Source organism: Gluconobacter cadivus (assembly GCF_015244745.1).
Taxonomy (GTDB): Bacteria; Pseudomonadota; Alphaproteobacteria; order Acetobacterales; family Acetobacteraceae; genus Gluconobacter; species Gluconobacter cadivus.
The window spans coordinates 171,818-227,497 of the sequence record NZ_JABCQI010000005.1 but is presented as its reverse complement, the minus strand read 5'-3'; the positions used below and the strand labels follow the sequence as shown (position 1 = coordinate 227,497).

58 protein-coding genes and 1 pseudogene (1 of these 59 running past the window's edge) are annotated in these 55,680 nt (G+C 61.2%); 34 read left to right on the top strand and 25 right to left on the bottom strand.

Annotation, left to right across the window (positions count from 1 at the left end; genetic code table 11):
- The first annotated feature begins 34 nt into the window (after window positions 1–34).
- A complete protein-coding gene (locus tag HKD28_RS09265; protein ID WP_194262383.1) occupies window positions 35–817 on the top strand; it encodes a hypothetical protein in 783 nt (260 codons plus the stop codon).
- Window positions 818–938: 121 nt separating this feature from the next.
- Here HKD28_RS09265 and HKD28_RS09260 read toward each other — a convergent pair whose 3' ends face one another.
- Both HKD28_RS09260 and HKD28_RS09255 read right to left on the bottom strand, forming a co-directional pair.
- Entirely contained in the window at window positions 939–1,418 is a 480-nt protein-coding gene (locus tag HKD28_RS09260; RefSeq protein ID WP_194262382.1) for a hypothetical protein, read from the bottom strand.
- Window positions 1,419–1,427: 9 nt separating this feature from the next.
- On the bottom strand, window positions 1,428–1,772 hold the full coding sequence (locus HKD28_RS09255; protein ID WP_099286825.1) for a hypothetical protein: 345 nt from the start codon (window positions 1,770–1,772) through the stop codon (window positions 1,428–1,430).
- A gap of 168 nt (window positions 1,773–1,940) precedes the next feature.
- Between HKD28_RS09255 and HKD28_RS09250 the strand changes: the two genes are divergently transcribed.
- From HKD28_RS09250 to HKD28_RS09215, 8 genes are all read left to right on the top strand, one after another.
- A complete protein-coding gene (locus HKD28_RS09250) occupies window positions 1,941–2,195 on the top strand; it encodes a sulfurtransferase TusA family protein (RefSeq protein ID WP_194262381.1) in 255 nt (84 codons plus the stop codon).
- A gap of 97 nt (window positions 2,196–2,292) precedes the next feature.
- Entirely contained in the window at window positions 2,293–2,556 is a 264-nt protein-coding gene (locus tag HKD28_RS09245) for an exodeoxyribonuclease VII small subunit (protein ID WP_099286827.1), read from the top strand.
- On the top strand, window positions 2,553–3,458 hold the full coding sequence (locus HKD28_RS09240; protein ID WP_194268002.1) for a polyprenyl synthetase family protein: 906 nt from the start codon (window positions 2,553–2,555) through the stop codon (window positions 3,456–3,458). The genes HKD28_RS09245 and HKD28_RS09240 overlap by 4 nt, the downstream gene beginning before the upstream one ends.
- Window positions 3,459–3,462: 4 nt before the next feature.
- Window positions 3,463–5,445, top strand: coding sequence for a 1-deoxy-D-xylulose-5-phosphate synthase (gene dxs / locus HKD28_RS09235; RefSeq protein ID WP_194268001.1), 1,983 nt, complete (start codon window positions 3,463–3,465; stop codon window positions 5,443–5,445).
- 7 nt (window positions 5,446–5,452) lie between these two features.
- Window positions 5,453–6,214 carry a TlyA family RNA methyltransferase gene (locus HKD28_RS09230; protein WP_194268000.1) on the top strand — a complete coding sequence of 254 codons (762 nt, stop codon included), beginning with the start codon at window positions 5,453–5,455 and terminating at the stop codon, window positions 6,212–6,214.
- Between the two features lie 80 nt (window positions 6,215–6,294).
- On the top strand, window positions 6,295–7,518 hold the full coding sequence (gene rlmN / locus HKD28_RS09225) for a 23S rRNA (adenine(2503)-C(2))-methyltransferase RlmN (RefSeq protein ID WP_194267999.1): 1,224 nt from the start codon (window positions 6,295–6,297) through the stop codon (window positions 7,516–7,518).
- A gap of 77 nt (window positions 7,519–7,595) precedes the next feature.
- Window positions 7,596–8,828, top strand: a complete 1,233-nt coding sequence (locus HKD28_RS09220) for an argininosuccinate synthase (protein ID WP_099286832.1) — start codon at window positions 7,596–7,598, stop codon at window positions 8,826–8,828.
- A 26-nt stretch (window positions 8,829–8,854) separates the two neighbouring features.
- On the top strand, window positions 8,855–9,361 hold the full coding sequence (locus HKD28_RS09215; RefSeq protein WP_099286833.1) for an FKBP-type peptidyl-prolyl cis-trans isomerase: 507 nt from the start codon (window positions 8,855–8,857) through the stop codon (window positions 9,359–9,361).
- Between the two features lie 27 nt (window positions 9,362–9,388).
- Here the strand turns inward: HKD28_RS09215 and HKD28_RS09210 are convergent, their stop codons facing one another.
- Entirely contained in the window at window positions 9,389–9,931 is a 543-nt protein-coding gene (locus HKD28_RS09210) for a thymidine kinase (RefSeq protein WP_194267998.1), read from the bottom strand.
- 95 nt (window positions 9,932–10,026) lie between these two features.
- Between HKD28_RS09210 and HKD28_RS09205 the strand changes: the two genes are divergently transcribed.
- The gene (locus HKD28_RS09205) at window positions 10,027–10,512 is read left to right on the top strand and encodes a c-type cytochrome (RefSeq protein ID WP_328749773.1); all 486 of its coding nucleotides are present in this window, start codon (window positions 10,027–10,029) and stop codon (window positions 10,510–10,512) included.
- A gap of 42 nt (window positions 10,513–10,554) precedes the next feature.
- Window positions 10,555–11,544 (top strand): tryptophan--tRNA ligase, encoded by a 990-nt coding sequence (gene trpS, locus HKD28_RS09200; protein ID WP_194267997.1) that lies wholly within the window; start codon window positions 10,555–10,557, stop codon window positions 11,542–11,544.
- Between the two features lie 4 nt (window positions 11,545–11,548).
- On the opposite strand, the gene lpxB is transcribed toward trpS, so the two are convergent.
- The 5 genes from lpxB to rpmI form a co-directional block, all read right to left on the bottom strand.
- Entirely contained in the window at window positions 11,549–12,796 is a 1,248-nt protein-coding gene (lpxB, locus tag HKD28_RS09195; protein ID WP_194267996.1) for a lipid-A-disaccharide synthase, read from the bottom strand.
- A complete protein-coding gene (gene pheT, locus HKD28_RS09190) occupies window positions 12,793–15,261 on the bottom strand; it encodes a phenylalanine--tRNA ligase subunit beta (protein WP_194267995.1) in 2,469 nt (822 codons plus the stop codon). The genes lpxB and pheT overlap by 4 nt, the downstream gene beginning before the upstream one ends.
- Before the next feature lies 1 nt (window position 15,262).
- Window positions 15,263–16,333 carry a phenylalanine--tRNA ligase subunit alpha gene (gene pheS / locus HKD28_RS09185; protein WP_099286963.1) on the bottom strand — a complete coding sequence of 357 codons (1,071 nt, stop codon included), beginning with the start codon at window positions 16,331–16,333 and terminating at the stop codon, window positions 15,263–15,265.
- A 99-nt stretch (window positions 16,334–16,432) separates the two neighbouring features.
- A complete protein-coding gene (rplT, locus tag HKD28_RS09180) occupies window positions 16,433–16,789 on the bottom strand; it encodes a 50S ribosomal protein L20 (protein WP_062033041.1) in 357 nt (118 codons plus the stop codon).
- 14 nt (window positions 16,790–16,803) lie between these two features.
- Window positions 16,804–17,004 (bottom strand): 50S ribosomal protein L35, encoded by a 201-nt coding sequence (gene rpmI, locus HKD28_RS09175; RefSeq protein ID WP_046901279.1) that lies wholly within the window; start codon window positions 17,002–17,004, stop codon window positions 16,804–16,806.
- A 310-nt stretch (window positions 17,005–17,314) separates the two neighbouring features.
- Here rpmI and HKD28_RS09170 point away from each other — a divergent pair, with 310 nt between their 5' ends.
- From HKD28_RS09170 to HKD28_RS09160, 3 genes are all read left to right on the top strand, one after another.
- Complete coding sequence (locus HKD28_RS09170) at window positions 17,315–19,741, top strand: glucose/quinate/shikimate family membrane-bound PQQ-dependent dehydrogenase (protein ID WP_194267994.1); 2,427 nt, start codon at window positions 17,315–17,317, stop codon at window positions 19,739–19,741.
- Between the two features lie 133 nt (window positions 19,742–19,874).
- Complete coding sequence (locus HKD28_RS09165; protein ID WP_235993386.1) at window positions 19,875–20,528, top strand: energy transducer TonB; 654 nt, start codon at window positions 19,875–19,877, stop codon at window positions 20,526–20,528.
- Window positions 20,529–20,635: 107 nt separating this feature from the next.
- Entirely contained in the window at window positions 20,636–20,845 is a 210-nt protein-coding gene (locus HKD28_RS09160) for a hypothetical protein (protein WP_194262370.1), read from the top strand.
- 39 nt (window positions 20,846–20,884) lie between these two features.
- Here the strand turns inward: HKD28_RS09160 and HKD28_RS09155 are convergent, their stop codons facing one another.
- Genes HKD28_RS09155 through HKD28_RS09145 form a run of 3 tightly spaced genes read right to left on the bottom strand, consistent with a single transcriptional unit; the run spans window position 20,885 to window position 25,104 of the window.
- Window positions 20,885–21,325, bottom strand: a complete 441-nt coding sequence (locus HKD28_RS09155) for a SufE family protein (protein ID WP_194267993.1) — start codon at window positions 21,323–21,325, stop codon at window positions 20,885–20,887.
- A gap of 24 nt (window positions 21,326–21,349) precedes the next feature.
- Window positions 21,350–23,287 carry an ATP-binding response regulator gene (locus tag HKD28_RS09150; RefSeq protein ID WP_194267992.1) on the bottom strand — a complete coding sequence of 646 codons (1,938 nt, stop codon included), beginning with the start codon at window positions 23,285–23,287 and terminating at the stop codon, window positions 21,350–21,352.
- Window positions 23,284–25,104 carry an ATP-binding protein gene (locus HKD28_RS09145; protein WP_235993385.1) on the bottom strand — a complete coding sequence of 607 codons (1,821 nt, stop codon included), beginning with the start codon at window positions 25,102–25,104 and terminating at the stop codon, window positions 23,284–23,286. The genes HKD28_RS09150 and HKD28_RS09145 overlap by 4 nt, the downstream gene beginning before the upstream one ends.
- A gap of 117 nt (window positions 25,105–25,221) precedes the next feature.
- Here HKD28_RS09145 and HKD28_RS09140 point away from each other — a divergent pair, with 117 nt between their 5' ends.
- Entirely contained in the window at window positions 25,222–25,632 is a 411-nt protein-coding gene (locus tag HKD28_RS09140) for a hypothetical protein (RefSeq protein WP_099286841.1), read from the top strand.
- A 27-nt stretch (window positions 25,633–25,659) separates the two neighbouring features.
- Here the strand turns inward: HKD28_RS09140 and HKD28_RS09135 are convergent, their stop codons facing one another.
- Entirely contained in the window at window positions 25,660–26,043 is a 384-nt protein-coding gene (locus tag HKD28_RS09135; RefSeq protein WP_235993396.1) for a hypothetical protein, read from the bottom strand.
- Window positions 26,044–26,055: 12 nt separating this feature from the next.
- Window positions 26,056–26,148: pseudogene (locus HKD28_RS15900) on the bottom strand (zinc-ribbon domain-containing protein); the annotation flags it as partial.
- A gap of 123 nt (window positions 26,149–26,271) precedes the next feature.
- Between HKD28_RS15900 and HKD28_RS09130 the strand changes: the two are divergent.
- The 8 genes from HKD28_RS09130 to HKD28_RS09095 all read left to right on the top strand — a co-directional run bounded on the left by HKD28_RS09130 (window position 26,272) and on the right by HKD28_RS09095 (window position 33,418).
- Window positions 26,272–26,973, top strand: coding sequence for a cell division ATP-binding protein FtsE (locus HKD28_RS09130; protein WP_194267990.1), 702 nt, complete (start codon window positions 26,272–26,274; stop codon window positions 26,971–26,973).
- Window positions 26,970–27,878 (top strand): cell division protein FtsX, encoded by a 909-nt coding sequence (locus HKD28_RS09125; RefSeq protein ID WP_194267989.1) that lies wholly within the window; start codon window positions 26,970–26,972, stop codon window positions 27,876–27,878. The genes HKD28_RS09130 and HKD28_RS09125 overlap by 4 nt, the downstream gene beginning before the upstream one ends.
- The gene (locus HKD28_RS09120) at window positions 27,875–28,468 is read left to right on the top strand and encodes a YdcF family protein (protein ID WP_194267988.1); all 594 of its coding nucleotides are present in this window, start codon (window positions 27,875–27,877) and stop codon (window positions 28,466–28,468) included. The genes HKD28_RS09125 and HKD28_RS09120 overlap by 4 nt, the downstream gene beginning before the upstream one ends.
- Before the next feature lie 45 nt (window positions 28,469–28,513).
- Entirely contained in the window at window positions 28,514–29,263 is a 750-nt protein-coding gene (locus HKD28_RS09115) for a lysophospholipid acyltransferase family protein (protein WP_194268034.1), read from the top strand.
- A 249-nt stretch (window positions 29,264–29,512) separates the two neighbouring features.
- Window positions 29,513–30,571, top strand: coding sequence for a DUF2125 domain-containing protein (locus HKD28_RS09110; RefSeq protein WP_194267987.1), 1,059 nt, complete (start codon window positions 29,513–29,515; stop codon window positions 30,569–30,571).
- A 208-nt stretch (window positions 30,572–30,779) separates the two neighbouring features.
- Entirely contained in the window at window positions 30,780–32,219 is a 1,440-nt protein-coding gene (locus HKD28_RS09105; RefSeq protein ID WP_194267986.1) for a cytochrome ubiquinol oxidase subunit I, read from the top strand.
- A 5-nt stretch (window positions 32,220–32,224) separates the two neighbouring features.
- Entirely contained in the window at window positions 32,225–33,250 is a 1,026-nt protein-coding gene (cydB, locus tag HKD28_RS09100) for a cytochrome d ubiquinol oxidase subunit II (RefSeq protein ID WP_194267985.1), read from the top strand.
- Window positions 33,251–33,268: 18 nt separating this feature from the next.
- On the top strand, window positions 33,269–33,418 hold the full coding sequence (locus HKD28_RS09095; protein WP_146859847.1) for a DUF2474 domain-containing protein: 150 nt from the start codon (window positions 33,269–33,271) through the stop codon (window positions 33,416–33,418).
- Between the two features lie 55 nt (window positions 33,419–33,473).
- Here HKD28_RS09095 and gloB read toward each other — a convergent pair whose 3' ends face one another.
- The gene (gene gloB / locus HKD28_RS09090; protein WP_194267984.1) at window positions 33,474–34,190 is read right to left on the bottom strand and encodes a hydroxyacylglutathione hydrolase; all 717 of its coding nucleotides are present in this window, start codon (window positions 34,188–34,190) and stop codon (window positions 33,474–33,476) included.
- A 40-nt stretch (window positions 34,191–34,230) separates the two neighbouring features.
- On the opposite strand from gloB, the gene HKD28_RS09085 reads away from it, so the two are divergent.
- From HKD28_RS09085 to HKD28_RS09075, 3 genes are all read left to right on the top strand, one after another.
- Window positions 34,231–34,947 carry a methyltransferase domain-containing protein gene (locus HKD28_RS09085; protein ID WP_194267983.1) on the top strand — a complete coding sequence of 239 codons (717 nt, stop codon included), beginning with the start codon at window positions 34,231–34,233 and terminating at the stop codon, window positions 34,945–34,947.
- 79 nt (window positions 34,948–35,026) lie between these two features.
- On the top strand, window positions 35,027–35,704 hold the full coding sequence (locus tag HKD28_RS09080; protein ID WP_099286851.1) for a phosphatidylserine decarboxylase: 678 nt from the start codon (window positions 35,027–35,029) through the stop codon (window positions 35,702–35,704).
- A gap of 14 nt (window positions 35,705–35,718) precedes the next feature.
- Window positions 35,719–36,636: a CDP-alcohol phosphatidyltransferase family protein gene (locus HKD28_RS09075; RefSeq protein WP_194267982.1), complete on the top strand. Its 918-nt coding sequence runs from the start codon at window positions 35,719–35,721 to the stop codon at window positions 36,634–36,636.
- A 73-nt stretch (window positions 36,637–36,709) separates the two neighbouring features.
- Here HKD28_RS09075 and HKD28_RS09070 read toward each other — a convergent pair whose 3' ends face one another.
- From HKD28_RS09070 to HKD28_RS09020, 11 genes are all read right to left on the bottom strand, one after another.
- On the bottom strand, window positions 36,710–37,645 hold the full coding sequence (locus tag HKD28_RS09070) for an ROK family protein (RefSeq protein ID WP_099286853.1): 936 nt from the start codon (window positions 37,643–37,645) through the stop codon (window positions 36,710–36,712).
- A 166-nt stretch (window positions 37,646–37,811) separates the two neighbouring features.
- A complete protein-coding gene (locus HKD28_RS09065; protein ID WP_194267981.1) occupies window positions 37,812–38,297 on the bottom strand; it encodes an NADH-quinone oxidoreductase subunit B family protein in 486 nt (161 codons plus the stop codon).
- On the bottom strand, window positions 38,294–39,724 hold the full coding sequence (locus HKD28_RS09060) for an NADH-quinone oxidoreductase subunit D-related protein (RefSeq protein WP_235993383.1): 1,431 nt from the start codon (window positions 39,722–39,724) through the stop codon (window positions 38,294–38,296). The genes HKD28_RS09065 and HKD28_RS09060 overlap by 4 nt, the downstream gene beginning before the upstream one ends.
- Before the next feature lie 5 nt (window positions 39,725–39,729).
- Window positions 39,730–40,818 carry a hypothetical protein gene (locus tag HKD28_RS09055; RefSeq protein WP_194267979.1) on the bottom strand — a complete coding sequence of 363 codons (1,089 nt, stop codon included), beginning with the start codon at window positions 40,816–40,818 and terminating at the stop codon, window positions 39,730–39,732.
- A complete protein-coding gene (locus HKD28_RS09050; protein WP_194267978.1) occupies window positions 40,818–41,339 on the bottom strand; it encodes a hypothetical protein in 522 nt (173 codons plus the stop codon). Before HKD28_RS09050 ends, HKD28_RS09055 begins: the two co-directional genes overlap by 1 nt.
- Window positions 41,336–42,205: a hypothetical protein gene (locus tag HKD28_RS09045; protein WP_194267977.1), complete on the bottom strand. Its 870-nt coding sequence runs from the start codon at window positions 42,203–42,205 to the stop codon at window positions 41,336–41,338. Before HKD28_RS09045 ends, HKD28_RS09050 begins: the two co-directional genes overlap by 4 nt.
- Complete coding sequence (locus HKD28_RS09040) at window positions 42,205–43,446, bottom strand: hypothetical protein (protein WP_328749749.1); 1,242 nt, start codon at window positions 43,444–43,446, stop codon at window positions 42,205–42,207. Before HKD28_RS09040 ends, HKD28_RS09045 begins: the two co-directional genes overlap by 1 nt.
- Before the next feature lie 107 nt (window positions 43,447–43,553).
- Window positions 43,554–44,399 carry an aldo/keto reductase gene (locus HKD28_RS09035; RefSeq protein ID WP_194267976.1) on the bottom strand — a complete coding sequence of 282 codons (846 nt, stop codon included), beginning with the start codon at window positions 44,397–44,399 and terminating at the stop codon, window positions 43,554–43,556.
- 36 nt (window positions 44,400–44,435) lie between these two features.
- Entirely contained in the window at window positions 44,436–45,524 is a 1,089-nt protein-coding gene (locus HKD28_RS09030) for a Rieske 2Fe-2S domain-containing protein (protein WP_194267975.1), read from the bottom strand.
- Between the two features lie 84 nt (window positions 45,525–45,608).
- Window positions 45,609–46,085, bottom strand: coding sequence for a DNA polymerase III subunit chi (locus HKD28_RS09025; RefSeq protein ID WP_207728928.1), 477 nt, complete (start codon window positions 46,083–46,085; stop codon window positions 45,609–45,611).
- Window positions 46,069–47,541 carry a leucyl aminopeptidase gene (locus HKD28_RS09020; protein ID WP_194267974.1) on the bottom strand — a complete coding sequence of 491 codons (1,473 nt, stop codon included), beginning with the start codon at window positions 47,539–47,541 and terminating at the stop codon, window positions 46,069–46,071. The genes HKD28_RS09025 and HKD28_RS09020 overlap by 17 nt, the downstream gene beginning before the upstream one ends.
- Window positions 47,542–47,632: 91 nt before the next feature.
- On the opposite strand from HKD28_RS09020, the gene HKD28_RS09015 reads away from it, so the two are divergent.
- The 8 genes in view from HKD28_RS09015 to HKD28_RS08980 are tightly spaced (at most 57 nt apart) and all read left to right on the top strand, a layout consistent with a single transcriptional unit that may run on beyond the window.
- Complete coding sequence (locus tag HKD28_RS09015; protein ID WP_194267973.1) at window positions 47,633–48,271, top strand: hypothetical protein; 639 nt, start codon at window positions 47,633–47,635, stop codon at window positions 48,269–48,271.
- 53 nt (window positions 48,272–48,324) lie between these two features.
- On the top strand, window positions 48,325–49,122 hold the full coding sequence (locus HKD28_RS09010) for a 3'(2'),5'-bisphosphate nucleotidase CysQ family protein (RefSeq protein ID WP_194267972.1): 798 nt from the start codon (window positions 48,325–48,327) through the stop codon (window positions 49,120–49,122).
- On the top strand, window positions 49,119–50,144 hold the full coding sequence (locus HKD28_RS09005) for an L-threonylcarbamoyladenylate synthase (protein WP_194267971.1): 1,026 nt from the start codon (window positions 49,119–49,121) through the stop codon (window positions 50,142–50,144). The genes HKD28_RS09010 and HKD28_RS09005 overlap by 4 nt, the downstream gene beginning before the upstream one ends.
- 2 nt (window positions 50,145–50,146) lie before the next feature.
- A complete protein-coding gene (locus tag HKD28_RS09000) occupies window positions 50,147–50,644 on the top strand; it encodes a hypothetical protein (protein ID WP_194267970.1) in 498 nt (165 codons plus the stop codon).
- 57 nt (window positions 50,645–50,701) lie between these two features.
- Window positions 50,702–51,871, top strand: a complete 1,170-nt coding sequence (lptF, locus tag HKD28_RS08995) for an LPS export ABC transporter permease LptF (protein ID WP_194267969.1) — start codon at window positions 50,702–50,704, stop codon at window positions 51,869–51,871.
- Entirely contained in the window at window positions 51,868–53,058 is a 1,191-nt protein-coding gene (gene lptG, locus HKD28_RS08990) for an LPS export ABC transporter permease LptG (protein ID WP_194267968.1), read from the top strand. Before lptF ends, lptG begins: the two co-directional genes overlap by 4 nt.
- Entirely contained in the window at window positions 53,058–55,382 is a 2,325-nt protein-coding gene (locus HKD28_RS08985; RefSeq protein WP_407925766.1) for an LPS-assembly protein LptD, read from the top strand. Before lptG ends, HKD28_RS08985 begins: the two co-directional genes overlap by 1 nt.
- Before the next feature lie 2 nt (window positions 55,383–55,384).
- A protein-coding gene (locus tag HKD28_RS08980) for a peptidylprolyl isomerase (RefSeq protein WP_194262342.1) crosses the window boundary here: on the top strand, window positions 55,385–55,680 show its beginning. 1,063 nt of this gene lie beyond the right edge of the window; only the first 296 of its 1,359 coding nucleotides appear in the window; it begins with the start codon at window positions 55,385–55,387; the stop codon falls past the right edge of the window.

Genomic DNA, 55,680 nt, shown 5'->3' with positions numbered 1-55,680 from the left:
TCTTTTTTCATAGCTTCAGGGCAGGCTGCCTCGCATGACTTCCTGCCCCCCCAGTCCGCGCCACATCTTCATCGCCACGCCCTGCTTCGGTGGCACCATCACACTGAATTACATGCAGTCCCTCATCGGCTGCATGGCCACAGCACCGGCCCATAATCTGCAACTCACCCTGTCCACAATCGGCAGTGACGCCCTCATCACGCGGGCCAGAAACACGCTTCTGCATCAGTTCGTGACCATGACCGATGCCACCCATCTTCTTTTCATCGACAGCGATATCGGCTTTTCCATAACCGACATTCTCGCCCTGCTGGATGCAGACCGCCCTCTGATCGGAGGGGCCTACCCCCTGAAATCCCATTACTGGGACCACGATACGGATCGTTTCATTGCCGCTGGCGAAGAGCCCAGAACAGCCAGCCTACGCTATGTCGGAGACTGCGCCGCCCTGCACGATGACAGCGCACCGGGCGAAATCGCGAACGTCTCCTATATCGGAACCGGATTCATGCTCATGACCCGTCAGATGCTCCTCGACATGATCGCCCACTATCCCGAAACCCGTTACAGCCGCATCGACGCGAAGTCCGAAGGCCAGACTTCGCAAGCACCCTCGTCAGACGCCTATGCCCTGTTCGACTGTCTGATCGACCCGGAAACCCGGACCTATCTTTCCGAAGATTTCGCCTTCTGCCGCCGCTGGATCACAATCGGAGGAAAGGTCGCCCTCCACCGCGGTCTGTCGCTGACTCATACAGGCAGCACGACGTTCAAAGGCGACCTGTCTGCGCGAACGCTGCCACTTTCTACACCCTGAACCTCAAACGGCGCATTTTCCGGCATCATCTGCCACTATTCGGTCATATTAAACCGGTTTAAACAGTCGTGCGGTGTCGGGAGCGTGATGCATACATTCCCCGACACCGCTCCCACTCTCTTCAGACCATAACCGCCTGACGGAAAAACGGGATGTTGGCCACAGGGTCAGCCGCCCCTGCAGCCGTGTTGTAATACTGCTTGTGAAAACGGCTCAGAACGGCCGGATCGCTCGACGACGGCAGGGAGACCGGCGTCCGGTAATACCGGATGCGGGCCATTGCCGATGCATATCTCAAATTGGAGACAAGCTGCGCGCTTTTGGGCAGATCCTGCGAAAGCATCCCCTCCAGAATCCGCTCGAACCTCCTGCCTGCCGGATAACACAGAAAGTTGACCCAGCAGTCGTCATGCGTTGCGGGCTCCATCTGCCACAAACCCAGAGCCGGGCCCCCACCAATCTGCCGGACATATGTCCCCCGACTTTCCGCAAGGGCCGTGCCCGTCACCAGATTGACCGCAACGTCCCCATCCAGCCCGAGCGCCGCCAGTGCGGGAGCGACCACCAGATGCTTGAGCTGGCCTGCATCAATTCCACTCATAGCCCCTCCTCACTTCGTGGTCAGAGACAGAGCAACATGCACCATGCCCGTCCCCAGAATGGATGTGACCAGTGTGATGATCCCCGTAATGACCGCCCGCCCCCCGATCAGCCGGTCCAGCTTTCCGTTGACCACACGATTCCCCTCATCAACCTTCGTCTCCAGCAATTTCATCTGATCCCGCAGCGACGAGATTTCCTGCCGCATCTCGGTCCGCAGTTCCTCATATCGATCCGAAAGCCCCCCCGCGATCGTCTCCAGCCGCAGAACCCGGTCCTCAAGCATCCGCAGCGTATAGGCGCGTCTCTCATTTCCATCAGCCAGACTGACTACCTGGCCTTCCCCGTCCGACATGCCGTCCCCCAAATAAAAAAAGCGCTCCCCGGAAGGAACGCTTTTGTGGCATTAAGCCATTAATATAGAAACAAGCACCTGATTTATCAATGAAAACCTGAAACCTTCAGGCAAGCGCACCAAAAGCCGACTTGGCCCCCTTCGGAGATAGGCGCATAATCGCGTCCCATGACTGTTCTTCCGACAGAAACACTTCTCGATCTGCGTGGTCTGGCCTGCCCCATGCCCGTCCTCAAAGCCAATCGCGCCCTGCGTGACATGGCCCCGGGTGCGAAGCTGCGCATCCTCGCCACCGACCGGGCCTCAGTGGCGGATTTCCAGTCCTATTGCCGCGAAACCGGCCATGCGCTCATTGCGTTCACGGAAACCGCAGGCATGCTTTCCTTCGTGATCCGGCGACGTGCAGAAACGTCACCCTCCTGAGGAAACTCCAGCGTTCCCGTGTGCGGGGCTGGCAAAAACTGTCTTCTGCCTGTAATCCCCTCGCTACCTTGTTCCAAAGTGTGCCTTGAGGCTTTTCATGCCCGAACCCATTGATGCCCCCATGGATGCCCTGTCTTTTGAGGATGCCCTGTCCGAACTGGAGAGGATCGTCCGTGGCCTTGAAGGCGGTCAGATGAAGCTCGAGGACGCTATTTCCGCCTATGAACGCGGTGCTGCCCTGCGCAGACATTGCGATGCGAAGCTGGGAGAGGCCGAGATGCGTGTGCGTGCCATCGTGCAGAACGATGACGGCACGACAGGCACGGAGCCTCTTGCCGATACCGGAGACTCCGGCCGATGAATGCCCCTACCCCGTCTGTTTCCCTGAAAGACGCGCTTTCCCGCGCCTGTGCCGAAATCGAAAGCACAATCGACGCCCTTCTGCCTATGGTTCCGGGAGACGAGTCCGTTCTTCTGGACGCCATGCGTTATGCCGCCCTTGGCGGCGGCAAGCGTCTGCGCGGTTTTCTGGCCGTCGAAGTGGCGACACTGTTTGGCGCAGACCGCGAAGCCGCCCTGCGCGTTGCCGCCTCGGTCGAACTGCTGCACGCCTATTCTCTGGTCCATGACGACCTGCCGTCCATGGACGACGACGACCTGCGACGCGGTCAGCCGTCCACGCACAAGCAGTTCGACGAAGCGATCGCGATTCTGGCAGGCGATGCTCTGCAAACCCGTGCTTTCGAAATTCTCGTCGAACCCGAAACCAGCCCCAACCCGGCCGTCCGCGCCAATCTGGCCCTCGCCCTCGCGCAGGCCTCTGGATCGGCTGGCATGGTCGGCGGTCAGGTCATCGATATCCGCGGCGAAGGCCGCGCCCTGCCGCTGGATCAGGTCCGTCGTCTGCACGCCCTGAAAACCGGCGCCCTCATCCGCTATGCCGCAGAATCCGGCGCCATTCTGGCTGATGTGGACGATGAACGCCGCGCTGCCATCGTCGCCTATGGCCGCGATCTGGGCACCGCGTTTCAGGTCGCCGATGACGTTCTGGATTCTACCGCTACCGCCGAGGAACTCGGCAAAACCGCTGGCAAGGACGAAGCCAGCGGCAAATCAACCTATGTCTCCCTGCTTGGCATCGACGGTGCCCGCGCCGAAGCCCGTCGCCTGAGCGACCGGGCCCGGGAGGCTCTTTCATCTTTCGGTGCACAGGCCGACGCCCTCAGGGCACTGGCAGATTATGTCGTCGAGCGCAGGAACTGATCCCATGAGCAAGAATTCCTCTACGATTCCTACCTATGGCCGCTATCCCGAACTGGATCGCGTCCGCTTCCCTGCCGACATGCGGAACCTGTCCGTCGATCAGCTCAAGCAGCTTGCCGACGAACTGCGCTCGGAAACCGTTGACGCCGTCTCCACCACGGGCGGCCATCTCGGCGCCTCTCTCGGCGTGGTCGAACTGACCGTTGCCCTGCACGCCGTCTTCAACACACCGGACGACCGCATCATCTGGGATGTCGGCCATCAGGCTTATCCGCACAAGATCCTGACCGGCCGCCGCGACCGGATCCGCACCCTGCGCCAGCCCGAGGGCCTGTCCGGCTTCACCCGTCGTTCGGAAAGCGAATACGACCCGTTCGGCGCAGCACATTCGTCCACGTCCATCTCGGCGGGCCTCGGCATGGCCGTCGCGCATCACCTGCGCGCGGAAGAAGACCCGAGCTATCACGAACGCAACGTCATCGCCGTCATCGGCGACGGCTCGATTTCGGCTGGCATGGCCTATGAAGCCATGAACAACGCCGCAGTCGCAGGCCCCGGCGCAAACCGCCTGATCGTGGTGCTGAACGACAACGAAATGTCGATCGCCCCCCCGGTCGGCTCAATGTCTGACTACCTGTCGCGCCTGATGTCTTCGCGCCAGTTCTTCAGCCTGCGCGATCTCGCCGGCAAGGTCGCGAAGCGCCTTCCGGGCAAGATCGAGCGCACCGCCAAGCGCGCCGAAGAATATGCCCGCGGCCTGATCACCGGTGGCACGCTGTTTGAAGAGCTCGGCTTCTATTATGTCGGCCCGGTCAACGGACATGACATGAGCCAGCTCGTGCCGATCCTGCGCAATCTGCGCGATGCCGACGATCAGGGTCCGATCCTGCTGCACATCATCACCGAAAAGGGCCGCGGCTACAAACCCGCTGAAGCCGCCGGTGACAAGTATCACGCTGTCAGCAAGTTCAACGTCGTCACGGGTGAGCAGAAGAAGGCTCCGGCCGGTCCGCCGAGCTACACGTCCATCTTCAGCCGCGAACTGATGCGCCGCGCCAAGACCGACGACAAGCTCGTCACGATCACGGCGGCCATGCCGTCTGGCACAGGTCTGAGCGCGTTTGCCAAGGCCTATCCGGACCGCTTCTTCGACGTCGGCATTGCCGAACAGCACGCCGTCACTTTCGCAGCCGGTATCGCATCCGAAGGTCTGCGCCCGTTCTGCGCGATCTATTCGACTTTCCTGCAGCGCGCCTACGATCAGGTCGTGCATGACGTCGCGCTCCAGAACCTTCCGGTTCGTTTCGCCATCGACCGCGCTGGTCTGGTCGGTGCCGATGGCGCCACCCATGCCGGTTCTTTCGACCTCAACTATCTGTGCTGCCTGCCGAACATGGTCGTGATGGCACCCTGCGACGAGATCGAACTACTGCACGCTACGGCGACGGCCTGTGAATATGACGCCGGTCCGATCGCCTTCCGCTACCCGCGCGGCAACGGTATCGGGCTTGATCTGCCTGAAAAGGGCGAAGTTCTGGAAATCGGCAAGGGCCGCATCGTCCGCGAAGCCCGCCGCGCTCCGAACGCCCGCGGTGGCGTCGCCATCCTGTCGCTTGGTCCGCGCCTGCATGAATCCCTGCGCGCCGCAGATCAGCTGGCCGCACAGGGCGTGCCCGTTACGGTCGCCGATGCCCGTTTCGCCAAGCCGATCGACAAGGCTCTTGTCGAAGATCTGGCCAACCAGCATGAAGTCTTCATCACGCTTGAAGAAGGGGCCATTGGCGGCTTCAGCAGCCTCGTCGTGCAGCACCTTGCCGAGACCGGCCTGCTGGACAAGGTCAAGTTCCGCCCGCTTGCCCTGCCGGATCGTTACATCGACCACAACACGCAGGACGCCCAGTACGAAGAAGCCGGCCTGACCGCGCCGAACATCGTGCATGTCGCAGCCACGGCTCTGGGCGTGGACGTCGCCCAGCAGTCCGCCTGAGCGACTGATGGCCAAACGCCGCGCCGACCAGCTCCTTGTTGACAGGGGGCTGGTCGAAAGCCGGACGCGGGCACAGGCCCTGATCATGGCTGGCCTCGTCTATACCAGCGACCGCCGGATCGCGAAGGCTGGCGACCAGCTTCCCGAGGATGCCCCCCTCGCCCTCAAAGGGCAGGACCATCCCTGGGTCTCGCGCGGCGGGCTCAAGCTGATTCACGCCATTGAACATTTCGGACTGGACCCGAAAGGCCGTATCGCCATTGACGTCGGCGCCTCGACCGGAGGCTTCACAGACGTCCTCCTGACCCACGGTGCCGAAAAGGTCTATGCCGTGGACGTTGGACATGGTCAGCTCGCCTGGAAAATCCGTTCGGACGAGCGGGTCGTCGTCATGGAAAAGACGAATGCCCGCGCCCTGACGGTCGAACAGATCCCCGAGCCCGCTGGAATCGTCGTTTGCGACGCGAGCTTCATCGGCCTGCGCACTGTCCTACCCGCAGCCCTTGAACTCACGACCCCGGATGCCTGGGCCGTAGCCCTCATCAAGCCGCAGTTCGAAGCGGGACGCGGCGAGGTTGGTGCGAAAGGCGTCGTCCGCGACCCTGCGGTTCATGAACGTGTCTGCGAAGAAATCCGGGAATGGTTCGCAGCCCTCCCCGGCTGGGACGTTCTCGGAATCGAAGCGAGCCCCATCACCGGCCCCGAAGGCAACCGCGAGTTCCTGATCGCTGCCAGAAAAACTGCTCCGGCCCAGCCAGACACGGAATAGTTTTCCAAAACGGTTTTCCCGGAAAGACCGCGCTTTTCCTTTGGAACTGCGGGTCTTCTCCGTGCTATGGCTCCGCCGTCATGACAGCCGCAATCCATCCCGACATCCGCCCCCGAATCAATTCCGTCGCCTCCGACGACCTGAACGCCGCCGAGCGCGAGCGCATTCATGCGAAATCCGCTCTCTTCGCACCGCCCGAGGCGCGTCTCGCAGACGGGCGACGCGATCTGGTGGGCCTGTCGCGCGAAGAGCTGGCCGCGCTCATGACGGATATCGGCGAGAAGCCATTCCGCGCCAAGCAGCTCTGGCATTGGATTTACCATCAGGGTGCGACCGATTTCTCGGCCATGACCACCATCGCCAAGCCGATGCAGGCCAAACTCGCCGAACATTTCGTCGTCAGCCGCCCCGAGACCGCAACCGAACAGACCTCCGTAGACGAAACGCGCAAGTTCCTCTTCCGCTTCCGCGACGGTCAGGAAGCCGAAACCGTCTATATTCCGGATCGTCGGGAAGACCGAGGTGCTGTCTGCATTTCCTCGCAGGTCGGCTGCACCCTATCCTGCACCTTCTGCCACACCGGCACCCAGAAGCTTGTCCGTAATCTCGGCCCTGCCGAAATCGTCGGTCAGTTCATGGCCGCCCGGGACAGCTATGGCGAATGGCCCAGCCCCAGCGCGGATATGCCACGCTACCTGTCCACGATCGTGCTGATGGGCATGGGTGAGCCGCTCTATAATTACGAAAATGTCGCAAAAGCCATGCGGATCATCATGGATGGTGAAGGCATCGCCCTCTCCCGCCGCCGCATCACGCTTTCGACTTCGGGTGTCGTTCCCATGATGGATCGCTGTGGCGAAGAACTTGGCATCAATCTGGCCATTTCCCTGCACGCCGTGACGAACGAACTGCGCGATCAGATTGTTCCGCTGAACCGCAAATACCCGATCGAAGAGCTGATCGCCGCCTGCCGCCGCTATCCGGCTGCGTCCAACGCGCGGCGCATTACCTTCGAATACATCATGCTCCGCGGCGTGAACGACAGCGAAGCCGATGCCCGCGAACTGGTGCGCCTGATCCGCGATTTGCCGGCCAAGGTGAACCTGATCCCATTCAATCCCTGGCCCGGCTCGGACTTCCAGCCGTCCAGCCGCGCCCAGATCGCCAAATTCGCCAATATCGTGATGGACGCAGGGTTCGCCTCCCCCGTCAGGGCAGCCCGTGGGCAGGACATCCTCGCAGCCTGCGGTCAGTTGAAAACCGAAAGCGAACGCCAGCGCCGTACAGCCGCATCGGATACCTGACACGCGCCCGGTTTCCCTCTGTCGGCTGAACTGCTAGAAACGCTCCTCAAACGAAACACACCAAGGACCACACCGTTATGAGTGCCCACCAGGACGTCAAGAAAGTTGTGCTCGCCTATTCTGGCGGCCTGGACACTTCGGTTATCCTTCGCTGGCTTCAGAAAACCTATAACTGCGAGGTCGTCACCTTCACTGCCGATCTCGGACAGGGTGAAGAGCTGGAGCCGGCCCGCAAGAAGGCCGAGATGTTCGGCGTCAAGGAAATCTTCGTCGAGGATCTGCGCGAAACCTTCGTCAAGGATTTCGTGTTCCCGATGTTCCGGGCCAACACGCTCTATGAAGGCCAGTACCTGCTGGGCACGTCCATCGCCCGTCCGCTGATTGCACAGCGCCAAATCGAGATTGCCGAAGCCGTCGGTGCAGACGCCGTGGCGCATGGTGCGACCGGCAAGGGCAACGATCAGGTCCGTTTCGAACTTGGCTATTATTCGCTCAAGCCGGACGTGAAGGTCATCGCACCCTGGCGCGAATGGGACCTGACGTCCCGCACGAAGCTCCTTGCTTTCGCCGAGGAGAACCAGATCCCCGTCACAAAGGACAAGCGCGGCGAAGCCCCGTTCTCCGTGGACGCCAATCTTCTGCACTCGTCTTCCGAAGGCAAGCTGCTCGAAGATCCGTCGATCGCAGCCGAAGAAATCGTCTTCCAGCGCACGATCTCGCCGGAAGCTGCTCCTGACGTCGCAACCGAAATCGCCATCGACTTCGTCAGCGGTGACCCGGTCGCAATCAACGGCGTTGAAATGACTCCGGCCACCCTGCTGACCCGCCTGAACGAACTGGGCCGCGACAACGGCATCGGTCGTCTCGACATCGTGGAAAACCGTTTCGTCGGCATGAAGTCCCGCGGCATCTACGAAACGCCGGGTGGCACGATCCTGCTGGCTGCGCATCGCTCCATCGAAAGCATCACGCTCGACCGCGAAGCTGCCCATCTCAAGGACAGCATCATGCCGCGCTATGCCGAAATCATCTATAACGGCTTCTGGTTCTCGCCCGAGCGCCGGATGCTTCAGGCCCTCATCGACACCAGCCAGCATTCCGTGACCGGCCGTGTCCGCATGCGCCTGTACAAGGGCAATGTGACCTGCGTTGGCCGTGAGAGCCCGAACAGCCTGTACGATACCCGCGTCGTGACTTTCGAGGACGACGAAGGCGCCTATAATCAGCAGGATGCGCAGGGCTTCATCAAGCTCAACGCCCTGCGTCTGCGGCTCGGCGGTCAGATCGGCCGTCGCGGCGGTACGCTCTGACTTCTCAACTGACTCCCCGGGAAACCATGACCAGTCTGATCCGTCTTACATCCGCTTTCGCCCTGTGTGGCGCCTTTGCCCTTGCGGGCTGCTCGGGCGCTCCCAAGCCGGTGGATGATTCCGACCTGACACCGGCGCAGTTCATGGCAAAAATCCATGCCCAGCCCGGCGTCAAGACCCTGCCGGACGGCCTGGCCTACAAGGTTCTCCAGTCAGGCCCGAAAGATGGTGACAGCCCCCATCACGGCTCCACCATCATGGTCATCTACGAGGGTCGCCTTCCAGATGGCGGCATTTTTGACAGCTCCGACCAGCACGGCAACGGCGCCTACATGGAAATGCCGCTCGACGGCCTTGTGCAGGGCTGGCTTGAAGCCCTTCCCATGATGCATGTGGGCGATGAATGGATGCTCTACCTGCCGCCAAACCTCGGCTACGGCAAGCGCTCCATGGGCATCATCCCGCCCAACAGTCCGCTGATTTTCAAGATCCGCCTTCTGGGCGTCAATAACGGCGGCGGCGGCCAGCAGTAACAGCCGTCATCTCTGCCGGAGCCGCCTTCAGGGCCGTTTCGGCAGGGTCCAGTGCGCCTCGCAGCGCGCTTCATAAAGTTCCTGATCGCCCGTCTCCAGCAGATGGCCGGTGTCATGGGTTTTCGCGGTCCAAGCGGCAGGCGCGCCACAGACATGACAGCGCGCCTTCAGGACAATAACGTCGTCTGCCTCTTCCCTCAGCCGCTCCATGACGTCGAACGGAACGCGCCGGTAGTCGGTATCCAGCCCCCCGACGGTCACATCCACGCCACGCGCCCGAACATCCCGGATATTTTCAACGATATCGCCCTGATAATGCGGCGCAACCCAGAACTGCCCCTCATCCAGAACGATATGGCCGTACCGGTCCGCATCTGCAGGCCATGTGTTCACCGACATCGCAGCGAGATGAGATCCATCCCGGCTGACAAGTTCGGAACCATCGCGCGTATCAAAGCCGGGTTTGAGGGCCAGAACATCCGTCTGCTTTTTCGCTGCGGCAATCAGATGCGCGGATTTCCCAGCAAACATCGGCCCCACATACACTACAAGACGGCCTCTGACGGTCATGGTTTCTCCTCCCGATAGCGCCATGAGCCCTATTACAGCCGATTTGCCAAGCCCCGGACTTGCTGAAACGGCTCTGAAAATGCGACAACGACACTGTGATCAGAATTGACCCAGCCGTCCGACTTCCCCTGTTTCTCGCCATTTTCATGGTGGCGGTCTTCGTTGTCGGTCATGCTTGGGAAAATCGCGCTCAGGCCCCGCGCGAATACGCTAATGAATGCAGCACCTGCCACCATGGCGGTCATGGTCAGGTTTCTGAAGTCGCCCCCATCTTCGGTCGCGTTGGCCCGATTGCCCAGTCCCCTGCCGGTCATCACTATCTTGTCGATGTCCTGCTTTACGGACTAAACGGCCCCATCACGGCGGGAGACGGCCATTACAACAGCTCCATGCCCTCTTTCCATCGCCTTTCCAACGACGAAATCGCCCGCATCCTGACATTCGTCGCAAGTCAGGAAATACCCGCAGACGCCCCCAAATTCACTGCCACTGACATCGCAGCCGCACGAGCTCATCCGATGTCGGCGGCGGATGTCCTGCAGGAACGCCAGAGGCTGGACCTGCAAACCCCCGTTCATTGAAGCCTTTCGCTTCCCCTTTCCCAGCAAATGAAGACAGAACCCATGCAGCGCGTATTTTCCGGCATTCAGCCAACCGGCATTCCCCATCTGGGCAATTATCTCGGAGCAATCCGCAACTGGGTTACGCTGCAGGAAGACCATGACTGCGTCTTCTGTCTGGTGGACCTGCACTCCATCACGATGCCCTGGGACCCGCAGACCCTGCGTGAACAGACACTCGGCTCAACAGCCTGCCTGCTCGCGGCCGGAATCGAACCCACACGTCTGTACAACCAGTCCGCCGTCAGCGCGCATGCCCGCCTCGGCTGGATTTTCAACTGCGTCTCACGCCTCGGCTGGCTCAACCGCATGACCCAGTTCAAGGACAAGGCTGGCAAGAACCGCGAGAACCATTCGGCGGGCCTGTATGTCTATCCCAACCTGATGGCCGCTGACATTCTGGCCTTCCACGCAACCCGCGTCCCCGTCGGCGAAGACCAGCGCCAGCATATCGAACTTACCAACGATATCGGCCAGAAATTCAATCACGACATGGGCGTGGAGTTCTTCCCGCAAGTGGAAGCCTTCATTCCGCCTGCCGCGGCCCGCGTCATGAGCCTGCGCGACGGCAGCAAGAAAATGTCCAAGTCCGACCCGTCAGAACAGAGCCGCATCGTCCTGACCGACACAGCAGACGACATCGCCTTGAAAATCCGCCGCGCCAAGACCGATTCCGAACCGCTCCCCAGCGAAATGGACGGTCTGAGCGAACGTCCGGAAGCCCGGAACCTCGTCTCCATCTATGCAGCCATGTCGGATGAAACACCCGCGGACATTTTGGCCCGTTTCAGCGGTCAGGGTTTCGGCCCGTTCAAGAACGCTCTCGCAGATCTTCTGGTGGAACGTCTGGCCCCGGTCGCCAGCGAAACGCAGCGCCTGCTTCAGGACGAAGCGCATCTGCTCTCGGTCCTGCGTGCAGGCGCCGAACGTGCAAACAGTGTTTCGGAACCTATCGTTCAGGAAGCCGAACGCCTCGTCGGCTTCCTGCGCTAGGATTTCAGATGCTGGACGACCGGGAAACCGGCTCGTTCAGCAGATCCATGATCTCGGCGGCGGCAGCATCTGCGGGCGTTCCCACCGGCGGTGCGAGCATCTCAAGCACGTCGGCAAACGCCATACGCTGCTTTTCCACCATCTGCGGATCGCTCAACAGCTTCGAGACCATCTCGGCCAGTTTCTTTGGCGTACAGTCTTCCTGAAGCAGTTCCGGCACAACTTCCCGCCCTGCCAGCAGATTGACCATCGCCACATGCGGCACTTTGATCAGACGCCGCGCGATCGTCGCCGTCACCGGGTTGACCCGATACGTCACCGCCATCGGCACATTGCCCATCGCAAGCTCCAGCGTGGAGGTCCCTGACTTGGTCAGGGCGCACTGCGCGGCTGCAAAAGCATCATGCTTGTCATGAATGTCCGTGACGATATGCGGTTGGATCGGCCATTTGCGGATCAACTGACGGATCGTCGGCGCAATCACAGGCGCAACCGGAATCACAGGACAAATATCCGGATACTGCACCCGCAGAAGATCCAGCATCTTACGAAACACAGGCAGAAGCCGGGGCGCTTCCGAACGCCGACTGCCCGGCATCAGAATCACGACCGGCGCATGGGGCGGAATATTGTGCCTCAGCCTGAACCGCTGCGCATTACCCTGCCGAACACCGGACTGGAGCACCGGATGCCCGACGAACCGCCCCTCAAGCCCGCGTTTTGCAAACCATTCAGGCTCGAAAGGCAACAGGCAAAGAAGCCTGTCCCACAGACCCGGAAATTCCTTGACCCGGCTTTCCCGCCAGGCCCAGACCTGCGGCGCCACATAATGAACGCGCTTGATCCCGGAACGCTCGATCTTCTGCAACAGCCGCAGGGCAAAACCCGGACTGTCGATCGTCACGACAAGATCGGGTTTGCGCAGTTCGATATCCTGCACGGCCTCCAGAAGCCGCTGCGACAGATGCCGCAGGCGGGGCAGAACCTCGACAAACCCCATCACCGCCAGATCGCTCATGGGAAACAGGCTGTGCAGCCCCAGCGCTTCCATGCGTCCCCCGCCAACGCCAGCAAAAACCAGCGACGGGTCCTGTGCATGAAGCGCCTGCATCAGGCGCGCTCCAATCACGTCTCCGCTCGCCTCGCCTGCCAGAATCCAGATCACCCGCCCGTACCGGGGCAAGGGCGTGGTCTTTTGGGAAGGGTCCACCGTGGACTGTCCGTCAGATCCGGATTCTGGAAGAGAGTTCATCGACGCAGTACTGCCCCTGTTGCCTTGAGAACCGCAGCTTCCACCGATTTGGAAACTGCTTCAAGCTGCGTATCCGTAAGACTCCCGCTCTGCGGCTGCAAGACCACTTCCACACCGAGCGAGCGGTGCCCTTCCGGCAGACTGCCGCCTTCGAACACATCGAACAGACGCACATCCTGCACCAGATTGCGATCCGCCATCCGCACCGCTTTCAGAACGGCCTGGATTTCGACATCCGGTCCGGCAACGAAGGCAAAGTCACGCCGCACAGGCTGCAACGCCGACAGGACAGGCACGGATTTCCGTTTGACCTTCGGCTGCGGCACCTGATCCAGATAGACTTCAAACGCCACCACGGTTCCGCTCAGACCCAAGGCCCGCGCGACACGCGGATGCAGTTCGCCAAAGCTACCCAGAACCGTCTTCGGCCCCTGCCGGACCTGCCCTGACCGACCCGGATGATAGAAGCCCGGAGCATCCGCCGTCACGGACAGCGCCGCTTCCGGCACACCAAGCGCCACCAGAGCCGCCGATAGATCCGCCTTTGCATCCCACAAGGTTGCGTCATGCGCCGCCACACCCGGCTCACGCGCTGTCTGTCCGGCCCGCAGCCCAGCAAGACGCAGATACTGCCCCTCGGCATCAAAGCACGGTCCGACTTCGAACAGCGCGCCTTCTCCCGAAACGCCGAGGCCACGCGCCAGATTACGGGATAGCGCCCGCGCCAGATTAACCAGCGGGGTCGGGCGGAGCTGATCCAGATCCGTGGCGATCGGGTTCAGAAGATGCTGGGTCTCTGGCAGATCTCCGAACAGTGCAGCATCGTCCTGCGCCACAAAGGAAAAGCCGACTGTCTCGGTTAGTCCACGGGCCGCACAGATCCGCCGCAACAGAGCCGCACGGGCCTGAAGAGACGTCACGGCCGGAGCCGGAACCACTGTTGCCTGCGGCAATGCAACCGCCGGGACATTGTCCAGCCCGTAAAGACGCAGCACTTCTTCAAGAAGATCGCACTCCGCCTCCATGGCCCGAACATGATCGGCAGCCTTCGCCGCCATAGCCTCATCCAGCGTCGGGGCCTGCGCCAGAACCTGCCCCGAAGCGATATCATTCCGCCAGGACGGCACAAGGAACGTCGCGGCGTCCGCCGTCTGCTCCGTCACCTCAAAGCCGAGATGTTCCAGAGCGCGTACGGCATCTTCAGACGCGATATCCACGCCCCCCAACGTCTTCAGGCGCTCGAAACGCAACGTCGCGGTCCGCTTCCAGTCTGGCAGAGTGCCCGCTTCGATAATTTCGCTGACTTCACCGCCACACAGATCACGGATCATGACCGTGGCGGCTTCAAGCCCGTTGAGAACCTGTGCCGGATCAATCCCACGCTCGAAACGCTGGCGCGCATCGGTGTGAATGGCCAGACGACGTCCAGTCAGGGCAATCCGCACCGGATCAAATAAAGCAGATTCCACGAACACATCCGTCGTGTTCTCATCCACACCACTGCTCTCGCCGCCAATCAGCCCGGCAAGCGACTGCACCCCGGCTTCATCGACAATGACCATGTCCTCGGTTCCGAGCACATATTCGCGTCCGTCAAGGCCGGTGAAGGTCTCGCGAGCCGCGTGCGTCACCGTCAGCATATCGCCTTTAAGTTTCGCAAGATCAAAGACATGCAGCGGTCGGCCAAGATCATATGTAAGGTAATTCGTTACATCGACGAGCGCCGAAATCGGCTTGACCCCAACGGCCTCCAAACGCCGCCGCAGCCAGTCCGGGCTCGGCCCGTTCTTCACATTCCGAATAACGCGCCCAACGATATACGGACAGGCCGGATGCTCGGTTTTCCATGCCAGCGGAGATGGAAAATCGCCTTCCACGGCTTCCGTAAGCCAGGGTTTGAGACGTCCGATGCCTCCTGCAGCCAGATCCCGCGCAATGCCACGAATGCTCAGCGCATCGCCACGATTGGGCGTAATCGCGATCTCGATAACCGGATCGTCCAGTTCCGCATAGGCAGCATAGGACTCCCCAATCGGAGCTGCTTCGGAAAGCTCGGCAATCCCGTTGCTTTCCTCGCCCAGCCCCAGCTCCTTCAGGGAGCACAGCATTCCGTTGCTGTCCTGCCCGCGGATCTTGCCCTTCTTGATGGTGATATCGAGACCCGGAACATACGTCCCCGGCGTAGCGAAAATCACATGCAGACCCGCGCGTGCATTCGGCGCACCACACACAACCTGCACGTCTTCAAAACCACCGCCAGCCGCCACACGACAGACCTGAAGCCGGTCCGCATCGGGATGACGATGCGCTTCGACAATCTTGGCCGTCCGGAAACCCACCAGACGGTCGGCAGGATTCTCAACGCCTTCGACCTCAAGCCCGATAACGTTCAGCCGGGCGCAGATGTCTTCAACAGAAGCCGTAAAATCAAGATGTTCACGCAGCCATGAAAGAGAGAACTTCATGTCACACGCCCTCCGTCAGCGTGGCAGGCGAAAACGCCGAAAATCCATAATGACGCAGCCAGCGCAGGTCGCTCTCATAGAAAGAGCGCAGATCGGGGATGCCATTCTTCAGCATCGCCAGACGCTCTATTCCCATTCCGAACGCAAAGCCCTGCCATTCAGCCGGGTCCAGTCCGCAATTCGCCAGAACCCGCGGATGGATCATCCCCGAACCCAGAACCTCAAGCCAGTCAGACCCTCCGCCGATCTCGCCCGTCGCTTTCGACCAGCCGATATCGACCTCCATGGAAGGCTCGGTGAACGGGAAATAGGAAGCGCGAAAACGAACCGGCAGGTTCGGCTTGTCGAAATAGACGCGCAAAAACTCGATCAGACAGCCTTTGAGATGACCCAGCGTGATGTTGCGATCCACCACCAGACCTTCGCACTGATGGAACATCGGCGAATGCGTGGCATCATGATCGGCACGATACGTCCGGCCGGGTGCAATAATACGGATAGGCGGCTGTGAGCCAAGCATCGTGCGGATCTGCACGCCGGATGTCTGCGTCCGCAGCACCCTTGGCTCTCCGCCTTCGGTCTTCGGCGGCAGATAAAATGTGTCGTGCTCGGTCCGTGCAGGATGATGGTCCGGCGTGTTGAGCGCCGAAAAATTGTGCCACTGGCTTTCGATATCCGGCCCTTCGGCAACGGAAAAACCCATCGCACCGAAAATCGCCGTCATTTCCTCAATGGTACGGCTGATGGGATGGATGGTGCCCGTCACAACCGCAGGTGCCGGCATCGTCACATCGACGCGCTCGGAGCGCAGACGGGCCTGAAGCGCCTCTTCCTCAAGATCGCGACCACGCGCCTCGACAGCGGCCGTCAATTCGTCGCGCAGACGGTTCAGCGCCTGACCGCGCTCCTTGCGCTCCTCAGGTTCCAGCTTGCCGAGCTGCTTGAGCAAACCCGTCAGCGCGCCGGATTTACCCAGTGTCCCGACGCGGATCGCGTCCCACTGCGCACGGTCCTGCGCGCCAGCCAGCGCCGCCAGCGTGTCATTCCTGAGTATATCGAGATCGTCAGCCATACCGCCCATCTCCTGCAGCACAAAACAAAACGGGCCGTCCTGATAACAGGACGGCCCGCCAGTCACCAGACCCCAAGGAGGGGGTCAAGCCGGAAAAGCTCAGCCGAGAGCGGCCTGGGCCTTCTTCACGATTTCACCGAAAGCGGCGCTATCGTCAAAAGCGATGGCAGCGAGAACCTTACGGTCGATCTCGATACCAGCCTTGTCCAGACCGTTGATGAAGCGGCTGTAGGTCAGACCGTGCTCGCGGACAGCAGCGTTGATACGCTGGATCCACAGGGCGCGGAAATCACGCTTCTTGTTGCGACGGTCACGATACGCATAACGCAGCGCCTTCTCGACGCGCTCGAGAGCAATGCGATAGTTCGTGGACGAACGGCCGCGATAGCCCTTGGCGAGCCCGAGAACCTTCTTGTGACGGGCGTGCGACGTTACGCCCCGCTTGACACGTGCCATAGTACCTTATCTCCTCAGAGCCCGTAGGGCGCCCACTGCTTGATTGTCTTCGCATCCATGTCCGTCATGGTCTGGGGACCACGGTTGGTGCGCTTCATCTTCTGCGGACGGTTGATAAGGCCATGGCGCTTGTTGCCCGGGCCGCACATCACTTTGCCGGTCGCGGTGATCTTGAACCGCTTTTTGACCGACGACTTGGTCTTCATCTTGGGCATTTCGGTCTCCCTCGCCGTAAACGATTGGTCCCTCGCACAGTAGGGACTCTGCACGGCCGGGCATGCCACTCGTGGCCCGGACGCGTGCGCGGAAGCGGTGTCCTTATCGGAGGCCAAAGTATTCTGCAAGCGCATTATTTTCTTGAACGCTCAATCATAAGTGGTCCCTTTCCTCAAGTCACGACGACGTGAATGTCCTCACAGTGACGTGAGCAAAGTGAACCTTCTGACATCTTGACCCTTGATATCCTTCCATGTGCTTTGTCCGGAAGTCACCGTGCTGCACCAGAACAACATCTTCAGGAACATCATGAGCACATCATCCCGGCCAGGGCTCTGGGCCCTGATAACGGCCGCGGTCTTCGCGCTTTGCGGCGCGATCCTTACCGTAGGCGGCGCTTGGGTCGCCGCTATCGGCGGCCCACTCTATTACGTCCTCCTTGGCCTGGCACTTCTTGCCACGGCTTTCCTCTCATTCCGACGCAATCCGGCTGCACTGTACCTCTTTGCAGTCGTCGTTTTCGCAACGGTCATCTGGGAACTCACAGTTGTCGGTCTCGACATCTGGGCCCTGATCCCGCGTTCGGACATCGTCATCATCCTCGGCATCTGGCTGCTGCTGCCGTTCGTCTCCCGCCAGATCGGCGGAACGCGCACGACCATTCTGCCGCTCGCAGGCGCCGTTGGCGTTGCGGTGCTGGCCCTGTTCGCCAGCCTCTTCACGGACCCGCACGACATCAGCGGCGAACTGCCGACGCAGATCGCAAATGCCTCCCCCGTCGACCCGGACAACGTCCCGGCCAGCGAATGGCACGCTTACGGCCGTACGCAGGCCGGTGACCGCTGGTCCCCGTTGAATCAGGTCAATGCATCGAACGTCAGCAACCTCAAGGTCGCATGGCATATTCATACGCACGATATGATGACGCCAAACGACCCGGGCGAAGCAACGAACGAAGCCACCCCGATCGAATTCAACAACACGCTTTACATGTGCTCTCTGCACCAGAAGCTGTTTGCGATCGACGGCGCGACCGGCAACGTCAAATGGGTTTATGATCCGAAACTCCAGATCAATCCCGGCTTCCAGCATCTGACCTGCCGTGGCGTCAGCTTCCACGAAACCCCGGCCAATGCGACCGATTCCGATGGCAACCCCGCCCCGACGGACTGCGCCAAGCGCATCATCCTGCCGGTTAACGACGGCCGTCTGGTTGAAGTCGACGCGGACACGGGCAAGACCTGCTCGGGCTTCGGCACCAATGGCGAAATCGATCTGCGTGTTCCGAACCAGCCCTACACGACGCCCGGCCAGTACGAGCCGACGTCCCCGCCGGTCATTGCGGACAAGCTAATCATCGCCAACAGTGCGATCACCGATAACGGTTCGATCAAGCAGGCTTCGGGCGCCACGCAGGCATTCGACGTCTATACCGGCAAGCGCGTCTGGGTCTTCGACGCCTCGAACTCCGACCCGAACCAGCTTCCGGATGAAAACCATCCCGTCTTCCATCCGAATTCTCCGAACTCCTGGATCGTGTCGTCCTACGACAAGAACCTGAACCTCGTTTACATTCCGATGGGCGTGGGCACTCCCGACCAGTGGGGCGGGTATCGCACGAAGGATTCCGAGCGTTTTGCTCCGGGCATCGTCGCGCTGAACGCAGACACGGGCAAGCTCGCCTGGTTCTACCAGACGGTTCATCACGATCTGTGGGACATGGACGTTCCGTCCCAGCCGAGCCTCGTGGATATTACGCAAAAGGACGGCACACTTGTTCCGGCCATGTATATCCCGACCAAGACCGGCGATATCTTCGTCCTCGACCGTCGCACCGGCAAGGAAATTGTCGCAGCTCCGGAAACCCCGGTTCCCGGCGGCGCTGCTCCTGGCGATTACACCAACCCGACACAGCGGATGTCCAAGCTGACCCTGCGTCCGAAGAACCCGCTGAACGACTCCGATATCTGGGGCGGCACGATCTTCGACCAGATGTTCTGCAGCATCTATTTCCACAGCCTGCGCTACGAGGGCCCCTTCACGCCACCGTCGCTTCAGGGCTCGCTCATCTTCCCGGGCGATCTGGGAATGTTTGAATGGGGCGGTCTGGCCGTCGATCCGCAGCGTCAGGTGGCTTTCGCCAACCCGATTTCCCTGCCGTTCGTCTCCCAGCTGGTTCCTCGCGGACCGGGCAACCCGCTCTGGCCTGACGAAAACGCCAAGGGCACGGGCGGCGAAACCGGCCTTCAGCACAACTATGGCATCCCTTATGCCGTCAACTTGCATCCGTTCCTGGATCCGGTGCTGCTGCCGCTCGGCATCAAGATGCCCTGCCGCACGCCGCCCTGGGGCTATGTCGCCGGTATTGACCTGAAGACCAACAAGGTCGTCTGGCAGCACCGCAACGGTACCCTGCGTGACTCGATGTATGGCAGCTCTCTGCCAATCCCGCTCCCGCCGATCAAGATCGGTGTCCCGAGCCTTGGTGGCCCGCTCTCCACGGCTGGCAACATCGGTATCCTGACATCGTCCATGGATTACTACATCCGGGCTTACAACCTGACGACGGGCAAGGTCCTCTGGCAGGATCGTCTGCCGGCTGGTGCCCAGAACACCCCGATGACCTATGCCATCAACGGCAAGCAGTACATCGTAACCTATGCTGGCGGACACAATTCGTTCCCGACCCGCATGGGCGACGACATCATTGCCTACGCCCTGCCCGATCAGAAATGATCTGACAGGACCATACAGGTCATGAAAAAGGGGAGGTGCCATCCGGCATCTCCCCTTTTTTGATGGCAGCTGGCTGGCCAGAGAACCGTTCGTTACATATGGTAATATTCTGGTCGTAGACAAGAGACATGCCATGACATTGCCCGCCATCCGCCCCGCACTCGCGATAACGGCTGCAGTTCTCAGCACGATAATGGCAGTGCATGCCGAGGAGCGCCCCCTCGGTGCCATGCTCGACCCACATCATCACGGCAGGCTCATCTACCCCCCGGCGGAACTCGAACAACGCCAAAATGGGACGGCGCATATCCGCTGCACCATCAGTGCTGCGGGCTTTCCCACAGAGTGCGAGACAACCGCATCACAGCCGGACTTCGCACTCGCCGCCGAAAATCTGGCCTATAGCTCAAAATTCCTGCCTGCTTACGAGAATGGCAAAGCCGTCCAAAGCACGTGGGAGTACACGTACACTTTCCACACGTCCGCCGACCTGACACATCCGTTGCTCGATAAAATGCACTCTGCCCCCCCTCATTATCCGGAAGCCGCAGATGTTGCCGCCATCGGGGCACATATCACCGTCACATGCCAGATCGATCAGATCGGGATCGCCCATGACTGCACCGCCAGCGACGGTCCCGCCATCCTGCAACGCGCATCGCTCGCCTATTACGGTCTCGCAAGATACTACCCAGCCCTGAAGGACGGGCAGCCCGTCTCAGCGCAGTATCACGGCAGCATCGACTGGGATGCCTCCCACCCGGTAGACCAACAGGGATTTCGCTGATTTTAGGGGCAGTGACGAAACTTGCGTCCCGCCCGCAACCTATTGCATGATTTCCGCCAAACCGGGGCGCGGCGTCCACGACCCGGCCCCCTCTGGAGACCAGCATCATGTCATTCCGCCGCCTGTCCGTTGCCGCTTTCGCCGTTATGGCCCTCGGTGCCCAGATGGCTCACGCCAAGCCGTGTCGTGACGAAAAGGGGAAGTTCACAAAATGTGAAGCCCCTCCGAAGCCAAAGCCCTGCCGGGACGCAAAAGGCAAGTTCACCAAATGCCCTGCACCTGCCAGCAGCACGGCTCCCGCAACAGCGCCGAAGTAACATTTCACATCCCCGAAGGCTCCAGCCAACGGGGATTTTTTACGCCTGAAGGGCGGCCCGCTTCTGAATAGCCTGCGCCATGGCTTCTACCCCGTTGCCGCGATTTGTCGAAAGCGCTTTGACCAGCCCCATCTCGTGCAAAAATACCGGACTTGTCCCAAGGATTTCTGCGCTGGATCGGCCTGAGTAAACCCTCAGCAGCAGCGCCACGAGCCCCTGAACGATCGCAGCATCGGAGGCACCAGCAAAAAACAGCTTCCCGTCGCGTTCAACCGCTTCAAGCCAGACCTGACTCTGACAGCCCGGAACACGATGAGCATCATCCTGCCAGTCTTCCGGAAATGGCGGCAGCTTGCGTCCCATCTCGATGATGTACTGATAACGCTCCATCCAGTCGTCAAACAGACTCAGTTCAGCCTCGATCTCCTCAATGGCAGCAGCAGCCGTGTCTTCCGGGGGAACAAGATAGGCATCACTCACGCGTCACAATCTCCGTTACAGGCTTCAGTCCGTACTTCCGCTGCCGTGACGCATGGTTTCGGCAACGGCTCTGTGCAAGGCGTCCTGTGTAAAAGGCTTTGGCAGAAGCAGACCGTTTTCAGGCGTCGGCATATCATCTGTATGTCCGCTGATAAACAACACCTTCAATCCCGACACCGCTTTCTGTAACGCTGTCGCACAGGTCAGCCCATCATGATCAGGCATCCGCATATCGACGATCGCCAGATCAAACGGAGCTGCCGCATCACCAGAGTTCAACGCCTCTTCCAGCGAAGAAACAGCCGTCACCTTATGTCCGTCCTGTGTAAGGAAACCGGATGTCACCATCCGTACCGGCGCTTCATCATCCAGAACCAGAACCTTCAGCGACCGCCCGACACTCCCGCCGGGACGTTCAGGCTGACGACCCGGTTGCTGCCCGCTCTGTGCCACAGGCAGAATCAGCGTCATGCGCGTTCCCTCACCCACGACACTGTCGACAACGATCTCCCCATAACTGCGGCTGAGGAACCCATACACGCTCGACAGGCCCAGCCCTGTCCCGCGCCCGACATCCTTGGTCGTAAAGAACGGATCAAAAATTCTCGCCGCAATGTCCTGCGTCATGCCCGCGCCTTCATCCACGACGTCCAGCGCCACCGCCCGATCGGGACAACACTCGGCAGGCAGGTCCGTCCGCTTTTGTGTCACAATCCGCGCGCTGATCCGCACCGTTCCACCCTCCGCCATGGCATCGCGTGCATTCACACACAGATTCAACAGGGCCATTTCAAGCTGATCGGCATCCGACCACACCAAAGGCAGATCCTGCGGGAGGTCTTCAACGCACAGCGCACAAGGTGACGCCACCGCAGGCGCACCCCGTTTTTTGAGACTCTGACGCAGAAGGTCCGTCAAACCGGGCAAAAGCTGCTCCAGCGACACCGCCGACAGACGCGCCTCACGCGGACGTCCGAACTGAAGCAGCCGTCGTGTCAGAACTGCTCCACGCTGCGCTGAGTCAGCAGCATTGCGCAGCAGCGTTAAAGACGCCTCGTCAAGATCGGCAATATCTTCCAGCAGTTCGAGAGACCCGGAAATCGCGGCGAGCAGATTATTGAAATCATGAGCGATCCCTCCTGCCAGCGTCCCAAGAGACTGAAGCTTTTCCGCCTGTCGCAGCCGCGATTCCATGGCAACACGCGATGTCACATCCCGGTCCATACTGACCTGCCAGGCATCTTCCGAAGCCACACCTTCCGGCCATGCCAGCGCCAGACGCGTCAGTTCATGCCAGCGCATGGACGTCTTGCCATCCTCCTGCGCAAGAACTTCCCCAACCAGACGCTCTTCCTGCCCAGACCTGCGGACGCTCTCTCGCATAGCTTCCACGTCAGGCCACAGATTTTCCGGAAAATGGGCCTGCTCGGTTTCGGCACCACTTTCGGATTCATCACGCACATTGCTGCGGATACATCGGCCGTCGCGATCAGAAAAAACCAGCCCGATCGGCAACGCTTCCATCAATCCCCGCAGCAGAGCCTGCTCGGTGCGCAACGCCCGCTGCGCCAGACAATGCTGCGTGACTTCCCCAACCAGTGACCTCAGCGCATCCGAATCCCAAGGCTTGTGCACATAAGCCTGTACCTGCCCCTGATTCAGCGCCGATACGACGGCCTCCAGATCTGCATATCCCGTCAGCAGAATACTGCGCGCGTCCGAAAATGCCCGCGCCTGCATCAACAACTGGTCCCCGGTCAGGCCCGGCATCCGCTGGTCGGAAATGATGGTCGCAACATCCCGATGTTCCCGCAGCAGATCCAGCGCCCGCAGTGGGTCCGTCGTGGACAGGATTTCATACTGGTCTTCCAGCAGATCCGTCAGGGCAACGAGGATCTCCTCCTCATCATCCACCAGCAGAATCAGAGGACGCGACGGTCCCTTTGCGCTCCAGAAAGTCATGCTGCGCGGCCAGTCGCCACCGGCCCCTCCTCGGTCATGCGAACGGGCAGACTCAGCCGGAAACAGGCTCCGATGCCATGCCCGCCCGGCAGATTGGCGTCCGTTACTTCAATCGTCCCGTCATGCGCCTCCATGACACTATAGGCAATGGCCAGTCCCAGCCCCGTCCCTGTTCCCACAGGTTTGGTCGTGAAAAACGGGTCAAAGATCCGTGTCCGCAATTCATACGGCAGACCCGGCCCGTCATCACTCACACTCATTTCATAACGCCCGTTCTCCAGACGCGAGGCGATAACGATCGTCCCGCGCACCACCTCACTATCCACGGACAGATCCGCGAGCGCATCCGCCGCATTGGAAATGATGTTCATGACAACCTGATTGAGAAAAGCCGGCTGACAGACCAGTTCAGGCGGCGCCTGAAGGTCCTTTCGAACCACAATCCCTGGCCCCAGTTTATGGGCCAGCAAAGCCAGCGCCGTGTCCAGCGCGGCCGGAACATCGACCTTCTGGAACGAGCTTTCATCCAGACGTGAAAACCGCCTCAGGCTCAGCACCAGATTTTGAATCCGCTGCAAGCCGAGCTTCATGGAGTCCAGACGCGACATACCTTTTTTCGTCAGCGAGATTGCCTCGTCAGACGCATTGACACCCTGCAACCGCTTCAACGTCCGCGCCACCGTATCGGCATGGGCAATCGTGAAGGCCAGCGGGTTGTTGATCTCATGCGCGATCCCCGCCACCAGTTCGCCCAGCGAGGCCATTTTTGCCGTCTGCACAAGCTTGGACTGCGCCTGAAGAAGCCGCTCGTTCGTACGCGCAAGTTCCATGTTGGCCTGCGCCAGCGCTTCGGCCATTTCCGCCTTGGCTCGCGCGGCCTCCAGTGTCAGCGCGTTCTGCTGACGCTCGATTTCCTGCTGGCGGAACTCGTCTTGCGCCATTCTGCGCTGGGCCAGTGTTCGGATTCGCATTGCAAGAGCTTCAAGCGCGATATCGCTCGGCACCAGATCATCGATTCCGGCCTCAAAAAACTCCCCGGAAGACTGCCGCCTGAACCGTGACGCCTCCACGATCCCCAGTGTCCGGAACGGAATGCCACCGGCCTCCAGAACAGCCTGCCGCCGCGCATCCAGCAGACGGCAGAATTTCAGATCCTCGTCTCCGCTCCCGAGTTCCAGCACAAGACAGTCCGGACTGTCGGCCCCCCGCAGCCATCCGCCTTCGATCAGGTCGTCCGAACGCTCAATAGATGTCACGGTATGCCCGTCACGCCAGAGCAACTCTCCCAACGTCGTTTCGGGCGCCTCCTCGACCGTATCGTCTTCGTCTTCCTCCTCCCGTGGAGAATTGACGATCACGATCCGTGCCCGCCGCAACCGGGATGCTTCATCCACCTGAAGAAGCTCAGGCCCTTCTCGCAACAGCGCCCGCATCCGCAGGACCATCAGGTCAGGATGAGCCGATTTGGATATATAAGCGTCAGCCCCGCTCTCCAGCCCCTCACGCTCCACACCCGGCGATGCATCTTCCGTGAGCATCAGGATCGGAATGTTGCGGGTCAGCGCATCCAGCCGCAATCGCCGCGCAAGCTGTCCTCCGCTCATCCCCGGCAGTTCGGTACAGGCCACGACCAGATCAGGCATCGTATCCTCGATCGTGCCCAAACCTTCCTCGCCGCTGGTCGCGCAGGTGAGCGCAAAGCCTTCATTGACCAGAATCCGGGCAATCTGCCGGGCATGGTCGCAGTCAGGCTCCACCAGAACGACCCGGGGCATGTTCGACGTCACCATCGGCATCTCGAACTCAGGAAAAGGCATGACGGCACGGGAAAGTTTGCATTGGCGATCTCTTGCAGCTAGTCCGAAGTGAACCATTCGTCCGCTTTCAGGGACGAACACTAACTCCCGTTGCCGGACCACTGGAAGCCATATCTCATGGACATGCAGCCCCCGCCCCATATCACGGACCGTCTCCTCGGTAGCAGAAGCCGGAGCGAGTCATCGCTCACAACATCGTCTATGATCCGGATGGGCGTATGGTCCGTCTGCTATTTTGCCTTCTATCTGGCCCAGCAGATTGCCGAACTCATGGCGCCTCTCCTGCTGATTCTGGGTTTGGGCTGGTATATTCTTCCGCACATCGTCAATGCGATCACAACCAGCGCGGCCAGTGCCGACCCGCAGGCCCGCGATGTCATGAATCACGTCGCCGGAACCCTTCCGACCCATCTTCAGATCGGCAGCCACCTCATCACGCCGGGTTCCCTTATTTTCGACGGCATCCTGCTCATGGCCGTAGCCGCCATCGGCGCCACACTCTCTGCCCTCGCCGCCCGCAATATGTAAGATCCCCGGGGCGGCCCGAACCGGGGTTCAGGAAAAATGTCCGATCCCCGGAAGAAAACCAAATACACCCGCGCCCTTGCAATACCACAACGCCGCAATTCCGGAGCCCGCCAGCACAAGGCTGGCCCCCCAGGCCGCAACCCAAAGACCGGTAGACCCGATCATCGACGGACCAGCCTGTTCAGCCCGTGCCTGCACGTCACCAGCCGAACGGGAATGCAGAACCGCCGAACGGCGCTCAGCGTTTCGTCCCGCCATCGCCCCAGTCGCCCGGAATGTTCCTTCCGAGACAGGCGAAGGGGCGTCCACCACATCAGGCTTGCTGTCGCTTTCCTCTTCCGGAACTTCAAAAACAGCCGTCGCGGCTTCGGGAACAGATTCCTGCACCACCGCTGCGGCAGGGGCGGTCATTTCCCAACTGTCTCCACAATTGGCGCAGCGCAGACGCTTAACCCCTTTTGCCATCGCCTCCGGTACCTCAAAGACCGCATGACAGTGGGGGCATTCGATGCGCATTCAATCAATCCCTTCGACAGCCGGCTCCGATCCGGCCTAGCCTGATCCGTGTACTTGTCTGTTATGACAAAATGATCGTTATTAAATGGTTAATAAATTACTCCAGTTTTCAATGAAAGCATCATGATCCGCCTCCTGAATGTCTCGATGATGCCTCCCGGCGTAGGGCAGCCGGTCTTGCGAAACCTGACGCTTTCCGTGCCGCAGGGAGAGTTCCGCTGGCTGCTCGGACCATCCGGTGCTGGCAAGTCGAGTCTTCTGCGCCTCCTCACACTCGAAACACGCCCATCCGCCGGTCAGATGGACCTGCTCGGCGTGTCCGTCAGCCACGCCAGCCGGGCAACGCTGCGAAACCTGCGCCGAAGAATCGGGTTTGTTCCTCAGGACTATCGCCTGATCGGGGAATGGACGGTGTTCGACAATGTGGCTCTCCCGCTCAGACTGCGCGGCGCTTCCGAGCGCGACACCAGACGCGAGGCGTTCGCCGTACTGGAATGGCTGGATGTGGCCCATCTCGCCGATAAGCGCCCCGGTACGCTGTCCGGCGGCGAGCAGCAGCGCACGGCCATTGCCCGCGCCCTGATTGGCCGCCCCGAACTCCTGCTCGCCGATGAACCGACCAATGCGCTCGAAGACGCGCAGGCCAGACGCCTTCTGGCGACATTTCAGGAACTGATCGAAATGGGCACGACCGTCATCGTCGCCACCCATAACGAGGCCTTGGTCCGCGAAGCTCCGGCAGCCTCCATCATCCTTCAGGACGGCACGATCGCAAATACCGACAGTCAGAACGGAATTTCCACCCGACGGGTAGAACGCTCATGAGTGCCCCGGTCTCCCCCGGACTGCGCTCAGGCAGCCTACCGCTTCTCGTCGCACTCATGACCCTGCTCGCAGGCCTCTCCCTTGCCGGACTTGCAGGCGTGCAGACCCTTGCCGAAAGCTGGTCCGGTGCCGCCCGAAACGCAACCACAATCGAGATTCCGTCCGACACGCCCCAGTTTGCAGACCGCACCCACACCTTAGTCCAGACCCTGAACAAAACGCCCGATGTCACAGCAGTCCGCGAACTCTCCATCAAAGAGGTCCAGACCCTTCTCGCACCATGGCTGGGGCAGGTGTCTGACAGCGCAGGTCTTCCCGGCCTTTCTCTGCCTGCCGTCCTGATTGTCGCCCATACCGGCACGCCCGATCTGGGCACGATCGTACATGACGTGCTGCCTGAAGCCGTCGTGGAGGAAGACCGCCGCTGGGGTGAGCGCCTCAACGGTCTGGGAAGCAGCCTGATCGCCTGTGCGTGGCTGGCCGTCAGCCTCATCGCGGCCATTGCAGTCCTGTCAGTTGGCATGACCGTCCGCCGTTCCGTTATGGCCCAGCGCAAATCCGTCGAAATTGTCCATTTTCTTGGCGCGGGAGATCTGACCATCTCCAGCAGAATCGCCGGACGCGCAGCACTGCTCAGTCTCGCCGGAGGGCTCGTCGGCCTTCTACTTCTGAGCCCGGTCATCACCATGCTGGCCCAGAAGCTTACGCCCTTTTCACATGGAGCGCCTCCCACCGCCTCTTCCTCAAACACATGGGACGTTCTGATTGCGACATGGTGGAGCACCCTGCACGTCCTGCCACGCATGCTTCTTGAAGAACTCGGCGCCTTGCCCCTGATCGCCGCCTGTCTGGGTTGGCTCACTGCGCAGACCGTCGTGCTCGTCTGGCTCCGGCGCCTGCCATGACACGCTTCTTCCGGGCATGTCTGGCGCTGGGAGGTCTCTGGCTGGCGGGATTCGTCTGGTTCGTTCAGGACGCCAGCAGCCCTCCCGTCACCGCCACTGTCTGCGATGGCATTGTCGCCCTGACCGGCGGAGAACAGCGCGTCGATACGGCCATTACGCTCCTGCGAGGCGGATACGGGCACCTGCTGTTGATTTCGGGCGTTGGGCCCCATGTTACACTGCAACATATCCTGCATCTTCAGCAGGAACCCCTGTCCTCACCTCTGGCCGCACGCATCACTCTGGGACGCCGCGCCACCAGCACGATCGGCAACGCCCACGAAACAGCCGAATGGGCCAAAAACAACCGCCTGCACCGCCTTCTCGTCGTCACCTCCGGCTATCATATTCGTCGGGCCGTTCTCGAAATCCACCGCACAGCCCCCGATCTGGACCTCATCGCCTATCCGGTGGTGCCACTCGCCCTGCAAGAAACTCCGTCACGGAGAACCCTCTTCCTGATGTTTCGGGAGTACAACAAACTACTCGGCGCCGAAATTGGCGTCCTGACAGGCCTGCCAGATGGTCGTGAAGGACTGGATGGCGCCTGACAGCCCTTGTGCCAGACAGGTTTTTCTGGTGTGCAGAACACCATGATGAGCATTCTGCGCGGCGTCCTGTTCAATCTCTATCTCTTCTGGATCACCCTGTTCATGGGCCTTGGGACCATCCCGATCCGCCTGATGAAAAATCAGGATCTGGCCCTCTCTTATGCAAAACTCTGGGCGCGTGCCGTTCTGTTCGGCTTCACCCGGATCTCGTCGGTCAGAATCAAAATCACAGGTCAGGAGAACCTGCCGCCCGGCCCGCTGCTGATCGCCTCGCAGCACCAGTCCTTCTTCGATGGCTTCATCTGGATGACCCTCGTCGAACGCCCTGACTACATCATCAAAACAGAACTGACGCGCATTCCCGTGGTGGGCCCGATGCTGCGTCTGACCGGCATGATTTCCGTCGACCGGAAAGCCGGTTCAAAAGCCCTGCGCACCATGATGCAGGATGCAAAATCCGCTCACGACGCGGGCCGCCAGATCATCATCTTCCCCGAAGGCACCCGCACGCTGCCCGGCGAACGTCATCCGATCCAGCCCGGTATCGTCGCTCTGGCACGACAGGCCAACGTTCCCGTCGTGCCCGTCGCAACCGATTCAGGGCTCTTCTGGGACCGAAACCCCTGGCTCAAACGTCCGGGCACCCTTCACATTGTGATCGGCCAGCCTCTCGCGGCCCAACAGGAACGCAAGGCCTTTACCAAGGCTCTGGAAAGCACGTGGGACGAACTGTGCACAACCCACACCCTACCCAGAGATCCTGTGGATAACTCTGTGGACCCGGAAAACGCATAATCGGACTGCAAAAAACTGAAATCTTTCAACGCTCTCTCAAGAACTTCGCGCTTCCAACATCCAACCATTAACAAAATCTCCATATCCTTTGGTTTTCTGCGGTTTTCACTGCTGCACAACCGCCATGGCTTTTATGGCAAACCGACCTATGGACGCATTTTCGGGCACTCCCGAAGCACTTTCCATGGCTGGGGATAAAACAGACAGGGGTTGACCAATCCCGCAGCCACTCCCGAAAAGAGATGCTCAATGGATCGTTCGTTCTTTACTGTCGGTTACAGCAGATATGCTGTGGTCTTGATTGCCATTCTCGCAATATCGATCCTCCTCGATACACTCTGCTGGCATCACACGATCCACCGGCTGGAGACCAGCGCCCACACCGCCATCGCCACCGCAGACAAAAACGGCTGGGCCGTTCATGCGACTCCGTTACGCAGAGGCGGCTGGCCGTTTGGCGCATGGGTGGAACTGGACCATCTGGACGCCACACATCCAGCATCGTCCGGTTCGCCCTACGATGCAGGCTGGGCCGCAGAGCATCTTCGTCTTGGAGGATCATGGACCTCCCTTCTTCGCACAGGGCTTCCGATTTCCCTGACGGGGCATCAGGCGATACGGCTTGTCCTGAATGACAAAATCCTGACTGTTCTGACGTCGGGTGTTCTGATCCGTTTCAGAAACCCAGAAGACCTGCGATTTTCAGCGCCACAATTTCAGATGGCGCTCTCGGGCGGATGGCCTGACAGGCAGATCTTCGCAAAAAACCTCTCCGGGCGCCTCATCCGCTTTCCCGAAGCCCCCGTCGGCGCAACACGGCTCGGCATAGAGGCAAAAGCGTCAGAACTGTCCGGGTTTCCACTGCCCTATGGAGCCTCCACCAACCTGCATCAGGCGCATCTTGCACTCGCCCTGACTGCATCCGGATCTTCCACAAACCGCTCATTTCTTGACCCAGCGTCATATAGCCGTCTCCTGCTTCAGGACGCCTCAGCCTCCCCAGCCTCGACAGGGAGTCACATTGCGCTTTCCGGCAGCATCACCCTCCCAAGCCAAACCGGCACGCTTACCCTGACCCTGATCCACTGGCAGGAGCTTGCAGCGCGCCTTCTGGACCGGCCTGAAATAGAGTCGCACCTCGCCCCAGACCTTCAGACCGCCCTCCGCAAAGCGCTGGAGAAGGCTTCTGTTCCACAGCCCAAAAACGAACAACCACTTTCCGTGGCGCTCCCCGTCGTCAACGGCCAGATCCTCCCGGATACACAGGCGATTTCCACGCTTTTCAACGGAACATTCCCTCCCCCCTGAGGCCGAAATTTCCGCTTGATTTTCATCAAAAAACCCACCGGAACACAGAACTTTCTCTGGCCAAACACGTTCTGTGGGTTCAAAAGACGGCGACACACGAAACGATCACAACTTCGTTATCCTCGTTCTGCGTGCGTCAGATCCCGCAGGGAGCGGCCTTGCCTCTGACGGAATCTGCCTCTCGCCATCTCTCCAGAAGGCAACTGAAATGTTTGGCCTCTCGGCTTTATTCCTGGCGCGGTTCCAGTTCGCGTTTACGGTCGGGTTTCACATCGTGTTCCCGGCGTTCTCAATCGGTCTTGCAGCGTACCTGGCTGTTCTGGAAGGCCTCTGGCTCAAGACAGGCCGCAGCGCCTATCTGGACCTCTTCAAATACTGGCTGAAGGTCTTTTCCGTCGTCTTCGGCATGGGCGTGGTCTCCGGCCTCGTCATGTCTTACGAATTCGGAACGAACTGGTCGGCCTTCTCCCAGAAAGCCGGTCCGATCCTCGGCCCGATGCTGGCCTATGAGGTCATGACGGCGTTCTTCCTTGAAGCCGGGTTCCTCGGCGTCATGATGTTCGGCCTCAACCGCGTCGGCAAAGGCCTGCATTTCGCAGCCACCTGCATGGTCTCGATCGGTACGCTGATTTCCATGAGCTGGATCCTGTCCTCCAACTCCTGGATGCAGACTCCCCGCGGCTATCGCATCGACGAAGCCACAGGCCGCTTCCTGCCCGTCGACTGGTGGCAGATCGTCTTCAACCCGTCTTTCCCGTACCGCATCGTCCATATGGGCCTCGCAGCTTTTCTGTGCGTGGCGTTTATCGTGGCAGGCGTGGCCGGATGGCACCTGCTCAAGGCGCGTCGTGAAGGTCGTCAGGCGTCCGAACAGGTCCGCCTGATGTTCTCCATGGCGATGTGGATGGCCGCCATCGTCTCCCCGATCCAGGTTCTGGCCGGTGATACGCAGGGCCTGAACACGCTGGAATATCAGCCCGCCAAAATCGCCGCGCTTGAAGGCGACTGGGAATCCGAAAGCCGCGCACCAGAAATCCTGTTCGGCATTCCCGACATGGAAAACGAGACGACCCGCTACAAGATCGCCATCCCCTATCTGGGCTCGCTGATCCTGACGCACAGTCTCGACGGCAAGGTCCCGGGCCTGAAGGACTTCCCGAAAGAAGACCGCGCCTATTCTCCGCTGCTGTTCTTCTCCTTCCGCATCATGGTCGCCCTGGGCATGTTGATGGTGCTGGTCGGTCTGTGGTCGCTGTATCTGCGCTGGAAAGGCAAACTGTACGATACGCCGCTTCTGCATCGGGTCGCATTGTTCATGTCTCCGGCGGGCTTCCTCGCTCTGCTGTGTGGCTGGGTCACGACTGAGGTCGGCCGTCAGCCCTTCACCGTCTACGGCCTGATGCGGACCGCCGACAGCGTCTCTCCGATCGCCCTGCCGAGCATCGCAACGTCGATGATTGCCTTCATCGTCGTCTATTTCATCGTGTTCATGGGTGGCATTACCATCCTGCTGCGGACCTTCGCCGAAGAACCCCATCCGGGCGAACACGGCCCCGCCGAGGACCAGCCCCAGCGTGCCGCAGGTACAACACAGGTCTCCCATCAGCCCCCGTCCGGCCCGACGGCCGGCGCTGGCATGGCGGAGTAAGAACCATGACAGAAACAGCCGACTTCTGGCTCCCGGTGGTCTGGGCGCTGCTCGCAGCAACCGCCATCTTCCTCTATGTCTGCCTTGATGGTTTCGATCTCGGGATCGGCATCCTTTTCCTCAAGGAAAAGGATCACGATCATCGCAATCTCATGGTCAACACCGTGGCCCCCGTCTGGGACGGCAACGAAACCTGGATGATCTTTGGCGGAGCCGCGCTCTATGGCGTCTTCCCCGTCGCCTACGGCACAATCCTCCCGGCCCTTTACCTGCCGATCCTGTTCATGCTGCTGGCCCTGATCCTGCGCGGCGTGTCTTTCGAGTTCCGCTTCAAGTCGGAATCGCCCATGAGCCAGTTCTTCTGGGACAGCTCCTTCTGCGGCGGATCTATCGTTGCGGCCTTCATGCAGGGCGTAATTCTCGGAACGCTCGTTCAGGGGATCAAAATCGAGAACAATGTGTTCGTTGGGTCCAGCTTCGACTGGTTTACTCCCTTCGCCCTGTTCTGCGGCCTCGCCGTCGTCATCGGTTACGCACTTCTTGGCGCAACATGGCTGCTGTGGCGCTGCGAAGGCGAACTGCATGATGCAATGCGCCGGATCTCCTTTGTCCTCGGCGGCCTCATGCTGGTGACGATCGCGCTCGTCTCGATCTGGACGCCAATGCTCCACACCACCTACATGCAGCACTGGCTGGACATGCCGCAGCTCGCTCTGGTGGCGCCGGTTCCGGTTGCAGTCGTCGTTCTCGCAGCGGCACTGTTCCTCGGCCTGCGCAACCCGCGCTCGCACCTGCTGCCCTTCATCGCAACGCTGGGCCTGTTCTTCCTGTGCTTCAGCGGTCTGGGCATCAATGTGTGGCCCTATATCGTGCCACCGACCATCACCATCTGGCAGGCCTCCTCTCCGCCGGAGAGCCAGACCTTCCTGCTGGTCGGCACGATGTTCCTCCTGCCGCTAATCCTCTCCTACACCGCCTATTCGTACTATGTGTTCCGCGGAAAAATGTCCGCCGGACACCACTACCACTAACGGCAGAGGACCAGCCCCATGCGTATCGAATATGGTCAGCCGGACGAGAAACCGGGCTTCCTGAACTGGATGAAGCGTGTGGGGTGGTTCGTGGCGATCTGGGCGGGCGGCGTTGTCGTCGTCGGCCTTGGTGCCGAACTGCTCAAGAAAATCATCTTCGGCTGGTAACGGCCTGATGATGCTAAAAAGCCCCGTCTCTTTCGAGCGGGGCTTTTTTGTGTCGTCAGAACGTATCCTTTTCTCTACGCAGCCGCGCGAAGGTCGCAACATCCGGCGCAAGCAGAAATGGATTAGTCCTGCGCTCTACACCCACCGTGATTGGAAGCGTTGGCTGTCCAGCTTCCAGAAGACGTTCGACTTCCCCGGCCCGCGCCTTCAGAGCGGCGTTCTCCGGATCGACATGCAGTGCGAAAGCAAGGTTGGAGCGCGTATATTCATGTCCCGCACAGACAAGCGTGCTGTCCGGCAGACTGTCATAGCGATGCAGACTGTCGAAGAGTTCCTGCGCCGTGCCTTCCAGCAATCGCCCACAGCCCAGACTGAACAACACATCCCCGCAGAACAGCGCCGGAACCTCAGCCACGACATATGACACATGCCCAACCGCATGGCCCGGCGTGAACCAGACCTGAATCTGCGTATTTCCCAGAGAAACAACGTCCCCATCTTCAACAGCATGATCCAGCCGAGGCAGCCGTTCCTGATTCTGGCGCGGCCCGTAAACCTGCGCGCCATAGCGTTCCCGCAATGCTTCCGTCCCGGCCGTATGATCAGCGTGATGGTGAGTCAGCAGGATCATGTCCAGCCGCCCCTCCCCGATCTCATCAAGAATCGGCCCGGCCTCACCGGGGTCCACGATGGCCCGTTCCCCCTTTGGCGTCGTTAGCAGCCAGGCATAATTATCCGACAGAACCGGAATCGGCTTGATATCAAGTGGCATGACTGTTCCCCTTGGACTGTCCTGCTGATGAGGTAGCTACATGCTGACGTCCCTGGCCCGCATCCGTTCCGATGATGCCGCGACTTTCTATGAAAGCCGACAGGGACAGCGCACGGCCCTGCTCCTCAACGAGCGCCTGCGACGCATCATACCCCCCATGCGGGGCCGACGCATTCTCGGCATAGGCTACACAGCCCCCTACCTTCCCGAAAGTGCCGAATTCGCAGTCTCCGCGCGCCTGCTTCACGCCCAGACGCAAAAAACACTGCACCCTTCCTCGAAAGACTGCATCGTCGAGAGCGGTCGCCTGCCTTTCGACGACCTTTCAATGGACGCGGTGCTCGTGGTTCACGGTCTCGAATTCACGCGTGTCGCCCCGGATTTCCTCCGGGCCATCTGGCGCACCCTCACCGATGACGGCACCCTGATCCTGATCGTTCCCAACCGTTCCGGCTACTGGGCGCATACCGACGCCACCCCTTTCGGCCACGGCATTCCCTATAGCAGCCGCCAACTGACCCGCCTGCTCGATCAGACCCTGTTCCGGATTGACCATCATTCGGGGGCTCTGATGGCACCACCCGCCGCTCTTTCCGCCACACAGGGACGGATCATGGAGCAGATCGGACACAGACTGCGCCTGCCATGCGGCGGCGTTCACCTCGTCACAGCCCGAAAAAATGCCTATGCTGGAATCCCCATGATCGACGACAAACTGGCTGCCACACTTCCCCAACAGGTCCCCAAACCTGCCTGACGCAGAAAACCTGCCCGAAAAACGCCTTCTTTGTGGCGAATTCTTGACCCTCCCGCCGTGTGCCGTAAGAGTGCGTTCCATGTCGCTGATCCAGTCCTTCAAGCTCGTCCTGTCGCCGCCACACCGCGCCGCGACTCCCTTCCTCCTCGCCGGTTCGCTCGTCGGACTGATCGGACGGGCCACGCCCTGGCGCGCCACGCGCCTGCTGGGCAATGCAGGCATCGCCTTCACGGCGTTCTGCCTGTACTTCTTCCGCGATCCCAAGCGCACCCCGCCGCCGCGCGCCGATCTGGTGCTGGCGTCCGCCGATGGCCGCGTCACATCCGTCGCCCTCGTCACGCCGCCACCCGCGCTGGAAATGGGACACACGCCGGTCTGGCGCGTCTCGACGTTCCTCTCCGTGCTGAACGTCCATATCAACCGGATGCCCGCCGCCGGTGAAGTGACGAAGATCGCCTATCACGCTGGCAAATTCCTCAATGCCAGCCTCGACAAGGCGTCCGAACACAACGAGCGCAACGAACTGCGCCTGACGCTGCCGGATGGCCGCAATATCGGCGTCGTGCAGATTGCTGGCCTGATTGCACGCCGCATCCTGTGCTTCGTTGAAGAAGGCGACCGCATGGAAGCAGGCGAGCGCTTCGGCCTGATCCGCTTCGGCTCGCGCACCGACGTCTATCTGCCACCCGGCGTCGAACCTCTGGTTGTGGAGGGGCAGACCATGGTTGGTGGCGAAACTGTCCTGGCGACGCTCTGAGCCAGACGCCATACATGACCACGCCTCCGACGGTTGAACCCACCCGCGAACCCGCCCAGTCTATTGGCGCCCCTGTGAGCGCTTCTGGCCGAAAGCGGCGCATCCGACGCAGACTGCGCCGTATGGGCCGCAACCCGCGCACCCGTGTGCGCGGGCCGTCGTTCAACCGCCTCATCCCCAACATCATGACAATGCTCGGCCTCTGCGCCGGGCTCAGCGGCATGCGGTTTGCGCTCGAACACCAGTTTGAACCCGCAGCCGTAGCGTTGCTGATCGCAGCCTGCATCGATGGACTGGACGGACGCATCGCGCGCCTCCTCAAGGGCGCCACCCGCTTCGGCGCGGAATTCGACAGCCTGTCGGACTTCGTCTGCTTCGGCGTGGCGCCGTCCTTCGTCCTGCTGATGTGGTCGCTCGAACATGCCGGACGCTATTCTTTCGTCCCGTGCATCCTGTTCACGGTCTGCATGGCTCTGCGTCTGGCCCGCTTCAACGCCAGCCTCGATGACGACGACAAGCCGGACTATTCCTACAGCTTCTTCACGGGCGTCCCGGCCCCTGCCGGAGCCGGACTGGTCCTGTTCCCGGTCTTCCTCGGCCTCGAAGCCGACCGCCTCCATGCCGAAGGTCTGGCCGCATTCGCCCGCCTGCCCCTCGTCTCGGCCGTCTGTCTGATCGTCACAGGGCTGCTGCTGGTCTCGACCCTGCCGGTCTGGTCGTTCAAGAACTTCAAGGTTCCGGCGCGTTATGTCCTCCCTCTGATGCTCGGAACGGGCCTGTACGCGGCCCTTCTGGTCGCGGACCCCTGGGGCGCCCTCGCAGGCGCAGGACTGCTCTATATCGCGATCCTCCCCTTCTCCCGCCGCTCGTACCATCGCCTGAAACTGGCGGCGGAAGAGATGTCGGAAACGGTGGAAGAAGAACCCGCCTGAGAGCAGGAAATCCCAACAAAAAAGGCCGCCCGGCTCTCCGGGCGGCCTTTTTCATGTCCAATACGCGACAGACTTATTCCGTCACGTCCCACAGCCATGCCGCGCCACGCACGCCAGAGCTGTCACCATGCTTATTTTTCACGATCGGCGTCGTGCAGACCGGCGTAATGACATGCTTGGCCAGAAGCGGCGGCACGCGCTCATAGAGCGTGTGAAGGTTGGAGACGCCACCACCGAGAACGATCACATCCGGATCGAGGAAGTTGATGACCATGGCGCAGGCCCGGGCAAAACGCTCGGTATAACGGCCCAGTGCCGCAATCGCAGCCTGATCGCCATTGGCCGCAGCCTCTTCGATACCGGCCGTATTGCGATGCCCCGGCCCCTTCCAGTCCGCGGCAAGTGCCGGGCCCGAAAGATAGCGCTCCATGCAGCCCTTGTTCCCACAGAAGCACTCGCGCGGCGGCGCGTCTTCTTCCGTCGGCCAGGGCAGAGGCAGATGCCCCCATTCACCAGCAATATGATGACGCCCCTCAAGAACGCGCCCGTTATTGACGATGCCCGCGCCCATGCCCGTCCCGATGATGACACCGAAAACGGTCAGCATGCCCTTGGCCGCACCATCGGCAGCTTCAGACAGCGCAAAGCAGTTGGCGTCATTTTCCGTCCGGACCGGACGGGCCAGCGCGGCTTCCAGATCGTGTCCGAATGGTTGGTTGTTCAGCCAGGTCGCATTGGCATTCTTGATCAGCCCGCTCTCTGGCGAGATTGATCCCGGAATCCCGATGCCCAGCGTGGACGTATGCTGCCCCGCCGAAACGCGGTGGCTCGGCACCGCACCAAGACGATGATCCACATCCGCCACCAGATCCCGGATCGCCAGAACGGCCTCGTTATAAATACCGGGATTGGCAATTCGTTCCCGAAGGACGAGATCGCCCGAACGATTCAGAACTGCGATTTCGATCTTCGTGCCACCAAGATCAATTCCAAGGCGATAATCAGCCATCTCAAGCCCTGTGCTCTGTGCGGCGACCTGAACGACAGGTGGCCGGACCTCATGGGAAAACGCATCCAGTGCGTCCGTCTGCTTTAACGCGAAACCGTGTCACGACAAGCCGTCCGAAGACAAAACTTCGTTGTTTCAGGCAATTTCCAGTTTCAGAATATCGCGATCAGATCCGCGCCAGCTCCTGAAGGGCCCGCAGGATCTCCTGCGGCGCGGGGGGACAGCCCGGAATCGCACGCCGCACCGGCGTCAGGGCCTGCAACCCACCCAGCGTCGCATAACTGGCCGGAAACGGCCCTCCATCGACCGCACAGGCCCCGACCGCAATCAGACTCCGGCCCGGCGGCATCGCCCGCCAGACCCGGTCCACCATCTCGGCACAGACCCGCGTCACCGCACCGGTCAGCAACAACCAGTCCGCATCCGCAGGATCGCTCACACACACAAAACCTGCCTGCTCCAGAGCGAAAGCACTGCCTTTCAGAGACTCGATCTCCATGAAGCAGCCCTCGCAGCCTCCCGTCTCCAGCACATAAAGCCCGATGGGGCGCTCACGACGCGGAAGAACTTCCTCAGAGGACGGACACCAGCGCCGCGCATCCATGAACGCGTAAAGCAGGCTCAGAGGCCCCGTCTGCCGCAACCCCTTCACAACGCAATCCCCGCCGGAGACAGCCCGATCGACCCCAGAGCCGCAGGTACACGCTCCATGGGACAGCCTTGCAGCATTGCCCCCAGAACCGGCAGAACCGAGACACCCGGATCACGGACATGCAGGTTCTCGATCCGGCCGTTTTTCAACCGCACCCAGTGCCACACGTCTCCGCGCGCGCCCTCGGCCACGCCAATACCCTCATCCGTGCTGTCCGGCGCGGGTTCGTCATCGTCCAGACCGATGCTTCCCAGAATCCGTTCCATAAGCTTCAGCGAATCCCGGATTTCCGCCAGCCGCAGCCCATCACGCGCCCGGGCATCGCCACTGCTCGATCCTGTCGCCCGCAGCGCCTCCAGCCGCATTCCGGTTTCCCGGCGTCGCATGTCCATGCTGCGACCACTCGCACGCCCCGTCACGCCCCCAACGGCAAAACGCTCCGCCAACCGCACATCCAGAACTGCAAACCCGTTCAGACGGGACGCAAACACCCGATGAAGCTCCTCCAGCGCTGCAAGACTTGGCTGCATCGCCGCATGGACTGCCTGCGCCAGCGGGACGATCTCCAGCCCCTCGCGAAAGCCGCCACAGTTCACCGTATCCATCAAACGCCGCGACACGCCCTGCTCCGCACAGGCCTGCGCAATGGCCTCGCGCGCATGATCGCAATGTGTCGCCAGCAATTCCGCATCCATGCCCCGCGCCGTCCGGGCCATGTCGAACAGATGAAGCGACATCCGCTCGATCTCCAGCAGGATCATCCACACATCCCGAACTCCCGGCCCCGGAACCTGCCCGCGCGCCTGCGCCACAGCACGCGCAAAGGCCAGAGGATGCGCCACGAAACCACCCGCCGTCATCCGTGCCACAAGGACCATGGCCTCCTCCGGCGTCTTCCCCAAAAGACGCGACACCACACCCCGATGCGCCCCGCCCGCACAGACATCCACAGCCCGGACCTTCCCCTTCAAAACCTCGAAAGACAGATCCAGAGGGCCACTCAGTCCCGTCTGCTCTGGACGCAGAAAGTGGCTCCCTCCGAGCGGACGCAGACCACCCGAAGCCGGTCCCGGACGGGATGACAATGGCCATGTAGACGTCCAGCCACCTTCATCCAGCGCAGGCGTACCATTCCCACGCGCCTCCATCGCCTCGACGCCATACAGATCATACGAAACACGCTCGCCCCATTCCGCTCCGGCAAACCGCGACGACGGCGCCAGATACCGACGGTCTTCCACAACCGTACTCGCCAGAATCGGGCGATCCCCCTCCAGCAGCAGAACATAGGCGCGCGCATCATCCGCCCAGCACGAGATCAGCGGCAACGTCGCGCCCGGAACACAGAGCATATCGCTCCACTGTGCGGGATCGAGATGATAATGCGACAGCGCCACACGTTCGCCACTGCGGATGATCCGTCCCATGCTTCTCATGGTCGCCACCCCGTCACCGGATGCCATGCAAGAAATAGCGGGCCACACAAACCGCCCAGCAGAAGAACAGCCTGCGTCACAGCTACGATACCCCGCTCACCGCGCCCAAACGCTGGCAGCAACGTCATAGGCCGCACGGACCACAAAGCAGGCAGCAGACACAACACCAGCAGAACAAGTTGCCCGACATCAAGCGACCGCCCGATCCCGACCAGCGCACAGAACACCGGCCACGGTGCGACTCCTGCCCCGATGGCCTCCGCCCCCTCGGCCTCATACAAATCCAGAACAGCCAGTCCCAGCGCCGCCAGAAGCAGCAGAACGATCGCCGGACCTTCGCCGGTCGCGGCCGCAATAGCACCCAGCGCCGACAGCATCGGCAGAGAGATCGTCCGCCCCGTCGAGCGCGGCACCACCAGCATGAGGAGTGTTCCAAAACCCGCAATCAGCATGAGCAGATGGACCAGCGGATAGGCACTCAGGCGGAACATCAGCATCAGCGCCGCAAACCGCAGCCCCGTATCCAGAAGCGCCGCCTCCGGCGCAGGCGCGGGTGATGGCCCCAGACCCGCCACCATGCACAGCCCGACCGTCAGCAGCACCGCCCCCAGCGATGACTGCTGCATCGGTAGAAGCGACGCGCCCAGAAGCCCCAGAACCACGCCCCCAAGCCGACTGCGCGCAATATCCCACACAATAGCCGCCTGCCGGGGAGCACGCCCTTCGCGCCACGCCAGAAGAACTGCTCCCGCGCCACACAGGATCGTCACCGCGAACGCCGAATGGACGTTCAGCGCCAGCAACGCACATCCCGTCACCAGAAACGGCAGTATCCGCCCTGTCCGGTCCCGCGCCTGCGGGAGAAGCAGCGGAATGGCCGTCACGATGCAAGAACACGCCGCGGCCAGAGCGTCCGTCCCCGGCATCAGCCACACGGCCAGCGGCGTGATGACAAGCCCCGCCACAGCGAACGTCCGGCTACTGGCGGCCTGACGGTTTTCAGGCGTCAGGAACAGCAGGAACGCTGCCAGAAGCGGCCAGACAGTGACGGCAAACAGCGTGCCGACGGGTGCGAGCGGATGCATCAGACGTCCTCCACCCGTCGCCATGCCAGACGGGGCAGCAGCGTGATGCCAAGGGCCGCCAGAACGCCCCACAGACTCAAAGCAGCAGCAAAAAGCGGCCATGAATTCAGAACGCACGCCACAACAACCAGCCCGTCCGCCGCCCGGACCAGCCCGGTGAACTGAACCAGCGGCGTGCCCCAAGCAGCACCACATAACCCGGCCAGAACCGCCCCCGCGCCCAGAACCGGAGCAAGTCCCAGACCAGCCCCCGACAAACCAAGTGCCAGAAGCAGAACAAGCGTACCCACAACCGGCAGAACAGCTGCCTTGTCCGGCGCTTCCGGCGCAAACCGCCGCAGCCAGCCCCATGCCAGAACGTTCAGTCCAATCAGCGCCACAGACGTCAGCAGCGCCAGCAGCCCCGAACAGACCGTCGCCCCGGCAAAAGCGCAAACCGCCCCGTAAAGCGGCAGCCCCCGCCCGTCTTTCCCCAACCCTGCAAGGGCTAGCAACAGAAGAAGTCCGAACCCTACAATCATGTGCCAAACCTCCCCGCCAGAGCCAGAAGAAGCGCCACGCCCGCAAACAGCGCCGTCAAACGTGCGCTCCGCTCCTGCGCCATCAGCCTCAGCCCGACCGCCACGCTCACAGCCAGCGCCAGCCGTGCGGCAAGTGCCACCAGTCCGAGCCCCCAGCCCTGAACGCCGCCTTGCGCGAGCCCCACACTCACCGGCCATGCCAGATCGGCCAACAGCAGCAGCCAGCCACAATTCAGCACATCCGCAATACTGCGCGCCGCCTCACGCTCCTGCCGGTCCCGCACCCCGGACAACATACCCGTCACGTCCTCGGAACGAAGCGGCGGACATGCAATTCCCAGAGCCAGCGCACAGGCCGCAAGTGCACCCTCTAGACCCGGCTCAGGCTCGATATGCAACATCGCACACAAGCCCCCAAGGCCATTTGTCCCCGGAGCGGCCAGCGCGATCAGTGCTTCCGTCAGGCACAGCAGCAGAACCGCCGGAACCAGACGCGATGCCTCTCCCGACAAAACGCCCGGCCCCAGAAATCCACGCCCCATCAACAGCATGAGCCCCATGACGAGCGGATCCGCCAGCGAAGACAGCACCGACCCCGTTGTCACCGCAGGCAGGCACACCAGCGCCAGCAGCCCCACGGTCAACGCAAGCGCCGGACGCCCTGTGAGCGGTGTCTGGAACAGGGATTTCCAGAACCGCCCCGCACCCAAGAGATGAAACCGCACCGCACCACCCGCGCGGCCCGCCAGCCAGAACGGCAGACCGTCCAGACACCACCCCAGCGCAGGCGCCAGAACGAGCAGCAACCCCAGTTGAAACAGCGCTTCCAGAACCGACAGCGCAATCAGCCCCGCATCATGCGCCATTACGTCATCACTCCCAGCACTGCGAGAACGAGGCCAAGAAGAACAAGCCAGAGCCCCACGGCCCCCTGACGCAGATCGGGCAGAACAGGTGCTTTCATCCCCTTCAGCGCCCTCAAGCGGACTCGCCCTGACACGACAAAACGGCGCAGGCTCCAGCCCAGAGACGGTGCCTCTTCAAACAGGGCATCGCCTGATGCCAGCAGTGTCATCAATGCCGGAGCCAGCGTGGAGGCCGCCTGAACGACCCCCCCCATAATGCGCCAGGGACGCACGAGAACAATCCAGATCAGGGCTCCAACCATCACGAAGGCCATCAGCCGGAAATGTGAGCCATCACCCGCACCAATACTCCAGACGGGCCAGACCCACTCCCCTCCCACACCATGCAGCGCAGGACTTGTCAGCCCGAACACCAGCGCGGGCAAAAATAGGCTCCCAACACCCACCAGCAATACGGAAACACCGGATATGGCAGCCTGCCCTCCAGATATCTGCCGCCCAACGACAAGCAGATCGGACAGCGCCAGAACGCCCAGCAGCAATGCCACCATCACGCCGAGCACGCTCCAGCCTTCGACACCCGCCGCCATGCTCAGCGCCGCATGAATCCCAAGCCACAACACAACCAGTCCGGGCAAAGGCGGAAACGGCAGCCGCAATACGGCCATCACCGGAAACCAAGGCCCCAGTGACGCCGTCAAAACCAGCGTTGCGAGATCAAGAAACGCGGCTTCCAGCGCAATCCGGGCACAGACCGCAAGCCCCTCATCCTGCGCGGCCACCACGAGAACCACCAACAGAAGGGGGCGCAAAAGCCCCAGATTTCCCGGCCGATGCGCTCCCAGAACAGCCCAGCCGATCAACCCGAGCACACACACGCCCAGACCCGCAACCAGCTCCGCCGATACAGCCCCCGGAGCATGCCACACCAGCGACACACCCAGAATGCTCATAACGGCGGAGCAGCCCCCGTCTCTGCGACGCACGAGCGCAGTCCAGAACAGAAGAGGCAGCAACCCCAGAAGAACAGGCGTCTGGGCTGGAAACAGAACGCTCAGCAGCAGAACCGGAACACCCCATACCGCCGGACAGCCATCCCGCTCCTGCGCCGCAATCACGCCCAGCGCCACAGCCAGCACGGCAGGCGAAAGCGCCAATACCGCAGCCAGAGCCGCCAGACATACGGTTACGGCCTGCCCGAACCGCCCCGGCTGAAGCACCAGCACACAAGCAGGCACCACCAGAACCGCAAAGCAGAGAGAAACCGGATCAGTATGGAACAGGGACGTGAAAATATGCAGGGCGCGGTCCGCAGGTTAGGGAGAACGGACCGCAACCATCACGACCGTCAGATCATGGCGAGAGATAGCTTGCGTTTCGGAGAAGGGAAAGCACTGTCAAGCGTTTTGAGATCCGCATCCGTCAGACTGATCTCCAGACTGGCCAGATTTCCTGCCACATGCTCCGGAGATGTCGCCTTCGGAATGGCCAGAACATTCGGCCGACGCAACACCCAGGCCAGCGCAATCTGGGCCGGATCGGCAGGCCCGAGCGACGTCTCATGCCGTGATGCAACCTCTCTTAGCGCCGAATGCTCCAGAAGCTCCCCACCCTGCCCGAGCGGCGAATAAGCCATTGTCACCGTTTCGGATTTCAGGTCATGATCCAGAAGATCGAACTCCGTCCCCCGGTGCTCCAGATTATACAGGACCTGATTGACCAGACAGTTTTCGGACAAGCTTTCGATCTCTTCCATGTCATCGACATCGAAGTTCGATACCCCCCAGCCCCGGATCAGACCGTCGTCCCTGAGGTCTTCGAAGGCCTGGATCGTTTCCTCAAGTGGCGTTCCCCCACGCCAATGCAGCAGATACAGATCCAGCCAGTCCGTCCCCAGATGCTTCAAAGAACGCCTGCACGCCTTATGAACTGCGTCATAAGATGCATTGGAGGGCACAACCTTGCTGACAAGATAAACATCTTCACGCACATCCGCGATGGCCTCGCCCACCAGATCTTCCGAACGCCCGTTGCCATACATCTCGGCCGTATCAACAACCCGCAGACCGGCCTCCAGCCCCTTTCGCAGGCTCTCGATCTCGCTGCTGCGACGTGAGGCACTATCGCCGACATTCCAGGTTCCCATTCCCAGCGCCGGAACCGTGACACCATTCCTGAGCGTGACTGTTTTCATGACCGTCTCCTGTCCGTGTCCTCAAGACCTATGTTCTCAGACAACGACAGGATCCGCGCTCTGTTCCCTCACAATCCCCTCGGCCTTCAGAAGATCGCGCAACTTTCGCACGATCGGGAAAACTTCGACGTTGTGATCGCCCCCCAAGTCCCGCCAGGCCGCCTGCTCCAGTTCCATGATCTCCCGGTCTTCCTCAAAAATCCGGTTCGTGAAAATGCCCAGCGCAGGCCAAATCACATCAATCAGAAATGGCGTTTTCGGACGCAGCACCGAAAGCAGACCGAATGTCTGCGTACTCGCACCATCAGCACTATTCGGGACGTAAACACTGAACAGTTCCATAATCAGGTCGCCGTCCTTGTCGTGGATTTTGAGGCTCTGATACGGATAGGTCGTGCGGATACTCACGATTTCCTCAACCGGCTGTTCACGGCCCGGATCATCGTGATGCTTGCCGAAAATCAACCGCTCCGCCAGTGGCTGCTGGTTGCCACTGCGTGCGAAACTGTAGCGCGCCTCAATAAAACCCTCGCCCGCATCCTGCCCCAGAAAACGCGCCCTGATCTGCCCCATCTGGCGGCGGTGCAGGAACTGATGGTTCATGTCCATCAGGTTCTCATGCATGAACGTGTAATGGCATTTCACGACAGGGCTGAAATGCCGCGTCTTGAACGCCGGATTGTCCACCTGCGCCAGCGGCGGCAGAGGAACGCTCTCCGCTTTCGCCGCATCACCGGGAAACACGAAAATCATCCCGCCCGCTTCACGGCAGGGATAGGTCCCCACACCGTTCGGAAGCTTGCCCTTACCGAGATAGGGCACATCAATGCAGCGCCCCGAGCGGCCATACGCCCAGCCGTGATAGCAGCACTGAACAGCCTCACCGCTCACCTTGCCCAGACTGAGCGGAACCTGACGGTGCGCGCAGCGATCTTCCAACGCAAACACGCTGCCTTCCTCAGGCCGGACCAGTGCAATCGGATGCCGCCCAAACCGACGCCCGATCGTCTTCCCGCGTTTAAGATCCTTCGACCACGCCAGCGGATACCAGAAGTCCGGATTGATATCGACGCGACGCAGATCGGTTTTCAGAGGATCAGGGGAAGAATTCGTGGGGTCCGGCACAATCAGGCGTCCTCTCCAGTGACATGAAAGACGCTCCTGTTATGGAGCGTCTTCCACCAATGGCTTTAGACATACTTTGAAACCTTACCCGGCCTTTTTCCAGCCCCGCTCTTCCTGTTTCCAATACACGAGATTGTGACCTGAAGATTTCATCGCCATCCAGCGGTCTCTTGCCCGCTGCACGGATTGCGGGTTGCCGCCGTCGAACAGATCGAAAATCCGGGTGAATGGCGCGAAGTCATCCTCCCCCGCCCCATCGACCCGAAACAGGAAACGCGCCCCGTTAGGCACGTCTTCGCCTTCCGTCAGCCAGATCGGCTGTCGGGCCGCATGACCATTCTTTGCGCTCCCATGCGGAAGCCAGACCGGGTCCCGACACGCCCAGAGCGCCGTATCCAGCGCCATAACCGCCGCCGCATCAGGACACCGCACAAGCGCGCGCTCCCCCGCATCCAGCGTCCGGCCCAGAAGGGCCGGAAGCGCTTCCTCAAGCGGCGTGCGCGTCAGATGATAGAACCCGACATCCACAGCGTGATCCCGATCCTCAGACGCTGGATTCATGCGCCTTCACAAAACGATCCAGCAGCCGCACACCGAACCCCGTCGCACCCTTCGGCGCAATGGCGGACGCCTTGGTCTTCCAGGCCGTCCCGGCGATATCGAGATGCGCCCAGTCCGTGTCGCCCACGAAGCGCTTGAGGAACTCAGCCGCAAGGATCGCGCTGCCCGGACGTCCGCCGATATTCTTCATATCGGCAATATCGGAATCGATTTCGCGGTTATAGGCCTCGCCCATCGGCATCCGCCACAGACCCTCGCCCACCTGCGCTCCGGCTTCCGAAAGCCCCTTGGCCAGTGCGTCGCTGTTGCTGAACAAACCGGCATTTTCATAGCCGAGGCTGACCACAATCGCGCCCGTCAGCGTGGCGAGATTGACCATGACCTTCGGGCTGAACCGCTTGCGCGTATAAGACAGCACATCCGCCAGAACGAGACGCCCTTCCGCATCGGTATTGAGGACTTCGATCGTCTGTCCGTCATAAGCCCGCACGATATCGCCCGGACGCTGCGCCTCACCGGACACCATGTTTTCAACCAGCCCGACCACACCGATCGCATTGACCGGTGCCTTGCGACGGGCCAGCGCACTCATGAGACCAATCACGGTCGCGGCCCCACCCATATCAGTCTTCATCTCGTCCATGCCAGCCGCAGGCTTGATGGAGATGCCACCACTATCGAACGTGACACCCTTGCCGATGAACGCCAGAGGTGCCTCGCTGCCACCGCCCTCATGACGAACAATCACCGTCCGAGGCTTGTGAACGCTGCCCTGCGCCACCCCCAAAAGCGCACCGAACCCAAGCTCCGTCATGGCTTTTTCGTCAAGAACTTCAACCGTCAGGCCAAGCTCACGCAGGTCTTCGATCCGCTGCGTAAAGCTCTGAGGATAAAGCACATTCGGCGGCTCGCTCACGAGGTTTCGCGTCAGGATCACACCTTGGGACACCGCATCCAGAGCCGTCCAGCGTGCCTGAGCCGCTGCCACGTCCGACACTGCAACAGTCAGCGACTTCAGAACCGGTCGCGCACCGGGCTTCTTGCTGCGATACAGATCGAAATCATAAGACGCCAGACGCGCGCCCAGCCCCGCTTCCGGAGCAAACTGCTCCAGTGCCCCGGACACGACCAGAACCGCGCTTTCAACGCCATCAAGCAACCGCACCGCCCGACCCGCAGCATTTTCAACCGCCACAGCATCCACAGCGGCGCCGCCCTTCGGCGTCACCCCTGCGAGAACAATCTGCGACAGCCCCTCAGCCGGAGCGGGCAGCACCACGCTCTGTCCGGCCTCTCCTTTGAACCCCTTCAGAGCAACAGCGCGCGACACTGCCCCCGCCGTCGCCTTGTCCAGCGCCGAGAACGTCTCGCCAGCCGCAGTCTCGCACAGCAGCACGACCGCCTTGGGCGCATCCGCGGAAAAAGCAGGAAAGGAATCGAAAATCACTGAAAGCATGATGGCCCTGTCGTCTGGAACATGAAATCGTCATCTCCGTTATCGGAAACACCGCCCCGGCATACAAGCCCTCCCCCGAGAAAGACCTTCCATGCGCCGCACCGCCCTGAAGATCCTGCTCTGCTCCGCCGTTATGCTCGGCCTCCCGAAAGGACACGCCGCTCCCACAGTGCCTTGCATCACCGACATCGCGCCCATCCGGATCGGCAATACCCCAGTCACCCTGCACCCGACCGACTTTCCGGCTGTAACGATCACGCCATTCTGGCGCGGGAACGGAAACGCATGGGGTTATCATCTCTATGCCGTCACCATCCCCGACGCCGAACAACCCGATCAGGCCGACCTCGTGGACAAACAGGACGCGAACCCTTCCGCTCCGCTCACCGACATGCTTGCGGACAGTCCCCACACCGGCGAAGACGCAATCCAGACCGTCCATTTCGCTAAGGCCCGCGTGAACGGAAAACCCGGCCTTCTGCTGTTCGTCACAACGCGTGACATGGGCCTTTACCCCGTCCCGCAGCCTAGCCCGGCGCATGTCCGGATCTATCAACTGACACGCGAAGACGGCGAACCCGGTACCACGGCATTCACCTTCAGGCCCCTGTCCACAATCGCCTCCCCCGTCACGACCTGCCATGCGGACATCGCGCTCAGCGCCGCAACAAAAATTCCGTTCACAACATGGAACGGCCCTCAGGAGCCCGTGCCGACCTGTCCGCAGTGACACCACCCGCATCAACACATGACGCAAAAGCCATCTTGGAGTAGTCTGGCAGAATGACTTCCGCTTCCCCCTTTATCGTCCCCGCAAACGATGACCGCGCCCTGCTGGATCTGGCATTCAGGCTCGCTTCCGAAGCCTCAGACATCATCAACGCCATCCGCGAACGCGGCTTTCGCACGGATATCAAGGACGATGCTTCCCCCGTCACGGAAGCGGACCACGCATCCGAACATCACATCCTGTCGGGCCTGCGAGCGGCCTGCCCGTCCATTCCTGCAATCGGTGAGGAAGAAATGTCGGCCGGGATCCGTATCGCCGCAGGAGACGCCTACTGGCTGGTCGATCCGCTGGACGGCACGCGGGGCTTTGCATCCGGCGGCAGGGATTTCACGGTCAATATTGGCCTCGTCCGCCATGATCGTCCAGTTCTGGGCGTTGTGGCGCTTCCCGGTTACGGACTGATCTATAGCGGCGGTCAGGGCCTTGGGGCCCATCGCTGGGACGGCACCCACAACTCCCCGATCCAGACCGCCACCCCGTCTGTCGAGGGCCTGCGCGTGCTGGCCTCCAGCCATCATGGCGACCCGGAACTGCTGGACCGCTGGCTGGCAGGACGGAAAGTCGCGTCCATCGACAAGCTCTCTTCGTCGGTCAAATTCATGCGCGTCGCAGAGGGATCGGCGGATTTCTATCCGCGCTTTGGTCCCACCATGGAATGGGATACGGCCGCCCCACAGGCCATTCTCGAAGCGGCAGGGGGCGCCCTTCTGGATGCGAACGGAGAGCCCCTGCGTTACGGCAAGCCCGGCCGACTGAATTCGTCCTTTTACTGCACGGGAGGTGCATCTTGAGCGACACGCCGTATACCGAACGCCTGACAGCCACGCCCGAGGGCATCCGCCGCGCGGCGGAGTTTCTGAAAGCCGGAAAGCTGGTCGCCTTCGGTACCGAGACCGTTTACGGGCTTGGGGCCATCGCCTCGTCCGATACGGCTGTCGCCCGGATTTTCGCCGCCAAGGGGCGCCCGCGTTTTAATCCCCTCATCAGCCATCTCCCCGATGCCGAAAGTGCTTTCGCGCAGGCATCCCTCAGCGGCAGGATGAAGGAAGTCGCCCATACGCTGGCCGAGCGGTTCTGGCCCGGCCCGCTGACGATGGTGCTCCCCCGCTCTCCTGACTCGACCGTCTCGGATCTCGCCGCCGCCGGGCTCTCCACGCTCGCCTTGCGTGTCCCCCGTGGACGGACGGCACTGGCCCTCCTGCGCGAAGTGGGCGCACCAGTTGCTGCACCGTCTGCCAATGTCTCAGGCACCGTCAGTCCTTCCGATGCGTTCCACGTCCTGCGCTCGCTTGACGGCCGGATCGACGCAGTTCTGGATTCCGGCCCCTGCTCCATCGGCGTGGAAAGCACGGTTCTGGACCTGACCCGGAACGTGCCGGTCCTTTTGCGTCCGGGTGGGGTCACGCTCGAAGAGCTGAACGATCTCTGCGGTCCGATCCGCCATCCGGACGATTTCGCTGAAATCGCCCCCGCCTCCCCCGGCAGACTGGCCTCGCATTATGCCCCCAGCCTGCCCGTCAGGCTGGACGTGACCTCTATTGCGCCCGACGAGGCGCAGCTTGCTTTTGGTCGCCCGTTTCCCGGTGCGGGCCTGACATGGAATCTAAGCGAAAGCGGCAATCTTGAAGAAGCAGCGGCCCGCCTCTTCGCCGGACTGCGCTTTCTGGATGCGGAAGGCAGCCGACGCGGCCTGAAAACCATTGCAGCCCAGACAATCCCCCGTCACGGACTGGGCCTCGCGATCCGTGACCGCCTGCGCCGCGCGGCCGAACCCCGCACTGACACCCAAGCAGATACCATGGCACCGTCCTGAACATGGCCCGTGCGCCTGATTCCAAAGACATCGACCCGCGGGAAATCAAGATCCTGTCCGACATTCTGGCGCTCGTGCTGGACGAACAGCCCGGCCATGCCGCCACGGCACTGGAACGCATCCGACAGATGGCCCGCCGCGATGGCGTCACCGGCGGCGCGCTGAAAAACCTGTTCATCACGCGCATCGGCACTGTCCCCCAGCGAGACACTGCAACGCGGGAAAGAGGCCTGCGTGAGCGCGTTCAGGATCTGGAACACCGCCTTAGCCAGAGCGAGACCGATACCCGCACCGCCCAGTTGCGGCTCGGGCGCTGCCAGATGGACATGGGGCTGCTTCAGGTGGAAGTGGCCACATTCCGGATGCAGAAACCCTGGCGCTATATTGCCATGACCTTCGCAGCGGGTGCAGGTCTTCTGGTCGGTATCGCCGGGACCCAATTCTACCACAGCTTGACGGACACAAAGGCGCCCATCGACCGGGCTGCCTATCTGCGATAAAAACTGTTTCGTTTTTTCGCCTTCCTCCCGCCACGCGCTAGGGATAGATGAAGGACCATGGCCTCATCCTCCGGTACTTCCGGGCGGCAGATCCTGCCTCTGCTCGACCGCTACATCCTCCGTCAGCTCCTCATCGCCCTGCTGGCGCTGACCGGAGGTGCCACAGCCCTGATCTGGCTGACCCAGTCGCTGCATTTCGTCTCGATGGTGGTCCAGCACGGCCTGTCCCTGCGCGTGTTCATCCAGCTCACCTCGCTGATGCTCCCGACGTTCATCGCCGTCATCCTTCCCATCACAACCTTCCTCGTCGTGCTGTTCACCTATCAGCGGATGGTCGGAGACCGGGAACTGACGGTCATGCGCGCCGCCGGGCGCTCCCCGCTGGAACTGGCCCGACCGGGACTGCTCTGCGCGTTTTTCTCCGTGGCGCTGTGCTATACTCTGACATTGTGGCTTGCGCCCGTATCCTATCATGCGTTTCACCGCTACGAATTCCAGATCCGCAACCGCATGGCGGCCTTCCTGCTTCAGGACGGTGTCTTCACCAGCCTTTCCGGAGACATGACCGTCTATGTCCGCGGACGGACCAGTGACGGCCAGCTTCATGGCGTTCTGGTCGAAGACGACCGAAACCCCGATTCCCACACCACGATCCTCGCGGAGCGCGGCACCATGGTCGTGGTGAACGATCAGCCCCGCGTCGTCCTCTATGATGGCTCGCGCGAGGAAATCGACCGCCATACCGGGCGGCTGAACGTCCTGACCTTCGGGCGCAACACCATTGACCTGACCTCAGGGCGCCGGAACAGCCACGAAGACCGCGACCCGGACGAGATGTCGCTCCACGAACTGTTCCATCCCGACCCTCATGAAGTGTCCGAACGCGATCGCGGCAAGAACATCGTGGTGGGCTGGCGACGGCTTACCTCTCCCCTGACCGCTCTGTCCTTTGCCATGATCGGGCTGGTGACAGTGCTGCGCGGCGCCTTCTCCCGTCATGGCAACATCACCCGCCCCCTGACGGCAATCCTCACCGTCGTCGGGCTGCTGGCCCTCTCGCTCATGCTCCAGAACCTCGCCGGCCGGCATCTTGCGCTGGTCCCACTCATCTGGCTCGAAGCCCTCCTGCCCGCAGTCGTTTGCGCCGCCCTGCTGTTCCTCGAACAATGGACAGGAAGCGTGAAGCAGCCCGTTCCCATGACACCCTCGCCGGAGGCCTCCAGATGAGAAGTATCGCCTCCCCGCGACTAGGCTCGTGGCTGACCTCACTGTTTCAGGCCTTCAGTACCCGAGACGACCACGCCGGTTTCTCCACAACACTGGCCATCTATATTGCCCGTCAGTTCATGCTCAGCACCCTGTCCATGGTGCTGGCTCTGACCGGACTGGTCTCGCTGTTCGATTTCATCGACCTGCTACGACGCGCAGCCACGCGCCCCAACGTTCCGGCCAGCCTCGTCGTCAAGATCGCAGCGCTGCATGTGCCGTACTACATCATCTACGTCCTGCCCTTCGGCATCCTTCTGGGCGGGATCGTCTGCTTTTCGCGCCTGACCCGCTCGTCCGAACTCATCGTCGCCCGCGCCGCAGGCATTTCCGCCTGGCAGTTCCTCGCCAGCCCGCTGGCCTGCGCGATTCTGACCGGCCTGCTGACCACAACCGGTATTTCCGCTCTGTCGTCGAGCATGTTCCGCAGCGCCGAAATGCTGGATCAGACCTATCTCCGCACCGGCGGAGGCCCCCTGACTCTCAACGGAGGCGCCCTGTGGCTCAGACAGTCCGATGACGGACTGGTCCCCCACGGCGTTGCCATCCTGCACGCGCAGGATGTCCATCTCGTCAACGGCGCATTGAACGTTTCCGGTGTTTCCATCTTCCGCCTCGACGACCGGGATCGCCTGATCCTGCGCGTCGAATCCCCCAATGGCGCTCTGGGCGATCATCAGTGGCTCCTGCACGATACTTCCGTGCTGCATCCCGATCACCTGCCCCAGAAGATCGGCGACATGACCCTCCCCTCCGACCTGACAGTCGGTCGCGTGCAGGAAAGTTTCGCCTCCCCCGACACGCTGTCAGTCTTCGCGCTTCCGGGGTTCATCAGCCTTCTGGAACGCTCGGGATTCCCCTCAATCCGGCACAGACTTCATTTCCAGTCGCTGCTGGCCCTTCCCATTCTGGCCGGGACCATGGCATTGGTATCCGCAGGCTTCTCGATGCGTCCGACACGACGCGGCGGCGTAGCCCGGATGCTGGGATCGGGAATTGCCGCAGGCTTTGCGCTGTTCACCATCTCGAAAGTGGCCGAACAGTTTGGTGAATCCGGTGCCTTGCCACCGGTTCTTGCGGCATGGGCGCCGACGGGTGCGGGGCTCTGCCTCGCCGTGGCACTTTTGCTGCACATGGAGGATGGTTGATGACGGTGCCCCTGTGGCTCCCAGCACGCGCCCGCAGACGCGCTTCGTTCGTCGGTGCCACACTGATGGCTGGAACCGCGCTCGTAGCGCCGCAGAAAATGTCTGCCAACACGATGCAGCGCGACAACTCCCATGTCATCGTCATCGGAAAGCCCACGTCCCAGACCGATCCCCTGACCTATCTCGCCGATAGCGAAAGCTATGCGAAGAACGGCCTGATCACATGGGACGGCAATGTCCGCGTCTGGCAGGGCGACCATGCCCTGCGCGCGGACCGCGTGACCTATGACCGCAACACCGGCATCCTGTCGGCAAAGGGCCATGTCGCGGTCGTGGAACCCGACGGCAGCACGACCTATGCCGATTATGTCGAGTTCAGCCACGGCATGCACGATGGCATCGGCAGCGGCATCTATATCCGCATGGAAGACAACGCCAAGCTGGCCGGCAACGGCATGCGCCGTACGAACGGGATGCTCAACGACCTGACGCATGCCGTCTATACGGCCTGCAAGATCTGCGAGAAGAACCCAGATCTACCGCCGTTCTGGCAGTTTCAGGCTTTCGACGCGACGCAGGACGTGCAGCACAAGCGGCTCGAATTCGATCATGCCTGGCTTAAAATGCTCGGTCTGCCAGTCTTCTATTTCCCGTTCTTCTCCATGACCGATCCGTCCGTGAAACGTCAAAGCGGCTTCCTGATGCCGGGCATCAGCCCGCATGACCGCTATCTCGGCACCTATTTCACCCTCCCCTATTTCTGGGCGATCGACGAACAGCAGGATCTGACGGTCCGAGGCCTCGTCTCCACCAAGACCGGCCCGGAACTGACCGCGCAGTACCGCAACCGCCTCAACTTCGGTTCCATCGACGTCACCGGTGGTGTCGCCTACGACACCCATGACGAGAACCGCTACACAAACACCTTCGGCAACAATGTCGGTTCCTCCAACGAATACGGCATTCAGGGTTATGTGTTCGGTCGGGGCAATTTCGCCCTCAACCGCAACTGGCAGCTCGGCGCCAACATCAACGTCGCCAGTTCCGCCAATTACATGCGCGACTACCGCGTTCCCGGCTACGGTCAGGAAATGCTGAACTCCAACCTGTTCCTCGAAGGGTATGGCGTCGGCTCCTACCTGCGCTTTGACGGACAGGCCTATCAGGGCCTGAACCAGGGCGTCATCCGCAACTCCGATCTGCCCTGGGCTCTCCCGCGACTGACCTATGCGTTTCAGGGACAGCCGGACATGTTCGGCGGTCGCCTCAGTGTGCAGACGACCGACTTCAATCTGTACCGAAAGAACGGCATCAACGATCAGCGTGGTCAGGCCGCCATCCAGTGGGATCGTCCGTTCCACAACAAACTTGGCCAGCAGTTCCTGCTGACGGCGCGGATCGATTCGATGGTCTATCACGCCACGCAGGCCTACCAGCAGCCGACCTATTACATGAACGCAGGCGGCAACCATCTCGTGGGACAGGTCCAGCCGACCATCGCCCTGCGGATGAACTGGCCGTTCCTGCGCAGCTTTGCCAAAGGCCATGGCTCGCAGATCCTGGAACCCATTGCCCAGATCATCGCCGCGCCCAACACCGGCAATTCGCAGAACCGCCACCTGCCTAATGAAGACAGCCTGTCCTACGAGTTTACGGACACGACGCTGTTTTCCCTTAACCGCTATCTCGGGACCGACCGCCTCGATGGTGGCCTGCGCGCCAATGTGGGCATCCATCAGAACTGGTCATGGAACGGCCATGCGATCGACATGCTCGTCGGCGAAAGCTTCCAGCAGCATATCGACCATAACCGCCTGCCCTATTCCGGCCTCGACCATCACCTGTCTGACCCGGTGGCCCGCCTGCGTGTCAGCCCGAACCAGTATGTCGATGTGACAGCCCGCGGTCGCTATAACCCCTGGACCCGCCAGTTCGATTACGGCGAAGGCCTGATCAGCACAGGCGTTCCGATGTTCCGCCTGACAGGCGGCTACGTCTATGCTCCCGTCACGCCATATTATTATTACGCAACAGATTTCCGCCAAAACGGCCCCAACGCCCCCTATCTGGTCAAAACCAGCGAAGTGACAGGCGGTTTCTCCACCCACTGGCGCAATTACCATGCGTCGGGTTTCTTCCGCCGCAGCCTGTCCCGGAAACAGTTCGTCGCCAATGGCGGCACAATCGGCTATTCCAATGACTGTTTCGGGCTGGATATCATGTATATCAAACAATACACCCGTATCGGCGGCGAACAGCGTAACGAGACGATCCTCTTCAACTTCACGTTCAAGACGATCGGCACCTTCGGAATCAACGGTTGAGCATGTCCAAGACCCATTGCACCGCATCCACGGCCCTGGCTGTCCTTCTGGCTTTCTCGGCCACTCTCCCGGCCATGGCCGCCCCGCACCACAAGGCGGCCACGAAACCTGCTGCCACCAAAGAGGCCGCAGCCCCGGTCAAGCCTCCTGAGGACCAGATTCTGGCCGTCATCAACGGACAGGTTCTCACGCAGCGTGACGTGGACAACCGCGCAAAGCTGTTCGTGCTCTCGACCGGCCTGCCCATCAGCCCGGAAATCATGGGGCGCATGCGTGGCCAGATCATCCATCAGCTGAT

What these genes read in the sequence shown, in the direction of transcription:
- HKD28_RS09105 (WP_194267986.1), top strand. Translation starts at nt 30,780, where the DNA reads ATGTTTGGCCTCTCGGCTTTATTCCTGGCGCGGTTCCAGTTCGCGTTT.
- HKD28_RS09085 (WP_194267983.1), top strand. Translation starts at nt 34,231, where the DNA reads ATGCTGACGTCCCTGGCCCGCATCCGTTCCGATGATGCCGCGACTTTC.
- rpmI (WP_046901279.1), bottom strand. Translation starts at nt 17,004, where the DNA reads ATGCCCAAGATGAAGACCAAGTCGTCGGTCAAAAAGCGGTTCAAGATC.
- trpS (WP_194267997.1), top strand. Translation starts at nt 10,555, where the DNA reads ATGCAGCGCGTATTTTCCGGCATTCAGCCAACCGGCATTCCCCATCTG.
- HKD28_RS09210 (WP_194267998.1), bottom strand. Translation starts at nt 9,931, where the DNA reads ATGACCGTCAGAGGCCGTCTTGTAGTGTATGTGGGGCCGATGTTTGCT.
- HKD28_RS09165 (WP_235993386.1), top strand. Translation starts at nt 19,875, where the DNA reads ATGACATTGCCCGCCATCCGCCCCGCACTCGCGATAACGGCTGCAGTT.
- gloB (WP_194267984.1), bottom strand. Translation starts at nt 34,190, where the DNA reads ATGCCACTTGATATCAAGCCGATTCCGGTTCTGTCGGATAATTATGCC.
- HKD28_RS09260 (WP_194262382.1), bottom strand. Translation starts at nt 1,418, where the DNA reads ATGAGTGGAATTGATGCAGGCCAGCTCAAGCATCTGGTGGTCGCTCCC.
- rlmN (WP_194267999.1), top strand. Translation starts at nt 6,295, where the DNA reads ATGACAGCCGCAATCCATCCCGACATCCGCCCCCGAATCAATTCCGTC.
- rplT (WP_062033041.1), bottom strand. Translation starts at nt 16,789, where the DNA reads ATGGCACGTGTCAAGCGGGGCGTAACGTCGCACGCCCGTCACAAGAAG.
- HKD28_RS09075 (WP_194267982.1), top strand. Translation starts at nt 35,719, where the DNA reads ATGACCACGCCTCCGACGGTTGAACCCACCCGCGAACCCGCCCAGTCT.
- HKD28_RS09120 (WP_194267988.1), top strand. Translation starts at nt 27,875, where the DNA reads ATGACACGCTTCTTCCGGGCATGTCTGGCGCTGGGAGGTCTCTGGCTG.
- HKD28_RS09230 (WP_194268000.1), top strand. Translation starts at nt 5,453, where the DNA reads ATGGCCAAACGCCGCGCCGACCAGCTCCTTGTTGACAGGGGGCTGGTC.
- HKD28_RS09110 (WP_194267987.1), top strand. Translation starts at nt 29,513, where the DNA reads ATGGATCGTTCGTTCTTTACTGTCGGTTACAGCAGATATGCTGTGGTC.
- HKD28_RS09000 (WP_194267970.1), top strand. Translation starts at nt 50,147, where the DNA reads ATGGCCCGTGCGCCTGATTCCAAAGACATCGACCCGCGGGAAATCAAG.
- lpxB (WP_194267996.1), bottom strand. Translation starts at nt 12,796, where the DNA reads ATGAACTCTCTTCCAGAATCCGGATCTGACGGACAGTCCACGGTGGAC.
- HKD28_RS09255 (WP_099286825.1), bottom strand. Translation starts at nt 1,772, where the DNA reads ATGTCGGACGGGGAAGGCCAGGTAGTCAGTCTGGCTGATGGAAATGAG.
- HKD28_RS09160 (WP_194262370.1), top strand. Translation starts at nt 20,636, where the DNA reads ATGTCATTCCGCCGCCTGTCCGTTGCCGCTTTCGCCGTTATGGCCCTC.
- HKD28_RS09010 (WP_194267972.1), top strand. Translation starts at nt 48,325, where the DNA reads ATGACTTCCGCTTCCCCCTTTATCGTCCCCGCAAACGATGACCGCGCC.
- HKD28_RS09135 (WP_235993396.1), bottom strand. Translation starts at nt 26,043, where the DNA reads ATGACCGCCCCTGCCGCAGCGGTGGTGCAGGAATCTGTTCCCGAAGCC.
- HKD28_RS09060 (WP_235993383.1), bottom strand. Translation starts at nt 39,724, where the DNA reads ATGGGACGGATCATCCGCAGTGGCGAACGTGTGGCGCTGTCGCATTAT.
- dxs (WP_194268001.1), top strand. Translation starts at nt 3,463, where the DNA reads ATGAGCAAGAATTCCTCTACGATTCCTACCTATGGCCGCTATCCCGAA.
- HKD28_RS09080 (WP_099286851.1), top strand. Translation starts at nt 35,027, where the DNA reads ATGTCGCTGATCCAGTCCTTCAAGCTCGTCCTGTCGCCGCCACACCGC.
- HKD28_RS09035 (WP_194267976.1), bottom strand. Translation starts at nt 44,399, where the DNA reads ATGAAAACAGTCACGCTCAGGAATGGTGTCACGGTTCCGGCGCTGGGA.
- pheT (WP_194267995.1), bottom strand. Translation starts at nt 15,261, where the DNA reads ATGAAGTTCTCTCTTTCATGGCTGCGTGAACATCTTGATTTTACGGCT.
- HKD28_RS09025 (WP_207728928.1), bottom strand. Translation starts at nt 46,085, where the DNA reads ATGAATCCAGCGTCTGAGGATCGGGATCACGCTGTGGATGTCGGGTTC.
- HKD28_RS09145 (WP_235993385.1), bottom strand. Translation starts at nt 25,104, where the DNA reads ATGCCTTTTCCTGAGTTCGAGATGCCGATGGTGACGTCGAACATGCCC.
- HKD28_RS09095 (WP_146859847.1), top strand. Translation starts at nt 33,269, where the DNA reads ATGCGTATCGAATATGGTCAGCCGGACGAGAAACCGGGCTTCCTGAAC.
- HKD28_RS09125 (WP_194267989.1), top strand. Translation starts at nt 26,970, where the DNA reads ATGAGTGCCCCGGTCTCCCCCGGACTGCGCTCAGGCAGCCTACCGCTT.
- HKD28_RS09020 (WP_194267974.1), bottom strand. Translation starts at nt 47,541, where the DNA reads ATGCTTTCAGTGATTTTCGATTCCTTTCCTGCTTTTTCCGCGGATGCG.
- HKD28_RS09115 (WP_194268034.1), top strand. Translation starts at nt 28,514, where the DNA reads ATGAGCATTCTGCGCGGCGTCCTGTTCAATCTCTATCTCTTCTGGATC.
- cydB (WP_194267985.1), top strand. Translation starts at nt 32,225, where the DNA reads ATGACAGAAACAGCCGACTTCTGGCTCCCGGTGGTCTGGGCGCTGCTC.
- HKD28_RS09220 (WP_099286832.1), top strand. Translation starts at nt 7,596, where the DNA reads ATGAGTGCCCACCAGGACGTCAAGAAAGTTGTGCTCGCCTATTCTGGC.
- HKD28_RS08985 (WP_407925766.1), top strand. Translation starts at nt 53,058, where the DNA reads ATGACGGTGCCCCTGTGGCTCCCAGCACGCGCCCGCAGACGCGCTTCG.
- HKD28_RS09045 (WP_194267977.1), bottom strand. Translation starts at nt 42,205, where the DNA reads ATGGCGCATGATGCGGGGCTGATTGCGCTGTCGGTTCTGGAAGCGCTG.
- HKD28_RS09170 (WP_194267994.1), top strand. Translation starts at nt 17,315, where the DNA reads ATGAGCACATCATCCCGGCCAGGGCTCTGGGCCCTGATAACGGCCGCG.
- HKD28_RS09150 (WP_194267992.1), bottom strand. Translation starts at nt 23,287, where the DNA reads ATGACTTTCTGGAGCGCAAAGGGACCGTCGCGTCCTCTGATTCTGCTG.
- HKD28_RS09130 (WP_194267990.1), top strand. Translation starts at nt 26,272, where the DNA reads ATGATCCGCCTCCTGAATGTCTCGATGATGCCTCCCGGCGTAGGGCAG.
- HKD28_RS09055 (WP_194267979.1), bottom strand. Translation starts at nt 40,818, where the DNA reads ATGCATCCGCTCGCACCCGTCGGCACGCTGTTTGCCGTCACTGTCTGG.
- pheS (WP_099286963.1), bottom strand. Translation starts at nt 16,333, where the DNA reads ATGGCTGACGATCTCGATATACTCAGGAATGACACGCTGGCGGCGCTG.
- HKD28_RS09250 (WP_194262381.1), top strand. Translation starts at nt 1,941, where the DNA reads ATGACTGTTCTTCCGACAGAAACACTTCTCGATCTGCGTGGTCTGGCC.
- HKD28_RS09070 (WP_099286853.1), bottom strand. Translation starts at nt 37,645, where the DNA reads ATGGCTGATTATCGCCTTGGAATTGATCTTGGTGGCACGAAGATCGAA.
- HKD28_RS09050 (WP_194267978.1), bottom strand. Translation starts at nt 41,339, where the DNA reads ATGATTGTAGGGTTCGGACTTCTTCTGTTGCTAGCCCTTGCAGGGTTG.
- lptG (WP_194267968.1), top strand. Translation starts at nt 51,868, where the DNA reads ATGAGAAGTATCGCCTCCCCGCGACTAGGCTCGTGGCTGACCTCACTG.
- HKD28_RS09215 (WP_099286833.1), top strand. Translation starts at nt 8,855, where the DNA reads ATGACCAGTCTGATCCGTCTTACATCCGCTTTCGCCCTGTGTGGCGCC.
- lptF (WP_194267969.1), top strand. Translation starts at nt 50,702, where the DNA reads ATGGCCTCATCCTCCGGTACTTCCGGGCGGCAGATCCTGCCTCTGCTC.
- HKD28_RS09015 (WP_194267973.1), top strand. Translation starts at nt 47,633, where the DNA reads ATGCGCCGCACCGCCCTGAAGATCCTGCTCTGCTCCGCCGTTATGCTC.
- HKD28_RS09240 (WP_194268002.1), top strand. Translation starts at nt 2,553, where the DNA reads ATGAATGCCCCTACCCCGTCTGTTTCCCTGAAAGACGCGCTTTCCCGC.
- HKD28_RS09140 (WP_099286841.1), top strand. Translation starts at nt 25,222, where the DNA reads ATGGACATGCAGCCCCCGCCCCATATCACGGACCGTCTCCTCGGTAGC.
- HKD28_RS09245 (WP_099286827.1), top strand. Translation starts at nt 2,293, where the DNA reads ATGCCCGAACCCATTGATGCCCCCATGGATGCCCTGTCTTTTGAGGAT.
- HKD28_RS09265 (WP_194262383.1), top strand. Translation starts at nt 35, where the DNA reads ATGACTTCCTGCCCCCCCAGTCCGCGCCACATCTTCATCGCCACGCCC.